At 38.2% G+C, this 57671-nt stretch carries 49 protein-coding genes, 1 tRNA gene and 1 pseudogene (1 of these 51 running past the window's edge); 30 read left to right on the top strand and 21 right to left on the bottom strand.

What is annotated here, in order from left to right; translation table 11 throughout:
- A protein-coding gene (locus tag HJC33_RS12085) for a trans-sulfuration enzyme family protein (RefSeq protein ID WP_171659084.1) crosses the window boundary here: on the bottom strand, nt 1-626 show its 5' portion. It extends 544 nt beyond the left edge of the window; the window shows 626 of its 1170 coding nt (coding positions 1-626); its start codon is at nt 624-626; the stop codon falls past the left edge of the window.
- 37 nt (nt 627-663) lie between these two features.
- Nucleotides 664-2073, bottom strand: coding sequence for an MATE family efflux transporter (locus tag HJC33_RS12080; protein ID WP_171659083.1), 1410 nt, complete (start codon nt 2071-2073; stop codon nt 664-666).
- Nucleotides 2074-2326: 253 nt separating this feature from the next.
- Between HJC33_RS12080 and HJC33_RS12075 the strand changes: the two genes are divergently transcribed.
- Nucleotides 2327-3634: a M14 family metallopeptidase gene (locus HJC33_RS12075; protein WP_246245543.1), complete on the top strand. Its 1308-nt coding sequence runs from the start codon at nt 2327-2329 to the stop codon at nt 3632-3634.
- Nucleotide 3635: 1 nt separating this feature from the next.
- Here HJC33_RS12075 and HJC33_RS12070 read toward each other — a convergent pair whose 3' ends face one another.
- Nucleotides 3636-6803 (bottom strand): cytochrome c biogenesis protein, encoded by a 3168-nt coding sequence (locus HJC33_RS12070; protein WP_171659082.1) that lies wholly within the window; start codon nt 6801-6803, stop codon nt 3636-3638.
- 134 nt (nt 6804-6937) lie between these two features.
- Between HJC33_RS12070 and HJC33_RS12065 the strand changes: the two genes are divergently transcribed.
- From HJC33_RS12065 to HJC33_RS12040, 6 genes are all read left to right on the top strand, one after another.
- On the top strand, nt 6938-7699 hold the full coding sequence (locus HJC33_RS12065) for a Rossmann-like and DUF2520 domain-containing protein (RefSeq protein ID WP_171659081.1): 762 nt from the start codon (nt 6938-6940) through the stop codon (nt 7697-7699).
- A complete protein-coding gene (locus HJC33_RS12060) occupies nt 7683-8210 on the top strand; it encodes a KdsC family phosphatase (RefSeq protein WP_171659080.1) in 528 nt (175 codons plus the stop codon). The genes HJC33_RS12065 and HJC33_RS12060 overlap by 17 nt, the downstream gene beginning before the upstream one ends.
- Nucleotides 8203-8793: a Maf family nucleotide pyrophosphatase gene (locus HJC33_RS12055; protein WP_171659079.1), complete on the top strand. Its 591-nt coding sequence runs from the start codon at nt 8203-8205 to the stop codon at nt 8791-8793. The genes HJC33_RS12060 and HJC33_RS12055 overlap by 8 nt, the downstream gene beginning before the upstream one ends.
- Before the next feature lie 89 nt (nt 8794-8882).
- Complete coding sequence (locus HJC33_RS12050) at nt 8883-9845, top strand: septum formation inhibitor Maf (RefSeq protein ID WP_171659078.1); 963 nt, start codon at nt 8883-8885, stop codon at nt 9843-9845.
- A 105-nt stretch (nt 9846-9950) separates the two neighbouring features.
- Nucleotides 9951-12482 (top strand): PIG-L family deacetylase, encoded by a 2532-nt coding sequence (locus HJC33_RS12045; RefSeq protein ID WP_171659077.1) that lies wholly within the window; start codon nt 9951-9953, stop codon nt 12480-12482.
- Between the two features lie 109 nt (nt 12483-12591).
- Nucleotides 12592-14298, top strand: a complete 1707-nt coding sequence (locus tag HJC33_RS12040; RefSeq protein WP_171659076.1) for a sodium:solute symporter family protein — start codon at nt 12592-12594, stop codon at nt 14296-14298.
- Nucleotides 14299-14352: 54 nt separating this feature from the next.
- On the opposite strand, the gene HJC33_RS12035 is transcribed toward HJC33_RS12040, so the two are convergent.
- Nucleotides 14353-15195 carry a DUF2911 domain-containing protein gene (locus HJC33_RS12035; RefSeq protein ID WP_171659075.1) on the bottom strand — a complete coding sequence of 281 codons (843 nt, stop codon included), beginning with the start codon at nt 15193-15195 and terminating at the stop codon, nt 14353-14355.
- A 181-nt stretch (nt 15196-15376) separates the two neighbouring features.
- On the opposite strand from HJC33_RS12035, the gene HJC33_RS12030 reads away from it, so the two are divergent.
- The 7 genes from HJC33_RS12030 to HJC33_RS12000 all read left to right on the top strand — a co-directional run bounded on the left by HJC33_RS12030 (nt 15377) and on the right by HJC33_RS12000 (nt 23410).
- Nucleotides 15377-15874 carry an SRPBCC family protein gene (locus tag HJC33_RS12030; RefSeq protein WP_171659074.1) on the top strand — a complete coding sequence of 166 codons (498 nt, stop codon included), beginning with the start codon at nt 15377-15379 and terminating at the stop codon, nt 15872-15874.
- Nucleotide 15875: 1 nt separating this feature from the next.
- The gene (locus HJC33_RS12025) at nt 15876-16571 is read left to right on the top strand and encodes an SDR family NAD(P)-dependent oxidoreductase (RefSeq protein ID WP_171659073.1); all 696 of its coding nucleotides are present in this window, start codon (nt 15876-15878) and stop codon (nt 16569-16571) included.
- The gene (locus HJC33_RS12020; protein ID WP_171659072.1) at nt 16568-17878 is read left to right on the top strand and encodes a cryptochrome/photolyase family protein; all 1311 of its coding nucleotides are present in this window, start codon (nt 16568-16570) and stop codon (nt 17876-17878) included. Before HJC33_RS12025 ends, HJC33_RS12020 begins: the two co-directional genes overlap by 4 nt.
- A gap of 113 nt (nt 17879-17991) precedes the next feature.
- Nucleotides 17992-19419: an amidohydrolase gene (locus tag HJC33_RS12015; RefSeq protein WP_171659071.1), complete on the top strand. Its 1428-nt coding sequence runs from the start codon at nt 17992-17994 to the stop codon at nt 19417-19419.
- Between the two features lie 13 nt (nt 19420-19432).
- On the top strand, nt 19433-20314 hold the full coding sequence (locus HJC33_RS12010; RefSeq protein WP_171659070.1) for a VOC family protein: 882 nt from the start codon (nt 19433-19435) through the stop codon (nt 20312-20314).
- 2 nt (nt 20315-20316) lie between these two features.
- Nucleotides 20317-21321 (top strand): pirin family protein, encoded by a 1005-nt coding sequence (locus tag HJC33_RS12005; protein ID WP_171659069.1) that lies wholly within the window; start codon nt 20317-20319, stop codon nt 21319-21321.
- Between the two features lie 115 nt (nt 21322-21436).
- Nucleotides 21437-23410: a tetratricopeptide repeat protein gene (locus HJC33_RS12000; RefSeq protein ID WP_171659068.1), complete on the top strand. Its 1974-nt coding sequence runs from the start codon at nt 21437-21439 to the stop codon at nt 23408-23410.
- Nucleotides 23411-23429: 19 nt separating this feature from the next.
- On the opposite strand, the gene murA is transcribed toward HJC33_RS12000, so the two are convergent.
- The 3 genes from murA to HJC33_RS11985 all read right to left on the bottom strand — a co-directional run bounded on the left by murA (nt 23430) and on the right by HJC33_RS11985 (nt 25769).
- Nucleotides 23430-24737: a UDP-N-acetylglucosamine 1-carboxyvinyltransferase gene (gene murA / locus HJC33_RS11995; protein WP_171659067.1), complete on the bottom strand. Its 1308-nt coding sequence runs from the start codon at nt 24735-24737 to the stop codon at nt 23430-23432.
- Nucleotides 24738-24752: 15 nt separating this feature from the next.
- The gene (locus HJC33_RS11990) at nt 24753-25397 is read right to left on the bottom strand and encodes a DUF4290 domain-containing protein (RefSeq protein ID WP_171659066.1); all 645 of its coding nucleotides are present in this window, start codon (nt 25395-25397) and stop codon (nt 24753-24755) included.
- Between the two features lie 84 nt (nt 25398-25481).
- A complete protein-coding gene (locus HJC33_RS11985) occupies nt 25482-25769 on the bottom strand; it encodes a DUF493 family protein (RefSeq protein WP_171659065.1) in 288 nt (95 codons plus the stop codon).
- 88 nt (nt 25770-25857) lie between these two features.
- Between HJC33_RS11985 and HJC33_RS11980 the strand changes: the two genes are divergently transcribed.
- The 5 genes from HJC33_RS11980 (at nt 25858) to HJC33_RS11960 (ending at nt 30391) form a co-directional block, all read left to right on the top strand.
- The gene (locus HJC33_RS11980) at nt 25858-26421 is read left to right on the top strand and encodes an AAA family ATPase (RefSeq protein ID WP_171659064.1); all 564 of its coding nucleotides are present in this window, start codon (nt 25858-25860) and stop codon (nt 26419-26421) included.
- Nucleotides 26421-28316: a RecQ family ATP-dependent DNA helicase gene (locus HJC33_RS11975; RefSeq protein WP_171659063.1), complete on the top strand. Its 1896-nt coding sequence runs from the start codon at nt 26421-26423 to the stop codon at nt 28314-28316. The genes HJC33_RS11980 and HJC33_RS11975 overlap by 1 nt, the downstream gene beginning before the upstream one ends.
- Complete coding sequence (gene fmt / locus HJC33_RS11970; RefSeq protein WP_171659062.1) at nt 28294-29259, top strand: methionyl-tRNA formyltransferase; 966 nt, start codon at nt 28294-28296, stop codon at nt 29257-29259. The genes HJC33_RS11975 and fmt overlap by 23 nt, the downstream gene beginning before the upstream one ends.
- 177 nt (nt 29260-29436) lie before the next feature.
- Nucleotides 29437-29709 (top strand): HU family DNA-binding protein, encoded by a 273-nt coding sequence (locus HJC33_RS11965; protein ID WP_171659061.1) that lies wholly within the window; start codon nt 29437-29439, stop codon nt 29707-29709.
- A gap of 121 nt (nt 29710-29830) precedes the next feature.
- Nucleotides 29831-30391, top strand: coding sequence for a YqgE/AlgH family protein (locus HJC33_RS11960; protein WP_171659060.1), 561 nt, complete (start codon nt 29831-29833; stop codon nt 30389-30391).
- Here HJC33_RS11960 and HJC33_RS11955 read toward each other — a convergent pair.
- Both HJC33_RS11955 and HJC33_RS11950 read right to left on the bottom strand, forming a co-directional pair.
- Nucleotides 30384-31238: an aminotransferase class IV gene (locus tag HJC33_RS11955; protein ID WP_171659059.1), complete on the bottom strand. Its 855-nt coding sequence runs from the start codon at nt 31236-31238 to the stop codon at nt 30384-30386. The two genes, HJC33_RS11960 and HJC33_RS11955, sit on opposite strands and share 8 nt — an antisense overlap.
- 53 nt (nt 31239-31291) lie before the next feature.
- On the bottom strand, nt 31292-31675 hold the full coding sequence (locus HJC33_RS11950; protein WP_171659058.1) for an START-like domain-containing protein: 384 nt from the start codon (nt 31673-31675) through the stop codon (nt 31292-31294).
- 137 nt (nt 31676-31812) lie between these two features.
- Between HJC33_RS11950 and HJC33_RS11945 the strand changes: the two genes are divergently transcribed.
- Nucleotides 31813-31886 (top strand) — tRNA-Met (locus HJC33_RS11945).
- Nucleotides 31887-31950: 64 nt separating this feature from the next.
- Here the strand turns inward: HJC33_RS11945 and HJC33_RS11940 are convergent.
- On the bottom strand, nt 31951-33723 hold the full coding sequence (locus HJC33_RS11940) for a MutS-related protein (protein ID WP_171659057.1): 1773 nt from the start codon (nt 33721-33723) through the stop codon (nt 31951-31953).
- A 115-nt stretch (nt 33724-33838) separates the two neighbouring features.
- Here HJC33_RS11940 and HJC33_RS11935 point away from each other — a divergent pair, with 115 nt between their 5' ends.
- The gene (locus tag HJC33_RS11935) at nt 33839-35758 is read left to right on the top strand and encodes a DUF294 nucleotidyltransferase-like domain-containing protein (RefSeq protein WP_171659056.1); all 1920 of its coding nucleotides are present in this window, start codon (nt 33839-33841) and stop codon (nt 35756-35758) included.
- Nucleotides 35759-35760: 2 nt separating this feature from the next.
- A complete protein-coding gene (locus tag HJC33_RS11930) occupies nt 35761-36420 on the top strand; it encodes a 3'-5' exonuclease (protein WP_171659055.1) in 660 nt (219 codons plus the stop codon).
- A 6-nt stretch (nt 36421-36426) separates the two neighbouring features.
- Here the strand turns inward: HJC33_RS11930 and acs are convergent, their stop codons facing one another.
- The 5 genes from acs to HJC33_RS11905 all read right to left on the bottom strand — a co-directional run bounded on the left by acs (nt 36427) and on the right by HJC33_RS11905 (nt 42404).
- Complete coding sequence (acs, locus tag HJC33_RS11925; protein WP_171659054.1) at nt 36427-38334, bottom strand: acetate--CoA ligase; 1908 nt, start codon at nt 38332-38334, stop codon at nt 36427-36429.
- Between the two features lie 85 nt (nt 38335-38419).
- The gene (locus HJC33_RS11920; RefSeq protein ID WP_171659053.1) at nt 38420-40132 is read right to left on the bottom strand and encodes a sodium:solute symporter family protein; all 1713 of its coding nucleotides are present in this window, start codon (nt 40130-40132) and stop codon (nt 38420-38422) included.
- Nucleotides 40133-40153: 21 nt separating this feature from the next.
- Nucleotides 40154-40411 (bottom strand): DUF4212 domain-containing protein, encoded by a 258-nt coding sequence (locus HJC33_RS11915; RefSeq protein WP_171659052.1) that lies wholly within the window; start codon nt 40409-40411, stop codon nt 40154-40156.
- Nucleotides 40412-40483: 72 nt separating this feature from the next.
- Nucleotides 40484-41443: a phosphoribosylaminoimidazolesuccinocarboxamide synthase gene (locus HJC33_RS11910; protein WP_171659051.1), complete on the bottom strand. Its 960-nt coding sequence runs from the start codon at nt 41441-41443 to the stop codon at nt 40484-40486.
- Between the two features lies 1 nt (nt 41444).
- Nucleotides 41445-42404, bottom strand: coding sequence for a PhoH family protein (locus HJC33_RS11905; RefSeq protein ID WP_171659050.1), 960 nt, complete (start codon nt 42402-42404; stop codon nt 41445-41447).
- 121 nt (nt 42405-42525) lie between these two features.
- On the opposite strand from HJC33_RS11905, the gene HJC33_RS11900 reads away from it, so the two are divergent.
- The 5 genes from HJC33_RS11900 (at nt 42526) to dnaN (ending at nt 47294) form a co-directional block, all read left to right on the top strand.
- Entirely contained in the window at nt 42526-43356 is an 831-nt protein-coding gene (locus tag HJC33_RS11900) for an SAM hydrolase/SAM-dependent halogenase family protein (protein ID WP_171659049.1), read from the top strand.
- A complete protein-coding gene (locus tag HJC33_RS11895) occupies nt 43357-43659 on the top strand; it encodes a putative quinol monooxygenase (RefSeq protein ID WP_171659048.1) in 303 nt (100 codons plus the stop codon). It abuts the gene before it with no gap.
- On the top strand, nt 43659-44390 hold the full coding sequence (gene gldF, locus HJC33_RS11890; RefSeq protein WP_171659047.1) for a gliding motility-associated ABC transporter permease subunit GldF: 732 nt from the start codon (nt 43659-43661) through the stop codon (nt 44388-44390). The genes HJC33_RS11895 and gldF overlap by 1 nt, the downstream gene beginning before the upstream one ends.
- A complete protein-coding gene (gene gldG, locus HJC33_RS11885) occupies nt 44387-46054 on the top strand; it encodes a gliding motility-associated ABC transporter substrate-binding protein GldG (RefSeq protein WP_171659046.1) in 1668 nt (555 codons plus the stop codon). The genes gldF and gldG overlap by 4 nt, the downstream gene beginning before the upstream one ends.
- Nucleotides 46055-46175: 121 nt before the next feature.
- Complete coding sequence (gene dnaN / locus HJC33_RS11880) at nt 46176-47294, top strand: DNA polymerase III subunit beta (RefSeq protein ID WP_171659045.1); 1119 nt, start codon at nt 46176-46178, stop codon at nt 47292-47294.
- A 33-nt stretch (nt 47295-47327) separates the two neighbouring features.
- On the opposite strand, the gene HJC33_RS11875 is transcribed toward dnaN, so the two are convergent.
- The 4 genes from HJC33_RS11875 to HJC33_RS11860 all read right to left on the bottom strand — a co-directional run bounded on the left by HJC33_RS11875 (nt 47328) and on the right by HJC33_RS11860 (nt 51074).
- Nucleotides 47328-48134: a transporter family protein gene (locus tag HJC33_RS11875; protein ID WP_246245542.1), complete on the bottom strand. Its 807-nt coding sequence runs from the start codon at nt 48132-48134 to the stop codon at nt 47328-47330.
- Nucleotides 48135-48291: 157 nt separating this feature from the next.
- Nucleotides 48292-49338 (bottom strand): cytochrome-c peroxidase, encoded by a 1047-nt coding sequence (locus HJC33_RS11870; RefSeq protein ID WP_171659044.1) that lies wholly within the window; start codon nt 49336-49338, stop codon nt 48292-48294.
- Between the two features lie 66 nt (nt 49339-49404).
- Nucleotides 49405-50190 carry an MbnP family protein gene (locus tag HJC33_RS11865; protein ID WP_171659043.1) on the bottom strand — a complete coding sequence of 262 codons (786 nt, stop codon included), beginning with the start codon at nt 50188-50190 and terminating at the stop codon, nt 49405-49407.
- 521 nt (nt 50191-50711) lie between these two features.
- Nucleotides 50712-51074, bottom strand: coding sequence for a DUF4870 domain-containing protein (locus tag HJC33_RS11860; protein ID WP_171659628.1), 363 nt, complete (start codon nt 51072-51074; stop codon nt 50712-50714).
- Nucleotides 51075-51400: 326 nt separating this feature from the next.
- Between HJC33_RS11860 and HJC33_RS11855 the strand changes: the two genes are divergently transcribed.
- Nucleotides 51401-52162, top strand: coding sequence for a hypothetical protein (locus HJC33_RS11855; RefSeq protein WP_171659042.1), 762 nt, complete (start codon nt 51401-51403; stop codon nt 52160-52162).
- 52 nt (nt 52163-52214) lie between these two features.
- Here HJC33_RS11855 and HJC33_RS11850 read toward each other — a convergent pair whose 3' ends face one another.
- Nucleotides 52215-53516: a phenylacetate--CoA ligase family protein gene (locus tag HJC33_RS11850; protein WP_171659041.1), complete on the bottom strand. Its 1302-nt coding sequence runs from the start codon at nt 53514-53516 to the stop codon at nt 52215-52217.
- A gap of 162 nt (nt 53517-53678) precedes the next feature.
- Between HJC33_RS11850 and mnmE the strand changes: the two genes are divergently transcribed.
- On the top strand, nt 53679-55049 hold the full coding sequence (gene mnmE / locus HJC33_RS11845; protein WP_171659040.1) for a tRNA uridine-5-carboxymethylaminomethyl(34) synthesis GTPase MnmE: 1371 nt from the start codon (nt 53679-53681) through the stop codon (nt 55047-55049).
- 252 nt (nt 55050-55301) lie between these two features.
- On the opposite strand, the gene HJC33_RS11840 is transcribed toward mnmE, so the two are convergent.
- Nucleotides 55302-57236, bottom strand: a complete 1935-nt coding sequence (locus tag HJC33_RS11840; RefSeq protein WP_171659039.1) for a PA14 domain-containing protein — start codon at nt 57234-57236, stop codon at nt 55302-55304.
- 243 nt (nt 57237-57479) lie between these two features.
- Between HJC33_RS11840 and HJC33_RS11835 the strand changes: the two are divergent.
- A pseudogene (locus tag HJC33_RS11835) lies at nt 57480-57671 on the top strand (aminotransferase class V-fold PLP-dependent enzyme); the annotation flags it as partial.

Below are 57671 nucleotides of genomic sequence, written 5' to 3'. Positions count from 1 at the left end.
GCACAAATGTCTGAATGTCCCCCCATATACTTCGTGGCACTGTGCAGCACTACATCAATACCAAAGTCTATTGGGTTTTGATTGATGGGGCTGGCGAAGGTATTATCGATCATGGAAAGGATATTGTGCTTTTTGGCCAAATCAGCAATTCCCTTCATGTCGGTAATGGTCAATAATGGATTTGAAGGTGTTTCTATATAAATCAGTTTAGTATCTGATTTTATTTCAGCTTCAAAATCCTCAACTGACCACCCATTGGTAAAGGAGTAGGTAATTCCAAATTTTTCCAATTGGGTAACAGCAAAATTATATGTTCCGCCATAAATAGTTTGCTGCAGCACAACATGGTCACCAGCTTTCAAAAAAGCCATTAAAGCAGTGCTGATGGCAGCCATACCACTACCAAAAATCAAGGCGGCCTCGGCATGTTCCAAAGCCGCCATTTTTTTGCACAAAGCCTCTTGATTGGGCGTATTAAAATATCTTGGGTATCGCTTTACATCTATATCCTCAAAAGCGTAGGATGTACTCATATACAAAGGTGAAACAGCTCCTTTGTATCTTTCATCTTCTAAAGCGCCCTCGTGGGTACAAGTGGTATTCAATCCTTGATTATTGGTACTCATAACTTAAAAAAACTTTAGTCTAAAGATACAAAACCACTTATACTTGTACCTGCTTCCAATTTCCTTTTTTGAACCAAATCATGGCTAATACCGCCAACAATACCTCGGCTGAGGTTATGGCAATAAAAACTCCCTTGGCTCCCCATCCTAAAACCAATGCTGCAACATACGCAATTGGCAATTGGAACAACCAAAATGAAAAGAAATTGATTTTTGTTGGGGTTTGGGTATCTCCTGCTCCATTAAAGGCTTGTGTTAGCACCATGCCATAGGCATAGAACACATAACCCAATGCAATAATCTGTAAACAAAGCGCACCGTTTTCCACCACATTAGGCGTTGCATTGAACCATGAAATAATGGATTTTGCAAAAATGAGATACACCAATGATACCAATCCCATAAAATAAGCATTGTATTTACCTGTCTTCCATACAGAGACTTCTGCTCTTTCAGGCTGTTTGGCACCAAGGTTTTGTCCTACTAAGGTAGCTGCGGCATTGCTCATTCCCCAAGATGGCATTAGTGTGAACATCATCACTCGAATGGCAATGGTATACCCAGCCAATACTTCACTCCCAAATTCTGACATGATCCGCATAAGGAATACCCAACTTGAAGTTCCTATCAAAAATTGAGCAATACCACCTAAAGAAACCTTAACCAAATTGGCCATAACCTTTAGGTTAAATACCAAATCCCTTACGGCCAGTTTAATTTTACTCCATCCAAAGAACAAAACTCCAAGTTGAAACAGTACAGCCGTTCCACGACCAATGTTGGTAGCTATACCAGCTCCCATAACACCATATTCTGGAATTGGCCCCAATCCGAAAATAAATATGGGATCCAAAATAATATTCAGTCCATTTGAGAGTACCAGTGTCCACATGGCAATGGATGCGTCTCCCGCGCCCCGGAATATCGCATTGATCAAGAACAATAGCATGATGGTAATGTTCCCTCCTATCAAGAATTTGGTGTAACCATATCCTTCCTCAATCAAATCAGGTTCGCCACCCATCAATGCTAAAATTTCTTTAGCGTATAGGATCCCGACTATTCCAAGAACAATGGAAACCACCACACCAAGTCCAATGGCCTGAACAGCCGCTATTCTTGCCCCTTGGACATCTTTTTCACCAATACGCCTGGCCACAACCGCAGTGGCAGCCATACTCAACCCAATGGCAAGTGCATAAATCAAGGTAATTACCGATTCCGTCAATCCAATGGTTGCCACGGCATTTACGCTAACTTTAGATACATAAGCGATATCCACCAATGCGAAAATGGATTCCATCAGCATTTCCAGAATCATGGGAATGGAAAGCATGAAAATGGCCTTGCGAATACTTCCAGAAGTGAATTCTGTTTCTTTACCAGATACAGCAATCCAGAAATATTTAAATAGTTTTTTAAGAGAAAATGTATTTGAATCTGTCATTTTAAAAGAATTATGTGTAAGGAAAAAAGGGTGATGTCATTAAACCGAAAAAGACTCCGGCCAATTAGTTTTTTGGCTCAAAGCCAAAGGTGACATCTATAGCGTACATAATTCTTATAACTTCATGATGGCACAAATATGAAAAAAAAATCAATACAAAATACCTTGAAGCGAATAATTAATCAAAAATTTTGAAATCTCAATCTTTCTTGGTCAATTTGATCATTACCCAACCAACCTAATCTAAAAACGTATGATGAGATTCTGTTTTCCACTTTTGTTCTCCCTTCTTTTCTTTATTTCATGTAAAAACACCGCAACTCCAATTGCTTCTGATACAACTGAAAAAAAAGCCGATAGTGGCTATCAAGGGCAAAAACAAAGTCCTATAGTCCCAACTGTGAACAAACCCGTACAAAAACAATGGAAAGGTATTTGGTCTTTTGATGGTGACACTACTTTTTTCAGCAATGATTTTGACGGTGCCAGGTTAAATGGTGTTGCGGCAGATGGCGGTGACCACTATACCATTTGGATAACGGCAGAGAACACCCCAATCAATGTAAGCCCGTGGTATGCTTTTAAAGTTTGGACCAAAAACCCGAGGGAAATCAAATTAAAATTGTCGTATCAAGACTCAAGAAGTCGATATTACCCAAAAATAAGTGCTGACGGCATCAATTTTAAGCCCATTGACAGTACTGCTTTTAAAGCAATCAATCCTGGAGAAGGTGATTTTGGAATCAATGCCGCGCCAGAGTTTGTTGAACTTACTTTGGCCATCAATGAAAAACCATTATGGATCACTGCTCAAGAATTGTACACTTCAAAAAGAATTAAAAGTTGGATAGATTCCTTAGCCACCAAACCCTTTTTATCAACCTACGAAATTGGACAATCCACAGAAAAACGACCTATACATTTGATGGAAATTACCGAAACCTCAGCTTCCAAAAAGGCTTTGATGATCATTTCCAGACAACATCCTCCAGAAGTTACTGGGTTTATTGCCATGAAGGCTTTTATTGAAACTATTTCAGGTGATTCGGAACTTGCCAAGAACTTTAGAAAAAACCACACTGTATTTGCTGTTCCTTTGATGAATCCTGATGGTGTGGATAATGGACATTGGAGACATAGCATGGGAGGAATTGACCTAAATCGTGATTGGCAGAATTTCAACCAACCGGAAACCCAAAGTGTTAGGGACTTTTTAGATAAAAAAGGACAAGAAGGGTATAAATTTGTCTTCGGGGCAGACTTTCATTCCACTTGGGATGATATTTATTATCCTGTTGATACCATTTTCAGCGGAAAAAGAGGCAAAATTGTTTTTGACTGGATTGATAGTATCAGTAGTAAACTACCTCAAAAGAAAACCAATGTGAGACCTTCATCTCGAATCAATCCAACTATGGTTTCAAGTGCTTATTTTTATGTCAACCACAATATGCCCGCCATTGTTTTTGAACTGGGAGACAACACTCCTCGTGATTTTTTAAAATTAAAAGGTAAAATAGCTGCTGAAGAACTCATGGAACTTTTAATGGATCAGGAATAAACTATTTTGAATAGTTAACCTTATATCTCCATAAGCTAATACCCCCCAGGATAAAGACCCCGAGAACAGTATACCAAATAAAACTTGGAGTGATTACTTGGTCTCCACTAGCGTAACTATGTAGGCCTACCAGATAGAAATTAACCCCAAAATAGGTCATCATAATGCTTGCAAAAGCAATGATGCTCGCAAAATTGAAGGACCATTTCCCTCGTAGACCAGGCACCAAGCGCATGTGCACCACAAAAGCATAGACCATTATGGAAATCAAGGCCCAGGTCTCCTTTGGGTCCCAACCCCAATAGCGACCCCAGCTTTCGTTGGCCCATTGTCCACCCAAAAAGTTACCTATAGTAAGCATCACCAATCCTGTAGTCAGTGCCAGTTCATTGATGATTGTCAGTTCTTGAATATTGAGTTCCATTTTCTTTTTGTTCTCTTTGGTGGTGAGAACGATCAATAGCAAACAAACCACCCCAAGAATCATACCTACGGTCAATGGCCCATAACTGCCAACAATTACTGCCACATGAATCATCAACCAATAGCTATCCAATACAGGAACAAGATTGGCAATTGCCGGATCCACCCAACTTTGATGGGCAATCCAAAGCAACATGGAGGTGACAAAGGCACTTGCAGCTATAGTGAGTTCACTTTTTCTGCCCAAGGCCAATCCAATACCCATGGTGGCCCAGGCCACATACAAAATACTCTCATAAGCATCACTCCAAGGGGCATGACCAGAAATATACCACCTCATTATAAGTCCGGAGGTGTGCCATATAAAAAATAAAATAATCGTACCTTTTAGTAGATATGCTGTAGCTTTCCATATTTCTCGTTCTTTGAAAATTCTAAAAATCAGAACGAAAAATAGCAACAGCCCTACAAAAGCATAGTATTTGTATAACCTATTAAAGAGATCAAGTTTGTTATAAATAATCTCTGTTTTGATTTTCTGTTCACTGGGCAATACTTCCGCCCCGTGGTTTTTTTGATTCTGTTTGAAGGCTTCCAGCAATTTATCTGACTGCGTATAATCTCCCGAAGCCATTGCAGTTTTGAGTGTCCCCAAATAATACGGCACAGAATTTCTGATGAAGTTGGCATACAAAGAATCCTGTACTTGATACTGACCAGAACGATATTCAACAGCAGAGATCCATTTGTTGTTCTCATCATTCAACAATGGAAATATTTTCACGATTTGACCACTCAAAGCAATATTGAGCAAACTAAGTCGCTCCCCCAACTTTTTAAAATCTTTTTCAAAATTGGATGGATTATTGGTTGATGTTGCCTTTTCCAGATAAGGTTGCAATTTATAAACACCCTTTGCATCAAAAAAATCGGTAGCTTTTACAAGTTCTGTACCTTTTGGAACGCCTATGATTTTTCGAATACTATCGTTTTGCCATTTGGCAAGGGTAATGAATTCAGTATTATACCAAACCCCTGGATTCATCATCATGGACAAAAAGACCTGATCGGCGGTCAAATCTTTGTATTTGGCCTCTCCACTAAGCTTTCGTAACAATTCTGAAGCAAAAGTATGTACCGGTTTCATCCTACCTCCTTCATCCTGAATAACCAAAGTGCCAAATTTTTCCGCATGTTCTTTGGAGACAACGGTAGATTGGATGATGGAATCTACTTGTGCCTGGGTCGGCAATGCTGCATGTTCATGATCTGTAGTACTTTCCTGTGCTTGCATGAAAAAGCCCCCTAGAAGAAAAAATATTGTAGTTAATGCTGCTTTTTTGGCTTTGACTTTCTCAAGAGCTTTTTGTAAATCTCTAAATCGGGTCTTTCCGAAGAACATAATGCCCATTAATCCAATATAGAGTAAAAAATAACCTATATAGGTTATCCAAGTACCCCAAAAATCATGGTTCACGGAAAGAATGGTTCCTTTTTCATCTGGATGAAAACTGGATTGAAAAAATCGATATCCTCTGTGGTCCAAGACATGGTTCATATAAATATCGTAATCAAAAGATCGGGAATCGTCCACAGAAATTTTGCTCATGAAGGAAGAATAGCCCGTTTCGGTTCCTGGGTATTTCTCAGCAATAAAATCGTTCAACCGAATGGAAAATGGCAATTCGTAAACTTTAGATCCATAACTCAATGAGAAATCCAATCCGCCCACTTTTATCTTATCTGAAAAATTGGAAGAGCCCTTACCTCCCAACAATTTAATTTCTTGGGTTTCACCGTTGGCAGAGATGGAAATCACCAAGGCATCTTGGGTTGCATCCGTCACTTTGTCTTCTGCAACTTTAACGATGCCATAACTTCCTTTAACTAACGGTTCGGGAATCACAAATTGCATTCCGGCCATATTGTAGAGGGAACGCAATTGAAGCGTTTGAATACTGTCGTTGACAACTTGTCCTCGGAACTGGTCTGCCATTCGCATGAAATTGCCTGCAAAAGGAGATTTGATTTTATAGCCCTCTTCATCAATATAAATATTGATGGCACCATCGGTTTCATTATTGAGGGCAAAGAGTACGTTGTGAATACTTGCTATTTGACCATTTTCCAAATAATGCTCATGTCGTTGCCCATCTCCGGCCTCAACAATTTTTAAATATTCTTGACCATTTTCATCTGGTATCAATCCTTCTTCGGCCCCTTGGATAAAATCAACATAAGAAATGGTAAAAGGCTGCCCATTAAAATCGGATTTCCATGGAAGGCTGGAGCGTTTACCTTCAGGTGTGACCAAAATATCATCTTCCAAAACCCTTCTTTTAACCTCTCCGTTAATCTCCCCATCAACAAATGCGGTCAAATAGGTTTTATCTGAATAAAATCGATTCTCAGAATTCCCCTCGCGAATGGGCATGATCCCCTCATAACTGATATATCTTGTTACAAAAGCACCCAATATGATTAAAATCCAAGATAAATGTAGCACAAGAACCGGCCACTTTTTCCATGACACCAATTTGTACCTGAAAATATTGCCCAAAAAATTGATGACAAAAAAGACCATGATAACCTCAAACCAAGTGGCATTATAGATGTATATCCGTGCTGTTTCGGTACTGTACCAGCTTTCCACAAAAGTGCCTATGGCCATTGCTGTTGCAAAAACCAAAAAAAGTACGGCCATAAGTCTTGTGGAAAAAAGGGTCTTTTTAAGAATGTCAATCATTGATTTCCGTGTGGTTTTCAGCTTGCAAAAATACGGCGTTTTCACCACTTACCTACTCAAGCTCAAAAGAAAAACACGGTAAATCTGTTAATATTTCGCCCAAAAACTGTAGTGTTTAATTTGTAGTTTTGAACATGCTGAACATCGTAATCCTTGGCACCGGGAATGTTGCAAAACATTTGTTCAATGAATTTCTTAACGCAGAAGAAGTGTATGTTTCCCAAGTTGTAGGGCGCAACCAAAATAGTCTAGAAGGATTTGCACCCGAAACTCAAACTTCAAGCGATTTCAGTGCCATCAAAGAAGCTGACGTCTACATTATTGCAGTAAGCGATGGTTCCATTGCCGAAGTTTCGCAGTTTCTATCAGATAAAAAAGGAATTGTAGCGCACACATCCGGGGCAATGGAAATGGATGTGATTCAACATCCTAACAAAAGTGTCTTTTATCCGCTGCAAACTTTTACCAAAGGTAAATCGCTGAACTTTGAAGAAACTCCTATTTGTATAGAAACAAAAAATAAAGCAGCGCTTCAGACACTTCATAAACTTGCACGTTCTATTTCCAACAATGTGCATGAAATTGATTCAGAGCAGCGAAAAAAAATGCATCTTGCGGCCGTTTTCGTGAATAACTTCACCAACTATTTGTATGGTGTGGGTGAAGAGATTTGTTTGGATGTTGAATTACCTTTTGACCTTTTGAAACCCTTGATCAAGGAAACTGCAGAAAAGATACAACTGATGTCACCCAAGCAAGCTCAAACTGGTCCAGCAAGAAGGAATGACCAAGAAAGCATAAAAAAGCATTTATCTTTATTGAATAACGACAAACACATAGAACTTTATACAAAATTTAGCGAAGCAATAAGAGAACTGTATGAAAAAGAACTATAAAGAGCTGTTGAGCGACATTACCACTTTTGTTTTTGATGTTGATGGTGTATTTACAGATGGCTCTGTTTTGATTACCACAAAAGGGGAAATGCTACGCAAAATGAGCGTAAAGGATGGATATGCCCTTAAAACAGCCATTTTGAAAGGATATAATGTCTGCATTATTACAGGTGGAACCAACGAAGGCGTAAAAGAACGGTTGAAAGGCTTGGGAGTTACAGATTTTTACATGGGAGCACATCACAAAACAGAACCTTTGGAAGAGTATTTGGACATCTACAATATTGACCCAAAAACGGTATTATATATGGGAGATGATCTTCCAGACATTCCCCCTATGAAAATGGTGGCCTTGGCTACCTCTCCACAAAATGCAGTACAAGAGGTTAAGGCTATTTCAGACTATGTTTCGCATAAAAATGGTGGTGAAGGTTGTGTAAGGGACATCATTGAACAGGTTCTAAAAGTGCGAGGAGATTGGAACGACAATTACAGCGCTAAAAATGACTAATCCACTCAAAGAAAAACTCAATGGGCTTCATTTGATTTTAGGTTCCGGTTCTCCCAGACGCAAAATGTTCCTAGAAGAAATGGGGCTTGACTTTGAAGTGAGGCCTAAATCGGTGGAAGAAGTATATCCCGAACATTTACAAGGACAAGAAATCTCAGAATATTTAGCACAATTAAAGGCCAGTGTTTTTATAACTGAGTTAAAACCCAACGATATTGTACTGACATCCGATACCGTGGTTTGGTACAATAACATGTCTTTGGCCAAAGCAGCAAACAAGGAAGAAGCTTTTGAAATGCTAAAAATCTTGTCTGGGGACTGGCATGAGGTAATTACATCAGTTTGTTTAACTTCCTCATCGGAACAAAAAACTGTAAGTGCCAATACTTGGGTGAAATTCAAGGATTTTACGGATGATGAAATCCACTACTACATCGATTCATGCCAACCTTTTGATAAAGCTGGTGCTTATGGAATTCAAGAATGGATTGGAATGATCGGCATTTCAGAAATCAAAGGTCCATACACCAATGTGGTGGGTCTGCCCACCCATCTGGTCTATCAAACCTTAATGCAATGGTAAGGTATGAGCTGAAATTGAGTTTTACCATACAAAATGTTAAGTTCTATGGTTCTTCACGACTTCATCAGTAACTTTAACAAAACGACACCATGAAAAATCCCACTTTCAAAATATTAGCTTTTGCCTGTTTGGTATTTACTTTTGTATTTACAGGATGCAAGGAAAAATCTTCTACCATGGGTTCCAAGGAGCTGGCCATGAATACCTCGGAAACTCCTAAACCAATTGAAAAAAAGAAAAAGGCAAAACCACTATCGGAAGAATTTAAAGCATATTGGTACGCTGGGAATGCAGAAATAACCTCGTATAAACTAGAACAAGCACGTTATGGACAAATAAGAGACGGTCACTCTGTTCTCATTTACGTTACTGAACCATTTCTTCCAGAAAAACAAGTGAAAGCAGATAGAAATGGGCGAAATAATGTATCTGTACTAAAGTTAAATACCACAAAAAAATACTTGACAGGAATTTATCCATATTCTGTTATGAGTAGTGTTTTTTATCCGGTTCATGATAATCAGCATGCCATAAAAACCAGCTTTTCCATGCAAGAATGGTGTGGACATGTGTATTCACAAATCAACAATCGGGATCAGTTTGAATTGACATCCCATTCCTATTTTGAAAGTGAAGCTGACAGAGAGTTTAAAATGGAAAAGAATCTATTGGAAGATGAAATTTGGGCCAAAATTAGAATCAACCCACAAGATTTGCCCATAGGCAATCTTAAAATCATTCCTTCATTGGAATACACCCGTCTAAGGCACAAACCAATCAAGGCATATGATGCCATCACCTCTTTAAATTCAAAAAATGGTTTGAATAGTTATACCATTACCTATCCAGAATTGGAAAGGGCCCTTACCATTAATTTCTCTGCTGATTTTCCTCATACCATTGAAAGTTGGACAGAAGATTTTAAGAGCGGATTTGGTCCCAATGCCAAGATAATGACCACTAAGGCCACTCGATTAAAGTCTCTTAAAACCCCATATTGGGGACAAAATGGCAATGAAGATTTAATACTTCGAGACAGTTTAGGATTATGATTTCTAGTATGTTTTTGCCAAACATACCTTGTTAAAGATGTTCTAAATTACGTCTGCTGTGGTTTGAATCTTTCTATATTTGAAATAACCACTAAAAAACCATCTATGCGATACTTTTGGGCCGGCATTGTGGCCATTGTCATTGTAACCTCAAATCTAAGTGCCCAAAAACCAACAAAACCTACGTCAGCAGAAATTTATCACAGCCTTCAAAAGTTGAATTTTTTGGGTACTGCATTGTATGTTGCCGCCCATCCGGATGATGAAAATACACGACTTATTTCATATTTATCAAATCACGATAAAGCTAACACAGTTTACCTCTCATTAACTCGAGGAGATGGTGGACAAAACTTAATAGGCTCTGAATTGCGAGAACTTTTAGGTGTCCTCAGAACCCAAGAATTGTTGGCTGCCCGAAGGGTGGATGGTGGAGAACAGTTATTTTCCCGCGCGAATGATTTTGGTTATTCTAAGTTGCCCAAGGAGACACTAAAAATCTGGGATAAAGACAAAGTCCTTGGGGATGTTGTTTGGGCCATTCGTACCCTAAAACCCGATGTGATCATCAATCGTTTTGACCATAGGACCCCCGGAACAACCCACGGTCATCACACGTCCTCGGCCATGTTGAGCTTAGAGGCCTTTGACTTGACCAATAATCCAGATTCATATCCAGAACAACTTAACTATACATCCACATGGCAACCCAGAAGGATGTTTTTCAATACCTCCTGGTGGTTTTACGGCGGTCGAGAAAATTTTGAAAAAGCCGATAAGTCCAATATGCTAAAGTTGGACATCGGTGTTTATTATCCAGAACTCGGACTTTCCAATAATGAAATCGCTTCCGTGGCAAGTAGTCAACACTTATGCCAAGGTTTTGGCAGATTGACCACGAGAGGAACACAAGAAGAATATGTAGAATTGCTAAAAGGTGACCTACCTGCTTCCAATAATTTGTTTGATGGCATCAATACAACTTGGTCACGTGTAAAGGGTGGTGATGCTGTAGGTTCCATTTTATATGAAGTTGAAAAGAATTTTGATTTTAGGAATCCATCCAAACATGTTCCACAATTAGTTGAAGCCTATAAACTATTACAGCAGATTGAAGATGAACATTGGAAGGCCTTAAAATCCAAAGAGCTGAAATCACTGATTCTAGCATGTACTGGACTTTATTTAGAAGCCAGCTCTTCTTCAGCTTCCACTACTCCAGGTGATAACGTCAAAATTCAAATTGAAGCTCTGAACAGAAGTTCCCAAAATATTATTCTAAAAGAGGTGAAATTGGTAGGTACTACTTCTACAATCGCTCCCAATCAATCGCTATCCAACAACGAAAAGAAAAATCTGGAACTGGACTTCACTGTGCCAGCGGATACGGAATATTCCAGTCCCTACTGGCTTAATGAACCGGGAAGCTTGGGAATGTATGTGGTACAAAATCAAAAAATGATTGGAAAACCAGAAACTCCAAGTGCATTTAACACCTCTTTTGTATTGGATTTTGATGGGGTTGAAGTAAGTTTTGAAAAACCAGTTGTTCATCGATTTTCAAAACCAGACAGAGGTGAATTGTACGAACCCTTTGTTGTACTACCTAAAGCCACCTCAAAAATTGAAGAAAAAGTCCTGATATTTTCTGATGAAAGCACCAAGGATGTCATAGTAAAAGTAAGAGCTGGTAAAGATGATATTGAAGGCACTGTGGTATTGAACCATCCACAAGGTTGGGAAGTTTCACCAAAAAGTGCTGTTTTTTCAATTGCTCAAAAAGGCCAAGAACAATCCATCATTTTTAAAGTAACACCACCAACATACGAAAGTGAGGGGAAAATAACCCCTGTTGTAACCATCGGGAATCAAACGTTCAGCAAAGAACTTGTTGAAATTGCCTATAATCATATCCCTAAACAATCCATTTTGTTGCCATCTGAAGCCAAAGTTGTTCATATGGCCATCCAAAAATCAGGTGAGCATATCGGATATATCATGGGAGCTGGCGATAAAGTGCCTGAAAGTTTGGAACAGATCGGATATCAAGTTCATACTATTGATCCTGATGATATCCAAAAAGGTTCTTTGGATAAATATGATGCAATAGTGGTTGGTATCCGAGCTTACAATGTTGTAGACGCATTAAAATTTAAGCAACCCTTATTGTTCGATTATGTGAAGAATGGCGGCAATATGATTGTACAATACAACACCGCTGGCAGATGGTCCAAGCAATTTGAAAATATTGCTCCATATGATTTGACCCTTTCAAGAGACCGTGTTACAGATGAGACTGCCAAGGTGAATATCATATCCAAAAACCACTCTTTGGTAAATTTTCCAAATACACTGCAAGAAAGTGATTTTGATGGATGGGTGCAGGAAAGAGGACTCTATTTTCCAAAAGAATGGAGCACGGAATTTACCCCAATATTATCCATGAATGATGAGGATGAAGCTCCTAAAGAAGGAAGTCTACTTGTTGCTCCCTATGGTGAAGGCTACTATATTTACAGCGGACTGAGTTTTTTCAGGGAACTTCCCGCAGGTGTTTCGGGAGCATATAAACTATTTGCCAATATGCTTTCCATTGGAAAAGATGAAGTAAAAACAGAGAATAATGTCAAAGGATAGTGAAGCAAACGATTCCCAATGGAAAAAAGAATACTCTTTGGTTGTTCTTTTGAACATCATCTATGTTTTGATTTTTTACGTCATCATGGCACTAAATAACTAAACCTTAATGAATGTACTTGATTGGATAGTTCTTGGCGGCACGCTGCTATTTATTGTTGGATATGGTGTTTGGAAAACCCGTGGCAGCAAGAATGTTGATGATTACGTAAGAGGCGGAAATGATGCCAAATGGTGGACCATCGGACTTTCAGTAATGGCCACCCAGGCCAGTGCAATAACCTTTTTGTCAACTCCAGGACAGGCTTTCCACGATGGAATGGGTTTTGTACAATTCTATTTTGGACTGCCTTTGGCCATGATTGTGATCTGCTTGGTTTTTATTCCCATTTATAGAAAATTGAAGGTCTTCACCGCTTATGAAATGTTGGAAGGTCGATTTGATTTAAAAACCCGGACACTTACCGCAATTTTGTTTTTAGTCCAGCGGGGACTGGCTGCTGGAATAACCATTTTTGCCCCTTCCATTATTTTATCAGCAGTTTTGGGGTGGGATTTGCGCACCCTCAATATTATAATTGGTATTCTGGTTATTATCTACACCGTTTCCGGTGGAACAAAAGCAGTAAGTGTAACCCAAAAACAGCAGATGTTCATCATTATGGTGGGAATGTTCTTTGCTTTCTTTTTTATTTTGGGTTCACTCCCAACTGGGGTATCATTCGGAGAAGCTCTTAAAATTGCTGGGGCCAACAATAAGCTTCAAATTTTGGATTTTACTTTGGACACCAATAACCGTTATACATTTTGGAGTGGTATTACCGGTGGTTTCTTTTTGGCTTTGGCCTATTTTGGCACCGATCAGAGCCAAGTACAACGATATCTTTCAGGAAAATCTGTACGGGAAAGTCAGTTAGGATTGATTTTCAATGGGCTTTTAAAAATTCCGATGCAGTTCTTCATCCTACTGGTTGGGACCATGGTCTTTGTTTTTTATCAGTACAATTCTTCTCCATTAAATTTTAATCCAGCTGCTACTGAAGCCGTCATGCAATCTGAGCATGCAAAAAATTACGAATCCCTTGAAAATGGTCATTTAGAACTGGAAAAAGAGAAAAGAATGGCTCAGGAATCATTTTCTGCCGCCTTGGAACTTAAAGAATATAATGCCATACAACAGGCCAAACAGGATATTGTCAAAATCAACCAAAGGGAAAAGGCCAACAGAGATGCTGCCAAAACTTTGATTGCACAAGCCGATGATTCTGTTGAAACGAATGACAAAGACTATGTGTTCATACATTTTATATTGGAAAATCTTCCCATAGGCCTTATTGGACTTTTATTGGCGGTCATTCTTTCTGCTGCCATGTCTTCCACTGCTTCGGAATTGAATGCTTTGGGAACCATCACCGCACTCGATCTCTATAAAAGAAATCAGAAGGAGGAGCATGATGAACAGCACTACGTAAAAGCAACTAAAGCATTTACTCTACTTTGGGGCATTTTGGCCATAATTATTGCTTGCGTTGCCAATCTTTTTGATAATCTTATTCAGCTTGTAAACATTATTGGTTCCATTTTCTACGGAAATGTACTGGGCATTTTTCTACTGGCATTTTTCTTTAAGTTCATTAAAGGTAATGCTGTTTTTGTTGCTGCCATTGTAACGCAAATCATCGTAATCATTGGCTGGTATTTGGATTGGATGTCGTATTTATGGCTAAACGCCTTTGGGTGTGGCCTTGTTATTCTACTGGCACTTTTGGTACAGGCATTTGATGACTTTCTGGATAAACCTCCTGTAAAGACATAAAAAAACCCACTTAAAAAAGTGGGCTTTGTTTGACTTATCAAAAAGTGGAAACTATTATAGAGCTCCCCACTCTTTTAGAGAATCTTTATTCAGTTTTACGTAGTCGGTATTTCCTTCCTCTTCAGCAACAGCCATGGATTTTTTAGCTGCCTCAATGGCTCCTTTTTTGTCACCAAGCTTGGCATAGATCAAAGATTGCTTGCGCATCATCCAAAAACCTTTATCATTCATGGATACTGCTTTATCTATCCATTCTTTTGCTTTGTTCAAGTCTTTTCCTTCATCCATATAGTATGAAGCTGCAGCATAATAATCGTTGGCATTGGGACCAGCCATTACAGATTCAATACTCTTGGTAGCTTTAGCAGCGGTAGGAACTTCAAATTTTACGCCCACATAAACTTTTTCCCACATAATCCCCAACGTAGCGCCGTTATTATGCATATCATCAATGGTTATGGTAAATGTCTCAATAGGCATTGGAATAGGGTAAACCTCGGTCTTTACCGTAGCAGCTACCTTAGAAGCATCCCAATTTCTTGGAGTACCCCAGTTATTGGTGTCAGAATAAAAGATTACTTCCCAAACTGCTTCACCTGGTCTGGTGAAAATAGCATAAGAACCAGCTTTCAGTTCTTTACCTTGAACAACTACATCATCACTAAAAGTAATGGTAGTATTCTTATTGGCTCCAGTTCTCCATAGTGCATCATAAGGCACCAAGTCACCAAAAATTGTTCTTCCTCGCATAGATGGTCGGGAATATTCTACTTTAACTTCTGTTAGACCAACAGTTTGTTTAAGCTTTGAATCTGGACTAGGTTGTGGAGTTTGCATTTGCGCCTCCATAGCTATAGAAAGCAATGCAACGAAAACAAATAATACTAATTTTTTCATAGGAATAGTGTTTTAGCTTGTTAGTGAAACAAATCTAACCAGAAAGGAATATTTCGGTTGTTAAGAAAGCCTTAAAAGAATGAAGCCTTTCATTAATCTTCTGCAATCTGATTTTTGTTTTGTTTAATTATTTTATTTAAATATTAAACAAAATGATGGTATATTTGTTAAAAATCAATCGATGAAATTATATCAGCTACGTTCTAAGCAACTATTGCCAATCACCAAGAAAGAGGCATGGGAGTTTTTGTCCGACCCTAATAATTTAAAAGTCATTACCCCTGATCATATGGGTTTCCATATCCTCTCAGGTGCAGAAAAAAAGATGTTCCCTGGTCAAATCATCCAATATATTGTTAAACCCTTTCCTTTTCTGGCTACTAAATGGGTCACTGAAATTACCCATGTTGTCGATGGCGAATATTTTGTTGATGAACAGCGTTTTGGTCCTTATGCCCTATGGCACCACAAACACTTTTTAAAAGAGGTTGATGAAGGTGTTGAAATGGAAGATGTTATTGATTACAAAATTCCTTTTGGCATTATCGGGCAATTGATGCATCCCATATTGGTAAAAAATCAATTGAAGAAAATCTTTGAGTATCGCGAACAAAAATTAACCGAGCTTTTTGGCGAAGTTGCACAAATTGAAAATATATTGGAATTAAAGACCATATAGTATGAAAAAAAACATCCTACTTATTGGTGGCTCCTACGGAATTGGCTTCGAAATTGCCCAACAACTCTCCAGTAATTATAGTGTTTTTGTAGCATCTAGATCCAAAGAAGAACCCTCTGGCTTACATGTTACCCATATTCCTTTTGATCCCTTAAAAGATGATATTTCCCAAAAAGAAATTCCTGAAGAAATACATGGCTTTGTTTTCTGTCCTGGCAGCATAAATTTAAAACCATTTAAAATGCTGAATATGGATACCTTCCAAAAAGATATGGAACTCAATTTTTTCTCCTTGGTAAGAGTTGTTAAGTCCATCATACCAAAAATGGCAGAAGGCTCCTGTTTGGTATTCTTCAGTACCGTAGCGGTGGAAACAGGAATGGCTTTTCACACTAGTGTTTCATCAGCAAAAGGAGCCATTGAAGGCTTTGCCAAAGCATTAGCTGCTGAGTATGCTCCTAAACTCAGAGTGAATATTATCGCTCCCTCTTTAGTTAATACTCCCCTAGCCTCAAAATTGCTCAATAATGACAAGAAAATTGATGCAATGTCTCAGCGACATCCGCTAAAGCGTGTTGGTAATGCTAAAGACATCGCTAATATGGCAACATTTTTACTCAACTCTGAAAATAGTTGGATTACCGGTCAGGTATTTCGTGTGGATGGAGGTATGTCAACCATAAAACTCAATTCGTGAAAGAAAAAATTTCGATTTTTTGGTTCCGACGCGATTTACGGTTGGATGACAACGTAGGACTGTACCAAGCGCTGCAAGGTGAGCACCCCGTGCTCCCAATTTTCATATTTGATTCGGAAATCTTGGAAAAACTTCCCAAGGATGATACAAGGGTGAATTTTATACATCTTAGATTGCAACAGCTTCGAAAAGAACTTCAGGATAATTACGGAAGCGGCATTGCTTTATTTCATGGCCTCCCAATTTCCATTTTCGAAAAATTAGCTTCCAAATACGACATTCAGACTGTTTTTACCAATCATGATTATGAACCTTATGCCATCAACCGCGATGCTCAAGTTGAAAGTTTGTTGATAACCAAGGGCATCAAATTTAAAACTTTTAAAGATCAGGTAATATTTGAAAAAGATCAGATTCTTAAGAGTAATGGTGAACCCTATGTAGTTTATACGCCTTACATGAAACGATGGAAGGAGAAATTTAAGCCTTCAGTAGATGTATTGTTGTATGATACACATCCATTGCTACATAAACTTTTTCAGACGGAGGATTTGCCTAATCTAAGTCTAAGTGAGATTGGCTTTGTACCTTCAAAAGTAAAAGTGCCAGATTATAGAGTAACCCCCAAACTTATTCAAAACTATGGAGATACAAGGGACTATCCAGGCATTGCCTATGGAACATCTCGATTGGGTCCACACCTACGTTTTGGCGCAGTTTCCATTCGGAAAATGGTTAAAAAAGCCATAGCGGAAAAAAATGAAGTGTTTTGGAATGAGTTGATTTGGAGGGAATTTTTCATGCAAATTTTATGGCATTATCCACATACTGTCAAAAATGCATTTAAACCGCAATATGACCGTATTATTTGGCGTAATGATATAACAGAATTCGAAGCTTGGAAAACTGGTCGTACGGGATATCCACTTGTAGATGCTGGAATGCGCGAATTGAACGCCACAGGATATATGCACAACCGTGTTCGAATGTTGGTGGCCAGTTTTTTATGCAAACATCTTTTAATAGATTGGCGGTGGGGTGAAGCTTATTTTGCCAAAAAATTATTGGATTTTGAATTGGCCAGCAATGTTGGTAATTGGCAATGGGCAGCGGGAAGTGGTGTGGATGCTGCTCCTTATTTCAGGATTTTTAACCCAACTACCCAACTACAAAAATTTGATCAACAACGAGAATATATCCATAAATGGATCCCAGAACTACAAGAGCTGAGCTACCCTAACCCAATTGTTGATCACAAAATGGCTAGAGAACGATGCCTAAAAGTGTACAAAGAAGCTATTGGTTAACTCTTTTTCAGTATTTTTAATACTCATTTTTCTCCCAAATCTTCGAGAAACAATTTAAGTGGTTAATCCACAGTGTTTTATCATTCAGTTAGGCTAATTCAAATAATCATATAATGAAAAAAGTTTCTCTATTACTTATTCTCTGTCTGATTTCGATACATCTGACAGCACAAAAACTCAGTTCAAACAAAAAAGCCGTTATTGCTTCAGTTGAGGCACATAAGGAAAACCTTATAAAATTAAGTGATTCCATATGGACTTATGCGGAAACCGCTTTTAATGAATCCAAATCTTCGGAAGTTTTGGCCAATTATGCGGAAAAAAATGGTCTGACCGTTACCCGAGGCGTTGCAGATATCCCTACCGCTTTTACAGCTACTTATGGTTCTGGACAACCAGTAATTAGTGTTTTGGGTGAATTTGATGCACTTCCAGGTCTATCCCAAAAAACTGTTCCCACCAAAGACCCAAGAATCAATGGTGCCCCAGGACATGGATGTGGCCACAATTTATTTGGTGCGGCAAGTTTAGGGGCCGCTATTGCCATTAAAGAACAAATTGAAGCCGGTAAAATAAAAGGTACTGTAAAGTTTCTGGGTACTCCTGCAGAAGAAAAATATTTTGCCAAAGTTTGGATGGTTAAAGCTGGTCTTTGGGACGATGTGGATGTCAATATTAGTTGGCACCCAGGAGCCCATACAGAAGCTAGTGTTCAAAGTGGTCTATCTTTAATCGACTTTATCGTTGAATTTTACGGTCAAGCTGCGCATGCTTCAGCTGACCCATGGAACGGGCGTAGTGCATCCGATGCTCTAGAACTTTATACTACTGGCATCAATTACTACAGGGAGCATATTATGCCTTCTTCACGTATACATTACCACATCCAGGATGGCGGACAAGTAGTGAATGTAGTGCCTGATTATTCTAAAATTTGGGTAAGAGTTCGTGATCCCAAGAGAAAAGTTATGCTACCCACTTACGAGCATGTGAAGAAAATGGCAGAAGGAGCAGCAATTATGGCCAATGTAGACTATAAAATTTCTCTGGTTTCTGGGATTTATGAAACCTTGGTAAATCGTTCTGGTGGTGCAATCATGCAAAAAAACCTAGAGCTTTTAGGCTCCATATCCTACACTGATGAAGAAGTGGCCTATGGAAAAGCCATTCAAAAAGCAACTGGAAAACCAGAGGTTGGAATGGATAGTAAAATAGAACCCTTGAGAGAGACTGAAGAGACTCCGGGAGGTGGTTCAACCGATGTGGGCGATGTAAGCTGGAACGTACCCAACATCAATCTAAGCGTTACCACTGCTCCAAAAGGCACACCTTGGCACTCATGGGCCGTAGTGGCCTGTGGCGGTATGAGTATAGGTCATAAAGGAATGGTCTATGCTGCAAAAGCTATGGGAATGACCATGTTGGATTTATTTGAGAATCCAAAAATGGTGGTTAAAGTAAAAGAAGAGTTCAAGACCAGAAAAGGTGACGAAAAATATGAGGCCATGATTGATGGCCCACCACCTATCGGGAGTAACTAAAATTTATTGATCAATGAAGCAATATCTGGTGTTCTTGTGCTTGGTTGTATGTGCAAGCTCCAAGGCGCAACTAAACAAACTGGACATTTTTGACAACTTGGTAGGAAAAACTTGGGAAGCTGAAGGTGAATGGGGTGATGGTTCCAAATTTAAACAGGAAATCACATTCCAATACAGTTTGGACAGTACTTTGATCATTGCCGATTCCAAAGGGTTTACCAACAAAGAACAAACTAACTATGGTCCCAGAAACCATGGTATCCGAAAATTGGACCCGCAAACCAATAGTATCAAGTTTTGGGAGTTTGACATTTTTGGTGGCACTACTGAAGGAAGTGTAAAAAGCAAGGACAAGGACATCATTTATTCATATGCGTATGGGGAATCTACAATAACCGATTATTGGGCCTATGTGGATGACCATACGTATGATTTCACTGTCGGTGCCTATAAAGATGGTGCCTGGGAACAAACCTATCTAAAAACACAATTTAGGGAGGTAATCCCAAATTTTGATTTTCAATTTGACCATTATTCAGTTGTGGTGACCAAACTACAGGAAACCGGAGATTTTTATCGGGACATATTTGGGTTGAAAGAAATTCAACATCCAGACAGAAAACCTGGTTTTAGATGGTTCCAAGTCAAAGGAAATTCACAGATACACTTGATTGAAAAGGATGTCATCGAATTTAAAAAAGATAAAAGCATTCATTGGTGTCTGGCTACTCAAAACTTAAATGGTTTTATTCAACATTTGGTTGCGAACAATATTGATTATTTTGATTGGCCGGGAACCAAAAGCGCAGTGACAGACCGTTCTGATGGCGTGAAGCAAATTTACATCCAAGATCCTGAAGGATATTGGATAGAGATAAATACTGTAAAGCATTAAGCATGAACAATCCCATTCTTCAAACTTTCCCATTAAGTTTTCCTTGGCAGACCCAAGATCCATTTTTGTTTTGTGTATACCATTTGGACCATTATCCAAAGGGAAGTGGAAATCTAGGTCCAGACCCAGCATTGTTGGAAGGGAGAAGTTTGGGAAACGATTTTGACCCTACCCAAAAATGGCGTATGTATCACGGACAGACCATTCCAGGATTCCCCTATCATCCGCATCGAGGTTTTGAAACCGTCACAGTGGTGAACAAAGGTTACTGTGACCATTCTGATTCACTTGGTGCAGCAGGGCGATTTGGTGAAGGTGATGTACAATGGATGACAGCAGGAAGAGGTGTTCAGCATTCAGAAATGTTTCCATTGCTACATACTGAAAAAGATAATCCTTTAGAACTGTTCCAAATTTGGCTGAACTTACCTAAAGAGGATAAATTTACTGAGCCTCATTTTAAAATGTTATGGCATGAAGACATTCCATTCATTGAGGAAGAAAATGCTCAAATAAAGGTCATTGCAGGAAACTACAAAGGTGCCCTAGCCAATGAACCAGCTCCCAATTCATGGGCTGCCAACGAAGAGAATGAAGTAGCCATTTGGAATATCCATGTTGATGCAAATACAACCTACACATTACCAAAGGCCAGTTCTGACGTAACGCGTACACTTTATTTTTATGAAGGAACTGAAATTTTTGTTGATGATCGAAAAATAAACCCAAATTTTGGAATCGCCTTGGATGCTTCCCAAGATTTGACCATTAAAAATGGTGCTGAAAAAGCTCACTTTTTAATGCTTCAGGGCAAACCAATTAATGAGCCAGTTGCCAAGTATGGTCCTTTTGTAATGAATACCGATGAAGAAATTCAACAGGCAATGGAAGAATATAGGTTGACCCAATTTGGCGGGTGGCCTTGGCCCTACCCTGACAATGCCCATGATAAAGACAAAGGACGTTTTGCACTCTACCCTGATGGCACTCTGATAGAAAAAGATTGATTTTTTCTGAATTTGTTACATTTTGAGTATTAAAAATATTGTATTTGATATTCTTGTTGAAGCTAAAATTTATCTCAAATAATTTCCTATCTTTCCTTTTAAATAAAGGAATGGGATGAAGTTGAGCCGCTCATTGATTTATGTAATATTCCTCTGTTTTTTTGTTCTGAACCTTGGTTTTGCCCAAACACAAAAAATCGACAGTCTCAAGAATTTAGTTGAAACTGCCCATGACACCACAAAAGTCAATGCACTAAGATGGTTGGGCACATATACCAGGTCTGAGAGTAAACAAATGGCTTTGGACTATGGCCTAAAAAGCTTAGAGAAATCCATAGCAATCGGTTACAAAAAAGGAGAAGTTATGGCTTTGAATGCCGTAGCAACCACTTATGGAATAACCGGTGATTATGTTAACTCCCTTGATTATTTAAAACAAGGCTTGGCTAAAGCTATGTCCTATAAAGATTATGAAAATCTTCTTACCACCTATAATGTTTTGGGAATAGTCAATAAACGAATTGGAGACTACAAAACCAGTAAAGATTATTATTTGAAGGCAGTAAAACTGGTGGACTCTCTAAATCTTGATCATGATGTATCTTTTATCTACACCAACTTAGGAATCCTCTACGATTTATTGAATGATGAGGATAAAGCCATTGAAAGCTATGAAAAATCACGGGAATTATACCGTGGTGACAATCGTGAGGCGCATGAAATTAATATCCTAAGCAACCTAGCGTTAATCGACGATAAGCATCAAAATTACCATGCTGCACTGGACAAACTGCTAAAAGTGTCCGAGTACTATGAAAAGGAAAAAGATTTTGCCAAGTTAGCCTTGCAATACAACAATATTGGATTCTATTACCTAAAACTAAAACAGTGGGAAATTGCCAATCAATACCTTCAACAAGCATTGGATACGGCGGAGCAACTCTCTTTAAAACAAGAAATTCATCTTATTTATTATAATCTAAGTGATTTAAAATTTCAACAGAAAAAATACTCAGAAGCAATTTTTTTCGCCAATAAAAACTTAGAATTATCCGCAGTCTATAACCTAGGGTATTCAAAAAAATTCGATGCGCACGAAAAAGCGTCAGAAATTTATGAAGCCATGGGTGAATACCCAAAATCCATATACCATCAAAAAATGGCAATGGCCTACAAGGATAGCCTATTGGATGCAACCAAAGTAAAAGAAATTGAAAAGCTTCAAATTCAATATGATGTTTATTCCAAGGATAAAGAAATTAAAGAAGGGGAATTGCAAATGGCTTTGCTCAACACCCAAGTTTCAGCCAAAAACAAACGTCTTTATTATTTGGCGACCATAGTTGCTCTTTTACTATTCTCTATGTTATTGCTCTTCTTTAGATATCGCAGCAAAAACAAATCCAACCTACAACTTCAGGAGAAAAATGAGCTTATATCCAATCAAAAAATGGCTATTGAGGAAATGAACCAAAAATTGGAAAAAAGCATGCTTCGGGCCCAAATGAATCCCCATTTTATCTTCAATGCGCTAAATTCCATACAACATTTTGTACATTCTGGTGACACAAAAAACTCATTAAAATATTTGACGAAATTTTCCAAACTATTACGTCAGGTACTGGAAAGCTCCGTCAATATTATATTACCCCTGAACGATGAAATTGAGTTGCTCAAAATTTATGTTGAATTGGAATCCTTGCGTTTTGACAACTCCTTCAACTATACTTTTCATATTGATGAAAATTTGGATGTTTATGCCTACGAAGTGCCAACACTTCTAATTCAACCCTATATAGAAAATGCCATACTCCATGGATTGATGCCTAAAAAGGGGGACAAAAAACTTGAAATTTCGTTTCTAGACAAAGAAAATTATGTGGAATGCATTGTGGAAGATAATGGTGTTGGATTTCTAGCAGATGCCAAAACCAATAAAAATAATCCCTCAAGAGGTATGTCCATTACCGCAAAAAGAATTGAAGCATTGAGAAAATTTTCCAATGAACAACTCATTTCAATCGAAAATTTAAATATTGGTGATGCATCTGGAACAAGAGTAACCATTCTTATTCCGAAAGACCATTAAAAGTTGAGAGAAAATACTATTAGACCCTAACTATATTAGCTCCAATAGCCCTTAAACGTTCATCGATATTCTCATAGCCCCGGTCAATTTGTTCAATATTATGAATCGTAGAGGTTCCTTTTGCAGAAAGAGCGGCTATCAGTAGGGAAACTCCAGCTCTGATGTCTGGTGATACCATGGTAGTAGCTTTCAAGGTCGATTTAAAATCATGACCAATTACAGTAGCACGATGCGGGTCACACAGAATAATCTTTGCACCCATATCAATTAGTTTATCCACAAAGAAAAGTCTACTTTCAAACATTTTCTGATGGATAAGTAATTCTCCCCTAGCTTGGGTAGCCACCACCAAAATAATACTTAACAAATCTGGTGTAAGACCTGGCCATGGTGCATCAGCAATAGTGAGGATGGAACCGTCAATAAAACTCTGTATTTGATATCCTTTTTCATGCTTGGGAATAAAAATATCATCACCTTTACGTTCTAAAGTAATTCCCAATTTTCTAAATGTTCCTGGTATCTGTCCCAGATCATCCCAACTGACATTTTTAATGGTAAGCTCGCTTCTGGTCATCGCCGCCAATCCAATCCAGCTACCAATCTCAATCATATCGGGTAACATGGTATGCTCAGTACCACCCAGTTTTTCAACACCTTCAATGGTCAACAAATTAGAACCAACTCCAGATATTTTAGCCCCCATTCTATTCAACATCTTGCACAGCTGCTGCAAATAGGGTTCGCAAGCTGCATTGTAGATGGTAGTTGTACCTTCAGCTAAAACCGCAGCCATAACAATATTAGCGGTTCCCGTCACCGAAGCTTCATCTAAAAGGAGATAGGCACCTTGAAGTTTCTTGGCTTCAACACCATAAAAATATTCCTCTCTATTATATCTGAATTTTGCTCCCAATTTGATGAATCCTTCAAAATGGGTGTCAAGTCTCCTTCTTCCTATTTTGTCACCACCAGGTTTTGGAATATATCCTTTACCGAATCTTGCCAATAAAGGTCCCACCAACATAATGGAACCTCTCAATCCACGACCATCTTGTTTGAACTTATCGGACTGTAAATAGTCCAAATTAACATCATCAGCCTTAAATGTATAGGAACCTTTTCCTTTTTTTTGGATTTTGACCCCCAAATCCTCAAGCAGAAAAATCAACTTATTGACATCAATGATATCAGGAATGTTATGTATTGTTATTTTCTCTTCGGATAGCAATACTGCACAAAGAATTTGTAGTGCTTCATTCTTTGCACCTTGGGGCGTAATTTCACCATGCAATTGCCGGCCACCCTCTATTCGAAATGTTCCCATGGATTCCTTTGGAATTTAGTACCTTTTTTTTCTGTTTCGCTGTCCTTTTTTATTAGAACCATTTCGGTTGGACTTATTTTGGCGATTTTTCAAGAACTGCCCACTTTCCGTCAAAGTTTCACCATCTGGTGCCAAATCTATTTCACCATTGCTCAACTCTTTGAGATGATTAAAGATTGCAGCATCCTCAACAGTGTCCTTGTTCCAATTCAAATAGCACTTTTTCATGTGGTTGGCAATGGCATATTCTAATCCTGAACGCATATCGCCCTTTTCCCATTTAACGGCCACATCTATCATTCTTTTGATGTTATTGCCGTAGAATCGGTATTTAGGATGGTTTTGGGGATATTCCAAAGGTTCTGGACGCTGTCTCAATACCTCTTGGGAAGTAATGGGAAATGGAGAATCTACATCCAATTTAAAATCGGACATAATGAACAATTGATCCCAAAGTTTATGCTGAAAATCAGGAACATCCCTTAAATGGGGCTGAAGATTGCCCATTACACTTATTATGGACTTTGCTACTTTATTGCGTTCGTCTCTATCCGCAATGGATACCGCATGATCCACCATTTTTTGAAAATGACGCCCATACTCTGGGATAAAAAGCTTTGGACGTTCTGTATTGTATTCTAAATTATCGACTAAATTCAAATTAAAAGATTTAATGAAATATTATAATTGGGAAGTTCAACTGAAAACGTCTGCAAAATAAGAAAATTATGCCAATCCGCCGTTTTACAGGGAAATTACCCCTTCTACATGTGAAACTTCCTTGTATTTGGCAATGACCTCATCTGGATTTTGTAAATGTACAGTAATTGAAACACTGGTATAGGTTCCTTTTTTTGATTTTTTGGATTCTATAACTGCCCCAGTATTATCAAAAATATCAGTTATCTGGGCAATTCTTGCTTCATCCGTAGGAACAATAAATTTATAAAGATAGTTGGAAGGCCATGAAGTATTCTCCAACAATTGTTCTTTTAGACGTGCATAAAATGCATCTGTACTTTCCTTCTCCATGCCACTAATTTTTACAAATATATGGCTTAACCAACAATTTTTTTTCCTTCTACCTATTTCATTACTTTGTGTTAATAAATAATTGTGCTTGAGCAAAAATAAAGTAGTCATCACAGGAGCTCCGGGAACTGGAAAAACGTCCATTGTAAATGGGTTGGAAGAGCGAGGATTTCAGTGCTTTCATGAAATCATAAGGGATATGACCCTAAAAGCCAAACAAGAGGGGGATTCCAAAGAACATATATCCAATCCTTTGGTTTTTGTGGAAGATGCCATGCAGTTCAACAAAGATTTGCTTTATGGAAGAGCAAAGCACTATCAACAATCCCTGGAAATTGATATTCCCCTAAGTTTTTTTGATAGAGGCATTCCAGATGTGCTGGCCTATATGGATTTTTTTGGGCAATCGTACGGAGAAGAATTTATCCATACCTGTAAGGAAAATCGATATGATATCATTTTCATTGTTCCTCCTTGGAAAGAAATATATGTTTCGGACAACGAAAGACTTGAAACCTTTGAGGAAGCCGAAAAAATTCATGATGCCCTGATGAACACCTACAAAGAATTTGACTATAACCCCATAGTAGTTCCAAAAGATGGTGTAACGCAACGAATAGACTTCATTCTGAAAACCCTTAACCAAGTTTAGTGCAAAAGGACACCAAAACAGTTTTAAAGGAATTTTGGGGTCATGATGATTTCAGAGGCTCCCAAAAAGCCATTATTGACCATATTCTCTCCCAAAAAGATGTACTGGCACTTATGCCAACTGGTGGTGGTAAATCTATTTGTTATCAAGTTCCTGCATTGACATTAAAAGGTATCTGTATTGTGGTTTCTCCGCTGGTTGCGCTTATTCAAGACCAAGTAACGCAATTAAAGAACAAAGGTATAAAAGCAGTTGCACTCACAGGGGGAATCTCTTCAAATGACCTCATTGACCTTTTGGATAACTGCATTTATGGAAACTATAAGTTTTTATATCTATCCCCTGAACGTTTGCAACAATCCATGGTACAGGAACGAGTTCGTGAAATGGATGTGAATCTTATCGCTATAGACGAAGCACATTGTATCTCTCAATGGGGCAATGATTTTAGACCTGCCTATTTAGATTGCTCCATACTGCGTGAATTAGCTCCCAATGCTCCCATGATTGCCCTTACGGCAACAGCAACTCCAAGAGTTATTGATGATATCGTTACTAATCTTCAATTAGAAAAAGCCTCTATTTTCAAAGATTCCTTTGCAAGGGAAAATATTGTTTTTCGCGTAAAAATAATCGAAGACAAACCATATCAACTCAAAAAATACATGGGTAAAATTCCCGGGAGTTCCATTGTTTATGTACGTTCCAGAAAAATGTCCGTGACTCTTGCTGATTTTTTGAACAAAAATGGTTTTAAGGCCGATTTTTTTCATGGAGGAATGTCCAAAGAGGAAAAAAAAGAAAAACTGAATCTTTGGCTTGATAACAAAAACCGCATAATGGTCGCCACCAATGCCTTTGGCATGGGTGTAGATAAGCCCGATGTTCGCTTGGTGGTACATTATCAAATTCCTGATAGTTTGGAAAGCTATTTTCAAGAAGCTGGAAGGGCTGGCCGTGATGGCAATACCTCCACAGCTATAATTTTAGCGACCCACGAAGATTCTGAACTGGCCAAACAGCAATTCTTGTCATCCTTACCCGATGTTTCCTTTGTGAAAAAGGTGTACGTGCAACTGAACAATTATTTTCAGATTTCATACGGTGAATCAGTCTCTACCCCTTTTACCTTTAAATTCAATAAGTTTTGCAAACGCTATGGATTCAATCCAAATACAACATATCAAGCCCTTAGGGTATTGGACCAAAATTCGGTCATAGCACTTTCAGAAAATTTTACCGAAAAAACACTGTTGAAATTTGTAACCACAAGAGCCCATATTTTCAATTATTTTGAAAAGAATCGCAAATCGGCACCAATCATTCAAACTATTTTGAGGACTTATGGTGGTATTACAGAACATGAGACCAAAATCAATCTATATCTCTTATCAAAAAAGACTGGAGAATCTGAAAAAGGACTCAAAAAAATACTCAAACAGCTTCATCAAGATGGTATTGCCGAATATCAAAATAAAACAAGCGACTTAGAAATTAGTTTCTTGGTTCCCCGAGAAGATGACCGCACCATAAATCCTTTTGCAAAAAAGATAAAGGATTTCAATGCTGTTAAACAAAGTAATATGGCTGCCATGTTGGGTTATGTTGACAATAAAAAAAGCTGTCGCAGTCAATATATCCTTGAGTATTTTGGTGAAAAGTCTGTCGAAAAATGTGGCATATGCGATATTTGCACCAAAAAAGACAAGCAAGTTTCTCCAAAAAAGTTGGAAGAAAAAGTAATCTCCTTGTTACAGATAAGTCCAAGTACCTCAAGAAAATTGGAACAACTGACCGGAGTAAATGAAAAACTACTGCTAAAAATTTTAAAGAAATTGCTTGAAGACGAAATCGTCTCTGTAAATAGAAGAAATGAATACACTATTGAAAACTAAAGCACTTAAAATTGTATTTATGGGCACTCCAGAATTTGCCGTTGCAAGTTTGGAATCCTTAATGAATGCTGGATTTGAAATTGTAGGAGTTATTACCGCTCCTGACAGACCGGCTGGTAGAGGAAGAAAAATCCATGAATCAGCTGTAAAACAATTTGCCAAAGAACATGGATTGAAAGTTTTGCAACCTACCAATCTAAAGGATGAAGCGTTTTTAGATGAATTAGAAGATTTAAAAGCCGACATACAAGTTGTGGTGGCCTTTAGGATGTTGCCCAAAGTGGTTTGGAATATGCCAAAATACGGCACTTTCAATCTTCATGCCTCCCTTCTTCCCCAGTATCGAGGAGCTGCTCCTATTAATTGGGCCATAATCAATGGGGAAACAGAAACAGGCGTTACCACTTTTTTTATTGATGAAAAAATTGATACCGGTAATATTATCCTACAGCAAACCGAACCTATCCATTTAGATGATAATGCAGGAACCCTACATGATCGCCTTATGGAAACGGGAGCTCAGTTGGTCGTTGAAACTTGTATGCTGATTGAAAAAGGAAAGGTAGAGACCACAATGCAAAAAGTGTTAGGGGAACTAAAACCTGCCCATAAAATACATAAAGATACCTGTAGGATGGATTGGACCGCTCCTTTGGTTGAAATACATAATCACATCAGAGGCTTGAGCCCCTACCCTGCTGCCTGGACAACTTTAGTGAACAATGGTAAAGAGGAAAACATCAAAATATATAAAACAGAGATGGAACCTGCTGAACACCATGAAAAATTGGGGCAAATCCTTGCAGATAAAAAAACATTAAAAGTTGCCGTAAAAGATGGCTACCTACATCTTTTGGAAATTCAATTAGCTGGAAAAAGGAAAATGCAAGTTGCAGAAGTTTTGAACGGACTAAATCTTGACAAAACTGCCCATCTTCGCTAAACCCTTGCTATTACTAGGCTGGCTAAAAACCATCGTTTTTTTGCGACTTTATCAACAAACGTTCCAAGTTATCAACAAAAACCCCTATTTCCCTAGGTTTTACTTGCGTTAAAGGCAAATCCGTCTAAATTTGTTCAGCATTAAAATTATTTTAACAACAATTAATTTCATTCTATTATGAACAAAACAGAGTTAATCGATGCAATGGCAGCTGATGCAGGCATCACTAAGGCAGCAGCCAAAAAAGCATTGGAATCTTTCTTGGGAAATGTAGAGGGATCTCTTAAAAAAGGAAACAGGGTTTCTTTAGTTGGTTTTGGTTCTTGGTCCGTATCTAAGAGAAATGCCAGAGAAGGTAGAAATCCACAAACTGGTCAAACCATCAAGATTGCAGCTAAGAATGTAGTAAAATTCAAAGCTGGTGCAGAATTGAGTGGTGCAGTAAACTAATTAGAAATAATTTTAAATATACAAAAGCACCTCTACCAAGGTGCTTTTTTGTTTTTGGTATTCCCCCGTTTTTGTTATTCCAGTAGATTATATTACATTTAATTATAAGATTCTTGAGAAAATGGTGAGCCACGAACCAAAAAAAGGACAACTCTTAATTGCTGAACCCACTCTTACGGGCGATGTCTCCTTCAACAGGTCTGTTGTGCTTTTGGCAGAGCACAACCAGGAAGGTTCTGTTGGATTTATCCTCAACAAACCCCTGGACTATACCATTTGTGATCTTATTTCGGAAATAACCATTCCCTTTAAAGTTTTTAATGGAGGCCCTGTGGAGCAGGATAATCTTTACTTTATCCATAAGGTGCCTCATCTTATTGATGATAGCATTGAAATATCTGATGGTATTTTTTGGGGTGGTAATTTTGAAACAACGGTGGAACTCATCAATAATGAAACCATTACAGAGCAGGACATTCGTTTCTTTTTAGGGTATTCTGGTTGGGGTTCCAGACAATTGGATGAAGAACTGTCCTCCAAATCATGGGTGGTCGTTCAAAATGAATTGGAAAGTAATATCCTTAAAAAAGCTTCCACTGCTTTTTGGAAAGAGAAAATGGTGGAATTGGGAGGCAACTATCTCTTATGGTCCAATTCTCCGGAAAACCCTTCTCTTAATTAGACTGACTTATTCTTGCAATGGCGTTCAGTTTTCCCAATAGATTTTGGGCAACAGCATTACCAAATTCCTTTTTTCTGTATTTACTGATTGGTTGAATGCCCGTAACGGAATTGGTTATAAATATTTCATCCGCTTTTTGTAGTTCAAATGGTGATATAGATTCTTCCTTCAACTGAAAATCTTCAGATTTAGACAAAACATCCAATAGCTTTTTTCGAATGATTCCATCCAAACAACCATCACTTAAGGGTGGCGTTTTTATCACACCTTTAGAAACCAAAAATATATTGCCGTTAATGGCTTCTACAACACTTTTGTCATTATTTATCAGGAGACAGTTGGCATAACCATTCTCTTCGGCATATACGCTGGCGACAACATTGGTGAGCTTATTAGTGGTTTTTAAGTTGGAAAGCATATCCTTATTGATATAGTAGTCCTTAAAAAGTTCCACTTCATAAGTCTCGTTGTGAAGCATATAAAAAGGAGATTCCAATTCTCGTACTTCTATCAAATAAGAAATCTCATTGGTTTTTGGCCTATATAGTCCCCCTTCTTTTCTAAAAACAGTTAAACGTACTCGTACAGCACCATTTATCAATTTATTTTCCCCAACCGTTTTTTTGATTTCATCCTCTAAAAATTCTAAAGTAAAATCCATAGGGATTTCCATACGAAGGATACGCATGGACGCCATCAACCTAAAATAATGGTCTTCCCAAAAGAACAAGGTGCCATTTACATAGCGAACCGTCTCAAAAAGACCGTCCCCAAACTTTAATCCCCTATTGCCAGATGAGAATATTGCCGCATCCGCTGGAAAAAAATCACCATTGAAATTTACCATAAAAAAAGCCTTGAAAAAATCAAGGCCAAATATACGTTATAGTTAAGAATCCGTTAGGTTGATCCAAGTACTTGTTTTAAATCCGATACTTGGTTTTCCCAAAGCATTTTTGCCTCATCCACCTCATCTTCCTCGGCAAAATCAGTAATAAAGAGGGAAACATCTTTCGTAATTTCATCCACAATGATTCGCATTTCAAAATAAGAGTCGTCGTCACTTTCTTCCCAAGCAAACTTTACAAACTCATCACTTTTTCGTTTTAGCATTTTTGCCATCTCTTCAGCACCATCCCAAATAAAAGTAAACATTTCACTACGGGAATTTACGTTATCTGCATACCACTCTGATAATCCAGAGGGTGTGGAAATATATTGGTAAAGTAGCTGTGGAGAAGCTTGTATGACAAATTCAATTTCAAATTTAACCTTATCGCTCATTATTCGCTCTATTTTTTCCTTTTCAACAATGATATAATTTGGGAAGATAAAAAAATAAATATCAAATAATAAATTAATACTGAATTTTGATTGGGGAAAAATTAAACTTTATATTTGCACCCGCTTAAACAAACCATGGCGAGGTAGCTCAGCTGGTTAGAGCGTCGGATTCATAACCCGGAGGCCGAGGGTTCAAGTCCCTCTCTCGCTACAAACAAAACCAGGACAAATTGTCCTGGTTTTTATTTTCCAATAGTTTATCCCCAGTATCTACACTATATAATATCCATTTTACGAAGTAAAAAAGAGGCGTTCATATTTTTGCATATTCCTTTTCTCAACATATAATCGAAATGGAGTTCGTCATTGACTATTTCGGTTTCAAAAAAATAATTTTTAACCGTTTTGTGCTCTTTTGACAATTCACACAAGCTAAGGTCATGCGTGGCTATGATTCCAGATACCCCCATGCTTGTTAACTTTTTAATAAGTTCCTTAGAGCCAGATGCCTTATCCACACTATTGGTTCCTTTTAAAATTTCATCCAGTACCACTAAATATTCATCCTCTTGCAATTGCTCCATAACAAACTGTAGACGAGATAGTTCTGCAAAAAAGTAAGAACTATTATCGGTAAGAGAATCTTCAGTACGCATGCTTGTAATCAATTTAATGGGGTTGTATTGACTACGTTCTGCACAAACTGGCAAACCCGAATTGGCCATAATTATATACAAAGAAATTGTTCTGAGGAAAGTACTTTTACCGGCCATGTTTGCGCCGGTTATGATAAAAAAGTCGTCTCTCATCAGTTGTAGATCACTATTTATTCTTTTTTTATTTGGAATAAGTGGATGCCCCAAAGATTTGGCATTTATCCGCAACTGGTCACTTGCCAGAATTTCAGGGAAATTGTACGTTGGATGGTTAAACGCAAAGGTTCCCAAAGAATTGAAAGCATCAAAAAAAGCTACTGTCTTTAACCACTGTTCTACTTCGTTGCGATATGCTTCTACCCACTTTTCAATTCTGCGCGAACATAACAAGTCCCATAAAAAGAATCCGTTGCCTAAAAATGCTACAATAAGATTGTTTCTATTATCCAAAGCGTCCAAGGCTTGGGAGAACTTCTTAAAACTTTCTGAAGCTAAAAGCCCATTAGACTCAATACTTTTCCTTTGTGATTTTAATATTGAAGCACTAAACTCCTCGCTTTCAATTTGAGATAACAATTTAGCATATTGCTGCAAGTCTTTTCTAATGCGACCCGTTTTTGTACTTAGGGTGTTTACTTGTTTTAAACGAGCAGCCGTAATGCCAAGACCCAGCAACAACCAATAAAATGCTGCTTGTGGGTTTATATGTCCAAAAACAGAACCAAAAATCAGAATTGTGGAAATTATCCCAAAAATTGGAACAACCCATTTAAAATAAGAAGAAACAAAAGGGACATATCCCTTCAACCAAGCAACAATACTTACATTGGTAACATCATTTTTTATCATCCGGGCCAATGCTGTGTAATTTTGTCGCCATTCTATTTTGGAAGACAGTTCCTTTATTGCTTCTTGACGCTCTAATATTCCTAAAATATTGTTTGAAGCAAGTACTTGGGCCAAATGTTGGGTTCCTTCATGAATTCCTGTTCTGTTGATGTATTGAAAAAAAGAACCCCTTCCAAATAAATCCACATCCGAACTGTAAAAATGATTGGCCTCCTCATACTCTTTGCCATCATATCTATTCAAATAATCTCCCCTATGAATTTCCAGCTCTTCTTCATTTATGGCCGCCAATTCTTTATGCAATCTGTATTCCTCCTTCTTGGATTCATACATTCGAATCAAAAAAACAAAACCCACTACCCCAATAACCACAATGCATAAAGTGGTTATGGTATTTTCAAAAAAGAAATAGGTCAAAATTGTGGTGATAACAAATACCATTAACCTTAAAAAACCAATAAGTTGTAATCTCTCATTGTTTTTTTTCAACAGTATGCTGAACCCTTGAAGCCGTTCTTTATAAAATGAAATTGGATCTTGCATAAAAAAGTAAGCGAAGAAATATTAGAATTGTACAAAAGAGTAAATATAAAGTCAATAATTAGAACAGTGATAGGATGAACATACATCTTAACAGGATTCCGTTTAAATTTGAAGTATGAAAAACACTATTTCTGAGCGAATAGCTGACTTTCTCAAAAAATTCCCTCCATTTTCCCATCTGTCCATGGACGATTTGCATCAACTCTCCATGGAGGTAACCATTTTATATCAAGAAAAAGGGAACTTCATTTTTAAGCATGGTGAGCAACCACACAAATGTTTTTACATTGTTCACAAAGGAGCCGTTGCACTTTGGAAAGAAGACGAAAATGTGGTAATTGATATTTGTGATGAAGGGGATATTTTTGGGCTAAGACCCATCATGGCCAACGAAACCTACAAGCTGGACGCCAAAACACAAGAAGAAAGTATGCTGTATGCCATCCCAATCGATCTCTTTAAACCTTATGCCAAGGAAAACGAAAACGTAAGTGATTTTTTGGTCGAAAGCTTTGCTTCCAACACAAGAAATCCATATTCAGCTACCCACAAAGGTCAGTTATTGGGAGATACCGTCAAATTCAATCCTAATAATACAGGCTCCCGTTTGTTGGATGTACAACCTGTTGAATATTCCAAAAATGTAATCAGTGTTTCGGTACATACTCCCATTAAGACCATTGCCCAAAATATGACCAAAAAAGGTATTGGGGCCATGCTGGTTGAAAAAGACAATCTTCCTGTTGGAATCATTACAGACAAAGACCTTAGGAATAAAATTGCCACTGGTGATTTTAATACTGATGCAAAAGCAAAAGAAATCATGTCCTCTCCAGTAATTACTTATCCTCCTAAACTAACGGTAACCCAAGCCCAAATGGCCATGATGAAGAGTAATATCAGTCATTTAGTACTTACCGAAGATGGCACGGTCAACACTAAAGCCGTCGGCGTTTTGTCAAAACATGACGTTATGCTTTCTTTAGGGAACAACCCGGCAGTATTGGTAAAAGCCATTAAAAGAGCAAAAACAGTTGAAGAAATAAAACCCATTAGAAAAGGGGTAATAAATCTTTTGACTGGCTATTTAGAGCAGAATATTCCTCTGTCTCTTACCTCCAAGATAATTGCCGAGTTAAATGATGCCTGTATCAAACAGATTGTTGAACTCTCCTTACAAAAAATGGCGAAAGAGCCGCCAGTTCCTTTTGCCTGGCTCGCCATGGGCAGTCAAGGAAGAAGCGAACAGATGCTCCACACCGATCAGGACAATGCCATTTTGTTTGATGATGTGGGGGCATCGGAACTAGAAGCAACCCGGACTTATTTTTTGGAATTATCAAAGTACATCACCCAAGGATTGAATCATATTGGTTATGCATATTGCCCTGCAGATATGATGGCAAGCAATCCTAAATGGTGCAAAAGTTTAGCAGAATACAAACAAATGACCACCAATTGGATCATGAATCCAGGGCCTGAAGAAGTGCTGCTGTGTACCATCTTTTTTGATTACAACAGAAGCTATGGCGACAAAGATTTAGTGGAGAATTTGTCTAAATACATTTTTGATACCGTTGAAAAGTATCCTATTTTCCTATCCCATTTGGCCATAAGCGCTCTCCAAAACCCTTCTCCCACTGGTTTTTTTAGACAATTTTTGGTAGAACAAGATGGTGAGAACAAAGATTCATTTGATTTAAAAAGACGTGCTTTAATGCCCCTTATAGATGCCGCAAGGGTGTTGATTCTTTCTCATAATGTAACAGGAATAAGCAATACCTGGGAACGCTATGAAAAGTTGGCGCAATTGGAACCAAATAATGCAGAGCTGTATTTGGCATGTTCCTACGCCAGCAAAGCTTTATTGAAGTTTAGAACGCGTCAGGGATTACTGCATAATGATTCTGGACGCTATATTTCCTTGGAAAGCTTGAACAAAGAACAAAAAATGAAGTTGAAAAGAACTTTTAAGACTATCAAAGAAATTCAACAGTTGATTTCTGTTCGTTTTATGACCCAAAGAATGAGGTAGGTATGGGGAAAACAAAAATACTCCCGGATTTCTGGCAGTCCTATGCTTCATCAATGGAAAAACAGCTTCCGTCTTCGGTGAAGGATAACGCTTTTGTGGTTTTTGATACTGAAACAACCGGACTCAATACTATTACCGATAGAATCCTGAGCATTGGAGCGCTCACCATTAAAAACAAGGCCATAAATGCTGGTGAAGCCCTAGAAGTCTTCGTAGAACAAAATCAATACTCCTCTGAAAGTGCCAAAGTCCATGGTATTCTAAAAAAAGAAGCTGATGGACAACTCAGCGAACTCGAAGCCGTTAAACAACTTTTAAAATTATTAGAAGGTACAATTATTGTTGGGCACCATGTGCGTTTTGATGTAACCATGATCAATAATGCCTTGAACAGAAATGGTTTGCCCAAACTAAAAAATAAGACCTTGGACACCTCAACACTTTATTACAAATCCTTAAAAAGGAATGAACGTAAAAAACAAGGACGACACTTTTCTTTGGACTACTTGGCTGAAAAATTTGATATCTCAAAAGGAGATAGGCATACGGCTTTGGGCGATGCCTATATTACTGCAGTGGCCTTTCTGCATATTATAAGTAAACTAAAACCTGTCTCTATTAGCGATTTGCTAAAAAAAGACAGGTTTTTCGAATTCTTTTAAAGAAGCCTACAGCGCTTCCTCCATTATTTTCTCTACAACTTCTGGATTAAGTAATGTGGATGTATCTCCTAAGTTACCCGTATCCTTTGAAGCTATTTTTCTCAAGATACGTCGCATGATCTTTCCACTTCGGGTTTTGGGCAAACCTGGAACAAACTGAATTTTATCCAACTTGGCAATTGGGCCAATATGTTCGGTAATTACCTGATTGATTTCTTTTTTCAAGTTTTCACGATTTCTGGATTCACCAGTTTCTTTCAATATCACGTAGCCATACAATGCATTTCCTTTAATATCATGTGGAAATCCAACAATTGCCGATTCAGCCACAGCCTGATGCTCATTGATGGCATCTTCAATAGGTGCTGTACCCAAATTATGGCCAGAAACAATGATAACATCATCTACCCTACCTGTAATTCGGTAATACCCTACTTCATCTCTCAAAGCACCATCACCTGTGAAATATTTACCATCAAAAGCGGAAAAATAGGTGTCTTTATAGCGCTTATGGTCTCCCCAAATGCTTCTTGCGATGGAAGGCCATGGAAATTTGATGCACAATCTGCCATCTACCTGGTTTCCTTTGATTTCTTTTCCATTTTCATCCATTAATGCCGGCTGCACCCCTGGCATGGGTAATGTGGCGTATGTTGGTTTTGTTGGAGTGGAAAAAGGAATTGGTGAAATAAGAACTCCTCCTGTTTCGGTTTGCCACCATGTATCTACAATGGGGCATTTCTTTTCTCCTACATGGTCATTGTACCAGTGCCATGCTTCCTCATTGATGGGTTCACCCACGGTGCCCAAAACTTTTAGGCTGGAAAGATCATAATTGGTTACAAAATCTAAATTTTCCTTGGCAAGCGCTCTAATTGCTGTTGGCGCGGTATAAAATTGTGTGACTTTATACTTTTGCACAACATCCCAAAAACGTCCAAAATCAGGATAAGATGGAACACCCTCAAACATTACCGTAGTGGCACCATTGGCCAAAGGTCCATAAACAATATAGGAATGTCCTGTGATCCATCCGATATCCGCAGTACACCAATACACATCATTTTCACGGTACTGGAATACATTCTTGAAGGTATAGGCGGTATAAACCATATATCCTGCAGTAGTGTGCACCATTCCTTTAGGACGACCTGTGGACCCTGATGTATATAGGATAAACAAGGGGTCTTCAGCATCCATAATCTCTGGAACACAATCGGAAGAAGCCTTATCCAACAAAGGTTGAAGCCATTCATCACGTCCACTTTCCATAGAAATAGTTGCATTGGTACGTTTGGCGACCAAAACCGTTTCCACGATTTTGCAATGTGTCAAGGCTTCATCCACAATTCCTTTGAGATCTATTGTTTTTCCGCCTCTAAATGAACCATCTGAGGTCAACACCATTTTAGCTTCACAATCATTGATTCTTGTGGCCAATGCTGTTGAGGAAAACCCTGCAAAAACCACCGAATGGATAGCTCCTATCCGCGCACAGGCCAAAACCGCTATGGCCAACTCAGGAATCATGGGAAGATAGATTACAACCCTATCCCCTTTTTTGATGCCCTTGTCCTTTAGAACATTGGCAAACTTGCATACCTTTTCATGAAGCTGTTGATAAGTGATATGTTGCGCTTCTTCATTGGGATCATTGGGCTCAAACAATATTGCAGTCTTGTCCCCTCGTATGCGCAAATGCCTATCAATACAATTTTCGGTAATATTCAACTTTGCACCATCAAACCATTTGATTTCTGGTTTTGAAAAATCCCAATCCAAGACCTTGTCCCATTTCTTTCTCCAGACAAAATGTTCCTCTGCTACTTCTTCCCAAAAACTCTCAGGGTTACGCACAGATTTTCGATAAACCTGAAAGTACTCCTCCAAGTGCTTTATATGATAATTACTCATGCTTGTATTTAGTTAATTATGGTTTTCAGTGGTTGTGCTGTCCTCTAAAGGACATTTTAATATATATGTTTGTTTGAATCTACTATCAGTGACCGGTTGGTTTTCCCGCTCCACTGGGAATCCTGATGTTTTCAACGATTTCCTGAACTTCCTCTGGAGGCTCTTCGGTAAATTTATTCACAATAAGAGCAATAACAAAATTTACAATCATCGCGATAGTTCCGAACCCTTCAGGTGAAATTCCAAACCACCATTTTTCCTGCAAACCAGCAACAGCAGCTTTTCCTCCATCAAAAATACCGAACTTAAACTTGAGCATATAGAATAACATCAAAGAAATTCCGACAATCATTCCGGTTATGGCTCCTTTGCTGTTCATTTTTTTATAAAATATACCCAAAATAATGGCAGGAAAGAACGAAGCCGCCGCTAAGCCAAACGCTAGGGCCACTACCGCAGCAACAAAACCTGGAGGATTAATTCCAAAATACCCGGCAATAATCACTGCGCCAACTGCAGAAAGGCGTGCTGTCCAAAGCTCTCCTTTTTCAGAAAGTTCTGGGTTGAATACATTCTTGATCAAGTCGTGGGATACAGAAGCCGATATTACTAAAAGTAAACCCGCTGCAGTGGACAAAGCGGCAGCCAAACCACCCGCAGCTACCAAAGCAATTACCCAAGCCGGCAGATTTGCAATCTCTGGATTGGCCAGTAGCATAATATCCCGGTCAACAGTCAATTCGTTTACAGTTGCATCAGCAACATATTGAATCTTTCCATCTGCATTCTTATCATCAAATTGTATAAGTCCAGTAGTTTCCCAATTCTTAAACCATTGGGGCATTTCAGCATAATCTTTATCCCTTACCGTCTCTATCATATTGGTTCTTGCAAAAACCGAAACAGCTGGTGCGGTTGTGTACAGAATAGCAATGAACAGCAATGCCAATCCTGCTGACTTACGGGCATCTTTAACTCTTTTCACCGTAAAAAATCGAACAATTACGTGAGGAAGCCCAGCCGTACCAACCATAAGTGCCAAGGTTATGGCAAAGACATCCACTATGCTTTTGGTGCCTTTGGTATACTCAGCAAAACCTAATTCGGCAGTAAGACCATCCAACTTATCCAACAAATAAGTCCCTGAACCATCTGCCAACCTATCTCCCATTCCCAACTGTGGTATAGGGTTTCCCGTCATTTGGATGGAAATAAAAATAGCAGGTACCATAAAGGCGAAAATCAATACACAATATTGGGCCACTTGTGTATACGTAATGCCTTTCATTCCGCCCAGAACAGCATAGAACAATACAATTACCATTCCGATGACCACGCCGGTATCAATATCTACTTCCAAAAATCTTGAAAAAACAATCCCAACACCTCTCATTTGCCCGGCCACATAAGTGAAAGAAACTATAAGTGCGCAAACCACAGCTACAATACGAGCTGTTTTTGAATAATAACGCTCACCTATAAAATCAGGTACAGTGAATTTTCCAAATTTTCTGAGATAAGGTGCCAGCAATAGTGCCAGCAAAACATAACCTCCCGTCCATCCCATGAGATAAACAGCCCCATCATAGCCAGCAAAGGCAATAATACCCGCCATAGAGATAAAAGAAGCAGCTGACATCCAATCTGCTGCCGTGGCCATGCCATTTGCCAATGGGGAAACTCCTCCGCCAGCAACGTAAAATTCTTTGGTTGATCCTGCTTTGGACCATATAGCGATTCCTATGTACAGGGCAAATGTTATTCCCACCAAAATATAGGTCCAAAGTTGAACGCTCATAGTTATAGTTTTTTAGGTTGATTAATCGTTATCGAAGCCATATTTTTTATCCAACTTGTTCATTAAGCGGACATAAATAAAAATGAGTATCACGAAAACGTAGATGGAACCTTGTTGGGCAAACCAAAATCCAAGTTTAAAGCCTCCCATCCTAATAGTATTCAATTCATCTACCAACAGAATTCCGAATACGTAGGAAACCAAAAACCAAATGCTAAGGAGTATAGTGAGATATTTGAGATTTTCTTTCCAATACTTTTTTCTTAAAGAATTATCCATCTGTTAGGTTTGATGGAAGAAATATATGAAATCCCTAGAAAAAAGCCTCACTTTTTAAAAGAGACAGTAGAATTAAGATAACTTGTTCAAAAAGGTGCCAATGTTCTCCTCTATCCTTTCTGTAATATTTGAAACATCAGCTTTTTCAAAGCTTTCTCCTGTGATACTTTCGTAAAGTTCAATATATCTGTCAGATACAGTTTCAATATAGTCATCTGACATCTCAGGAACGGTCTGTCCTTCCAAGCCTTGAAACTTATTTGAAATCAACCATTGGCGTACAAACTCTTTGGAAAGTTGTTTTTGGGGCTCACCCTTGGTTTGACGTTCTTCATAACCATCTGCATAAAAATATCTTGAAGAATCCGGAGTATGGATTTCATCAATCAGGACAATCTGACCTTCTTTTGTTTTGCCAAATTCATACTTGGTATCTACCAAAATTAAACCACGTTTTGCAGCTAGCTCTGTACCCCTCCCAAACAAAGCTTCGGTATATTTTTCAAGCACTTCGTAGTCTTCTGGTGAGACTATCCCCCTTTTCAAAATGTCTTCTTTGGAAATATCCTCGTCATGATTCCCTTTTTCTGCCTTTGTTGCTGGAGTGATGATTGGTTGTGGAAATTTGTCATTTTCCTTCATCCCTTCAGGCATTGGAACACCACATAAAGTTCGTTTGCCCACTTTGTATTCTCTTGCAGCATGACCAGATAGATACCCTCGGATAACCATTTCAACTTTAAAGGGCTCGCATGCTTTGCCTATAGCTACATTAGGGTCAGGAGTTGCCAATAACCAATTCGGAACAATATCCTCTGTTGCTTTCATCATTTGGGTGGCAATCTGGTTCAAGATTTGACCTTTGTAGGGTATGCCTTTAGGCATGACAACATCAAAAGCTGAGAGTCGGTCAGTAGCTATCATTACCAAAAGGTCGTTTTCCAGAGTGTATACTTCCCTAACTTTTCCTTTATAAACGGATTTTTGGCCAGGAAAGTTAAAATCTGTGGCCATCAAGGTGTTCTGCCCCATGTTAGAATTGATTTTGGTGCTCTATATTTTTGTAGGCATCTATGACCTTCTTAACCAATTTATGTCGAATCACATCTTTGTCATCCAAATAAATAATACTGATACCATCAACATTCTTTAGAATCAACAAAGCCTCTTTCAAACCTGAGATTACTCTTCTGGGCAGGTCAATTTGCCCAGGATCTCCTGTCAACAAAAACTTGGCGTTTTTCCCCATACGGGTCAAAAACATTTTCATCTGGGCATGGGTTGTGTTTTGGGCCTCATCCAGAATTACAAAGGCATTATCCAATGTGCGTCCCCTCATAAATGCCATAGGAGCAATTTGAATGGTACCATCCTCAATGTACTTTTCCAGTTTTTCTGCAGGAATCATATCCCGAAGAGCATCATACAAAGGTTGCATATAAGGGTCTAGCTTTTCCTTTAAATCCCCTGGAAGGAAGCCTAAATTTTCTCCTGCTTCCACAGCAGGTCTGGTCAAGATTATACGACGTACTTGTTTTTCCTTGAGCGCTTTTACGGCAAGTGCAACACCTGTGTAGGTTTTTCCAGTACCCGCAGGGCCAATTGCAAAGACCATGTCGTCCTTTTTGCAGGCATCTACCAGTCTTCTTTGATTGGCTGTTTGCGCTTTGATCAAACGACCGCTAACACCATGTACTAAAACATCGCCACTACTTTTGGATGAAGAATAATCCTCTTGACCATTGCTGGTCAACACACGTTCAATCATATTTTCATCCAGTTTGTTGTACTTGGCAAACTGATCGGTGAGCATATCAAAACGCTTGTCAAACTCCTCTAAAAGTTCTTCATCCCCATAGACCTTTATTTTGCTGCCACGGGCCACAATCTTAAGTTTAGGAAAGTACTTTTTTAAAAGTTCAATATTTTCATTTTGTTGCCCAAAAAAGTCCTGAGGGCTTATCTCTGTGAGTTCAATTATAAGTTCGTTCAAAAAAGCGGGGTATTTATGGTTATTTTTGAAGAATTGTATTCTTTCTTTTTTAATGTAATTTTACTCCACAAACTTAACCAAAAATCAATTTGAGTACAGAAAAACATATCAACAGTATTGCATGGCAATCATAACCTTAACTACAGATTTTGGATACAAAGATCACTTTGTAGGTGCCATCAAGGGAACAATCTTAAGTAATCTTTCAGATGTTCAAATTGTTGATATTTCCCATGCCATTAGCCCTTTTAACATCCAAGAATGTGCTTATATCCTTAAAAATGCCTACCGTTCTTTTCCAGAAGGGACAGTGCATATTGTTGGGGTTGATTCTGAATTATCACCTGAAAACCAACATATTGCTGTTCAAGTTGATGGGCACTTTTTTGTGACCGCCAATAACGGTGTCATTTCATTGATTACTTCAGAAATCAATCCAGAAAAAATTGTAGAGGTTGATATTCCCAATATTGTTTCAGGTTCCTTTCCTGTAATGGATGTCTTTGTCCAAGTGGCTTGCCATATTGCGCGAGGGGGCAAATTGGAAGTGATTGGAAGGCCCTTTAACGCTTTACGGGAACTTCGAGAATTTGAACCTAGAATCACCAACAATGGCAAAAGTATTTCTGGCAATGTTATTTATATTGATAATTACGGCAATGTAGTCACCAACATCCAACGCAATCTGTTCGATGCATATCGTAATGGAAGGGATTATGAAGTTAATGCCCGTACCAATAAATTGAGGAAAATTCATGATAGTTATAACGGCATCATCAATTTTGATTTGGGAAAAGGGCAGCGAAAGGGACCTGGAGACGCACTTGCATTGTTCAATTCTGCCGGTTATATGGAACTTGCCATCTACAAAAGTGACCTCAATTCTGTAGGGGGAGCCTCCACTCTATTAGGGCTGAATTACAGGGACACGGTAACCATTAATTTTTTGTAAATGCTGATACGCATCGTAAAACTTACATTTAAACCCGAAAATATTCCTAGTTTTGAGCAAATCTTTGAAGAATCAAGGGATCAAATTGCTACTTTTCAAGGTTGTCAGTTTGTAGAACTGTACCAAGATTTGAACAATCCCGCTGTTTTCTTCACTTATAGCTTTTGGCAAAAAGAATCAGACTTGGAAAACTACAGAGCATCAGATTTTTTTAAGGAGGTTTGGAGCAATACCAAAAAATTGTTCGCCGAGAAACCAGAGGCTTGGAGTGTCACCAAAAAAAATTCTTCAACCCTTTCTTGATGTTTGCCATTTTTAAAAGAGAAATACGGTCTTTTTTCACATCACCTATAGGTTACCTCATAGCTGGTTCCTTTTTGTTACTCACAGGATTGTTTTTATGGGTATTTAAAGGAGCATATAATATTTTTGACTACGGCTTTGCCGATTTGAGCAACTTCTTCTTGCTGGCTCATTGGATTTTTGTGTTTTTGGTTCCGGCCATCACCATGAAGAGTTTTTCAGAAGAAAGAAAGATGGGAACCCTGGAATTATTGCTCATAAAACCAATATCTACTTGGAAACTTGTGTTGGGCAAGTTTTGGGGCGCTTTTTTGTTATGTTTCTTGACGGTTGTTCCAACCATAGTCTATGTTTTTGCAATCTCAAATCTGGGAGTAACCCAAGGGAATTTTGACCTTGGTGTAGTGTTGGGGTCGTATTTTGGATTACTTTTTCTAATAGCTACTTACACTTCTATTGGTATTTTTGCCTCAACGCTTTCCGATAATCAAATTTTGGCCTTTTTAGCTGGAATTCTTATTTGTTTTTTGATTTTAAATGGGTTTGATGCCATTTCCACCTTGTTTGATAATGGAGAGACCCAACAATTCATCAAAAACTTAGGTGCACAATCACATTTTGAAAGTATTGCAAGAGGTGTCATCGATACGCGGGATTTGCTTTATTTCTTGACCCTTACCCTTTTCTTTATGTATCTCACACATCAACGACTTAAACAACTGACCAAATGACATTGAAGTTTTTGATATCGATACTTAAGGCTCTAGTAGTGGTCATTATTCTAAACCTGATTGGAGGTTTTTTCTTTGGCAGATTTGATTTAACTGAAGATAAACGATACACCATTTCAGAACCTGCGCTGGAAGTAGCTCAAAAATTTGAAAGTCCAGTTGTCATCGATGTATTGTTGGATGGTAACATTCCACCTGAGTTCTCTAAGTTGAAGACAGAAACCGAGCTTTTACTGGAATCCTTTGCTTCCAAAAACAATACTATCAAGTTTAATTTTGTGAATCCCTTGGAAAACAAGGACCAAGCTCAAGAAACCATTGCGCAACTGCAAAGCTTGGGTCTTCAACCTGCAAACGTTACTGTTGAAGAAAATGGCAAAGTTTCCCAGGAATTGGTATTTCCCTGGGCAATGGTAAATTATAAAAACAAAACGGTTAAAGTTCCATTGCTGAAAAACAAATTGGGTTCCAACGCAGAAGAGCGCATCAACAATTCTGTGCAACAATTGGAATATGCTTTTGCCGATGCTTTCACCAAATTGAGCATCACTAAGAAAAAAAGCATTGCTGTGCTCAAAGGGAATGGTGAATTGGAAGATAGATACCTAGCGGATTATTTAACTTCTATTCGTGATTACTACAATATTGGCGCTATTACTTTAGATTCAGTAGCAAAAAATCCCCAACAAGTGCTGGACCAGCTCAAAGGATTTGACCTTGCTTTGATTGCCAAGCCGACAGAAACCTTTTCTGATGAAGAAAAATATGTACTGGACCAATTTGTGACCAACGGAGGGAAATCTATTTGGTTGATTGACGAAGTGGCCATTGAAATGGACAGTATTTATGCTGGTGGGGGTACTGCCATGGCCCTGCCCCGTAATTTAAATTTGAAGGATTTTTTCTTCAATTACGGGATTCGTATCAATCCCACTTTGATCAATGACCTATATTTCACACAAATTGTCTTAGCTACGGGAGAAGGCAACGATTCACAGTACAATCCGGTTCCTTGGTACTATAACCCCATGATATTTTCCAAAAACAACCACCCTATCAATACGAATATTGAAGCAGTTCGGTATCAGTTTACGAGTCCAATGGAGCTACTTCAAAACAACTACAAAAAAACAGTATTGCTGCAAAGTTCTCCCCTATCAAAAACCGAAGGTACGCCCAAACAAATTGGTTTAGGTATTTTGAACACCCCTCCAGACAAAGCATCATATACCTATGGCAATCAACCTTTGGCAGTATTGGTTGAAGGTAAATTTTCCTCCATGTACAAAAACAGGATAAAGCCCTTGCAATTATCACAAAGCTTAGAGGATGGCCCCAATAATAAATTGATTGTAATTTCTGATGGAGATGTCATCAAAAATCAATTGCGGAATGGCAGGCCTTTAGAGCTTGGCTATGACAAATGGACCAACAGTTTTTATGGGAACAAGGAATTTTTGGTGAATTGCATCAACTATCTTTTAGATAATACAGGACTTATAAACATTCGAAATAAGGAAGTGTCCATTCCTTTGCTTGACGTTAAAAAAGTAGTCGAACAAAAAACGAAGTGGCAGGTTATCAACATTGGCGTTCCAGTACTTTTGTCCCTGATTTTAGGAGTCATCTTCAGCTACTATAGAAAACAAAAATTTGCTGCATAGGTGTTGATAAATTTGTTTCTTTGCTAAGTCGTTTTAAGATATATTTGTTTTTATCCATTTTATGAGCCTGTTTTAAGTCCCATTGGTCTTGAACAGTCAATAATACTAAAGAATCTCTTTAATGAAGTTTATTGTATCCAGTACATATTTATTAAAAAACTTACAGGTTTTGGGAGGAGTTATCAACAATAGTAACACCCTGCCCATTCTGGACAATTTCCTATTTGATTTAAAAAAGAATGAGCTTACGGTTTCTGCATCTGATTTAGAAACCACCATGAGCTCTGTGCTGGAAGTTGATTCTGATGCTGAAGGTATCATAGCGGTGCCCGCCCGTTTGTTATTGGATACCTTGAAAACATTTCCAGAGCAACCATTGACCTTTGTGGTAGAGGATAACAATACTGTAGAGATTAGTTCTAACCATGGTAAATATGCGTTGGCGTATGCTGATGGGGCCGAATTCCCAAAAGCAGTGGAGGTCTCCAACCCTAGCTCTACTACCCTTTTAGGTGATGTTTTGGCAACCGCCATTACCAAAACCATATTTGCGGCAGGAAATGATGACTTGCGCCCTGTTATGAGCGGTGTATTTTTTCAGTTTTCTCCTGAGAATTTAACCTTTGTAGCTACTGATGCCCATAAATTGGTAAAATACCAACGAGAGGATGTTACCGCATCCCAAGTAGCAGAATTCATTATGCCCAAAAAACCTTTGAACCTTTTAAAGGGTATTTTGGCCGGTTCAGAATCTGAGGTAACCATCGAGTACAATGATAGCAATGCCAAATTTATATTTGACAATTCTGAATTGATCTGTAGACTGATTGACGGGAAATACCCAAATTATGAAGCAGTAATTCCAAAGGAAAACCCCAATAAACTGACTATTGCCAGAAATCAATTTTTAAGTTCCGTAAGAAGGGTTTCCATATTCTCCAACAAAACAACTCACCAAATTAGATTAAAGATTGCTGGAGCAGAGTTGAATATCTCTGCCGAAGATGTAGATTACAGCAATAAGGCTGAGGAACGCCTTTCTTGTTCGTATCAAGGAGATGATATGCAAATCGGTTTCAACTCCCGTTTTTTGGTGGAAATGTTGAACAATCTTTCCTCTGATGAAGTCTCTTTGGAAATGAGCTTGCCAAATAGAGCTGGAATCCTTACACCAATTGATGGGCTTGACGAAGGAGAACAAGTTACCATGCTGGTAATGCCCGTTATGCTGAACAGCTAGAAAAAATAAAAACCACCTTATCAGGTGGTTTTTTTATAATGTAAAATTCAGGTAGAACATTAACCGTTTTTTTATTTGCACATCACCGGCAAATAAGTCTTGATTTATGGGAATACCTATATCAGCTCCCATAACCAGCCTCTTATAGTTAAATTCTGCTCCAAAAGTACCCAAATGCATATAGCCATCAGTATCGGGCAAGGCATCTCCAAATTGTACAATTTTCTGGAAAAAGTCGCCGCTCACTCCAACAAATGGTGTTAGAACATGAGTGTTGACCAGAAATCCCTTGAAAAACTTTGCATTATAACTGACTTGATCACCAAAGCGATACTCATTTTTATTCTCCCCTTTCAAGAAATAAGACCCCGTAACATTAACTCCAAACATATTCTTGCTGTAACTATAACCTGCCGAAAATATAGCATCTGTGCTACCCGTGCCCAATTGAAATCCCGGGTTTACCCTGTCGGTCAAGACTTCTTCAAATTCACCAGTAGGCAACTTAATTCCCAATCCAAATTTTATGGTGTGTCCAGAATACTTCGGCATACCAACCATTTTTGACGATGAATCATTATCAGCGCCCTTTTTCCCTTTCTTTACAAATGGAAAGGTATACCAGCCAATTACGCTGGCATCCCCTATCCCATTCAAACTTTCAGAGCGGTCCTCATATTCCCTGTTCAAATCTTGATAAGGTAGTGTCGCCGAGAGATGTATTCTTTGGGTAATCGGTATTTTGGACCACAATTGATAGGTGTTAAAATACTCTTTGCTTATAGGTGAATCGGCAAAAATACCATCCTTGGACTCAAATTGTTGGTAACTATACCTCAATCCAAAAAAATTGACATCACCAAGAGTTCCATATCCAAAATTACCCCCTGTTGTTGCACATCCACAGAAATCACAATCAAAACTTAATAACCCATATGGTGATGGACATGGATTTGCAAAAAGTGAAGTACTTACAAATAACAATAGCACCAAGAGGTTAGTACTCCGAAAACCTTTTATCATTGATAAATTCATTATCTGTTAGTGTTTTTAAAAATGAAATAATGTTCTCTTTCTCTTCTTCTGTCAGCGTAATCCCAAAAGTTCCATCTTCTTTTTTTAGTGAGGCATCTACATTTCCATTATCTACCATTCCATCTGTATAAAAATTCAATACAGCTTCTAAGGAACCAAATCGGCCATCATGCATGTAGGGAAAACTCAGTTCAACATTACGGAGATCGGGCACTTTGAACTTATAAAAATCCTGCTCATAACCAGTAACACGCTTACGTCCTTCTTCATCTGGATATTTTGAATTTAATGGCAACCCATTATTACGATAGGACTGATCTGTAAAAAGTTCACCTTTATGGCAAGTGGTACATTTTTGTTTGAATGTTTGCATTCCTGCCATTTCTTGTTGTGTAAGAGAACCTTCCTCTTCACTACGAACATATTTATCATATTTGCTATTGCCCGAAACAAGAGTCAACATAAATTGAGAAAGTGCTTTTAACATGCGTTCACTATTGATTTCCTCATCCCCAAAAGCTTTAAAAAACATATCTGGATATTTATCATCAGCACCAAGTTTTGAAAGTACATTAGGTATAGTTTCATTCATTTCAACCTCACTTGTAATTGGGATAATCGGTTGAAGATCTAGATGTATTGCAGCTCCATCCCAAGTAAACTCCTCATAAAATGCTAGGTTATGCAAAGGTTGGGCATTTCTTGTTCCTTCGTGTCCATTAACTCCGTGGCTGATTGTATGCCCATGATGGGTAAAAGCCGAGGTTTGTTCATGACAAAATCCGCAAGAGACAATACCTGTAGAGGATAGTGCTCCTTCATAAAAAAGGGCTTTTCCCAAGGCAATTCCTTCTTCGGTCAACGGATTGGATTCAAAATCGTATAATACCTCTGGGAAATTTGAAGGTATTGAGAGTTCCACCGGCGTTGGCTCGGTATATACTACTTCAGTATCATTGTTGCAAGCTATTGCCATTAGCAACAATGCCAATACACTTGTTCTAATCATAACTATTTTATAGTAGGGAATCCAAGGGTCATCCCATGGATTCCCAAAAAAATTATAACAATTGTATTAGTTGTGAACGTGGTCTACGGTAAACATTTGACTCGCATTCTCGGCAATTTTTGGAGATTTTTCTGCATCCACATGAATTTGAGATTTTTCCTCCAACGATAATGTGTTCGTTGCAACCAATATATCTGAAACATCAGCCACTACATGAATCTCTGGTTCCATATCTGTTCTAACTTTTGCAGATACCGGTAAATCAAGACTAATTTCTTTGTAATTATCCAGTACAGAACCATGACTACCCATATGGATAGCAAAAGCCGTTTCATCTGTTATATTCTCAGAAGTGAAAGTCCCTTCATACCTTATAAATTTATACCCAGCCTGCCAAGACCACATCATACCAGCATCAGTCGCCAAGGTCAAAAAATCACCTTGGCCATCAGCCCCTTGTAGATATTTTTCTTGATCAACACCCAACCCAAAGGTAATCTTGGTATAGTTGGCCGCAGGCACATTCTTTAAATTAATAAATTGTGAGGTCTTTTCTGATTCATCAACAATAAACATAGAATCATCTTTAGGGTAGGTAAAAGTGTTTCCTTTCTCATCCTCTAATTGAATATTGCTTACGATATATTTTAGGGTAGCTATCTTTAAATTTTCTGTTCCACTGGCAACATAGCTGGTGGTTTCCAGCAACAAGTCTGAATCACCATAAGCATTATCGAATTCAATATTTATACTCCCCACCCCTGTTAATTCTTCTGGTGAGTTATCATCGTTAGTACATGATAAAATTAATGTGCACAGCAATACAATTGCCGTATAGTCAAAAGCTTTCATTTGATTATATTAAGTAAAAAAGTACTGTTGAAGGCCAGTACTGTAGCCTTTAAAAATAACCGGGAAAAGCTTTATATAATAGGTGGGCGGAGCATCTCTTTAATAATGAGAGAGTCTTTTAAATAAAAAGGGGATAGAATTTGGCTTTTAATATGATGTTCATAGTATTGAAAAGAAAAATCGACATAAGATTCCATGAACAAGGGAATAAATGCTTCTATTAATGTAAGGCCAGCGTTTGTGGCATTTTGGTTTCTTTGCTGCTCCTTTGAAACTGAAAGTTGTTCCATTAGATAACACTTACCATTACACTGCAATTCTGGACGATTCTTATTGACACAGTAGTTTTCGACGAAATAATCGATATTAAGCTGAAAATAGGAAAAATACCCAACAAAGTAGGCAGGCCTTAATGCAAAGACAATCAAGAATAGAATGGCCAAATATTTTTTCAGTACGATTTATTTTTTGCAAAACTACAGCGTAAATCTATATGAAAAAAACCTTGGCCAATATTTAACTTATGAAATAAATGGGATGGTCAAGAAAAGTGATGGAGACTCTCCATTAGAAGCTTTAACTGCATTGACAATAGGCATTATAAATCCAACTATGGCCACTCCTATCAATCCCAAGATACCCAACCCAAATAACAATATTGCAGGAATTGAAATTATAATATATAGTAATAGGCTTAATTGAAAATTAATTACCGCCTTTCCATGTTCATCCATTCCTTCAACAGTTTTCCTTGAGGTCAGCCAAATGACCAATGGCACAATAAAACCTCCAAACCCAGTTACATAATGTAATAATTGAGTGAGGTGTGTAATGGACAATAAGGTATTGTCCTTTCGAATAACATTTTGATTAACTACTTCCATTTTTTGATTGATTTTGATGATGTATTCCATTGGTATACGTTTTCATCAAAAAGTTACAATATCACACTCACATGTAACTTTGCTACAGTTCATCGATAAAATATATCCTTTCTTTGAAAACCGACACCAAACACACTTAATTAATTGTTTTTCAGTATTTTAAATTTAATTTATTTAAAAAAGCATATATATGATACTTCAATAAATTGAATCAAAAACTCATCAACAAGACAGTTGTCCAATATTTTGTCCGTTCATCTAGACCATTACAATTTACCTTCATAATGTTAGAAATTTGTTAACATCTTTAATTAAAATCAACTAATATGAAGAAAATTTACTTGTTATTTCTAGCCTTGACCGTTACTTTTTATAGTTGCGATACAGAGGACACCTCAACAACAGAGGAAAACTTGGAAGCAGTATCGTTTCGTTACAAGCACAATAAGTGGAAGAAAAAAGAATGTAAAATCAGTGTTACTCCTGATTTGCCCGCTTCGCTTAACGCTTGTACCACGGCCAAAGGAGTGGATGCAGACAACAGTTATTTTGACCTTACCATTAGCGATACTAGCCTTGCCGGTGATTATGGAGCATGGTGTGTGGACGTGGATTTATCCCTAAATGCGGATCAGTGTTTTGAAGCTGATGTATATTCCAGCTACGAAACACTACCAGATGGGAAATTTGAACATCCAGAAAACTTTGACATGGTAAACTGGATTTTGAACCAAGACTTAATTGGCTCTGAAAGTCCTAGTGGAGGTACATACACCTTTGGAGATGTACAATGGGCCATTTGGGAGCTTATTGATGACAGAAATTGTATTAGCTGTGCCTACTTAGGAGATGACTGGAACAGAACCAAGGGACAAGAAATTGTGGATATGGCATTGGCCAATGGCGAAGGTTTTGAACCAGGAGATGGAGATTCCCTAGCAGTTATCCTAATACCCACCAATAACCTTCAAAGTATTTTTGTACCTTATGAGTTGGAGTGTAAAAACAAAAGAAAGAGATACAGAGGGAACAAATACAAAAGAATCAAAAGATGGAAAAAAGGGAGAAAGAAATTTAAATGTTCCTAAGGATATTAAATTATAAAGGCGGTCAAATGACCGCCTTTTCTCTATTTTATTATTACGAATATTCGTTGACTATTTTTTTTCGTTTACCAGAGGATAATAATGGGATTTCCTCTACATATGAAAATTTAATTATTGCATCTTCTCCAAGGTAGTTTTGAAAGTACTTTATAATCTCTGCTTCTTGAACATCTTCTGGCCTCCCATTTAACTTAAACAGGTATTCCGTTCGCCTTTTTTGAATAAACTGAAACTGTTTAACCTTAGAAAAGTCCAAAACCATATAAAAAATGAAAGGGGAAACTATATTACCTTTGGTGTCATAGATAGCATCCATACGTCTTCCATATATTTGGGATAAATATGCAAATCCATTGTTATCTTTCCCATATATGCCCATATCTCCAGTATCATATCTTATTAGAGGCATTGAGAAATTAAACAAATCAGTTACCACAATTCTACCCAAACCACCATGTTGAACATGCTTGTCAGAATCCAGCTCTAGGATTTCAAAATGAAAACTGGCCCAGTTCAAAACATATTTACCGTCACTTCTTTTGGTCTGTTGAGCAAGAATGCCATTTTCTTGGTTAGAATACCTTTCAAAAACAGGAGCTTTGAAATAATGGGTCATTCTATCTCTTTCTTCTTGTTTTAAGGCTTCAGAAATGGTAATTATCGACTTTATATTTTTCACCTTAGGATTAACCTTGTTTTTATCCAGGTGGTTGCACAACTCTTCAAAAAAGGAAGGATAGCCGAGTATTGTTTTTAAAGAATTATCATCTTCTATTTTAGAAATAAGCTTAGCCATATCTTCTTCTCCATTATTCGTCACATTATGAACAAATATATTCTGTACAAACCTCGTCCACCATTTCTTGGCATTGGTATAATCCCAAAGTTTGATATAATAGAGTTTGTTTCCCACTGCACCACCTGTTTCTTCTAAAAAGTGAATTACATCTGCAGTGTTTCTCTGTCGTTTTGTTTTGTTTTGATAAATACTGAAAGGGATTCCCGTAGAACCGCTACTGGAAGATTTATACAGATTAGCTTCTTTATAATCCACTGAAGCAAATGCTTCATAATTGTTCAAAACAACATTTTTGTCAATAATTGGAAAATCAGAAAGTTCTGTGTATCCAGCATATTCTTTATAGAAGGGAACTGAATTTACAGCATTGCCAAGAAGTCGATTAAGGTTCTTTTGGCGTATCTGATTTACATCGGTATCACAAGGGTCTGTAAGTATTTTACGTATTTCCTTCCGATGGTCACCTAAAATTCTTCCTTTAAAGGAATCCAAAAGCCAAAATGCAGTATTGCGAAATTTTTCAAATAAATGAGGCATTTTTAAATCTTATATCGATCCGGTCCTTAACGACATGTTATAAGCAAACGTATTATTTTACAATTTGTTTTTTACAATGTACTAAAATTGTTGCCTATAACTCTTAAAGTTTAGTTTCCATAATTCTTAATTCCTAAACAAATGAATTTGTAATTTTGGGCCATGCATAAGGAAGATGACATCGTAGCTTTAGCAACCCCATCAGGTACTGGTGCCATAGCTATGATTAGGGTTTCTGGCCCTAACGCAATTGCAATTTCTGATTTGGTTTTCAAGTCTGTAAAAGACAAAAAATTGTCTTCCCAAAAAAGCCATACTATTCATCTGGGACATATGATTGATGGTAACAAGGTGTTGGACGAAGTTCTGGTTTCCATTTTTAAGGCCCCACACTCCTACACTGGTGAAAATGTAGTGGAAATATCTTGCCATGGTTCCCCATATATCCAACAACAGATCATACAGCTTTTACTCAAATCAGGTTGTAGAACAGCTACTCCAGGGGAATTTACCTTGCGAGCCTTTTTAAATGGTAAAATGGATTTGAGTCAAGCCGAAGCGGTTGCAGACTTGATTGCCAGTGATAGTGAAGCTGCCCATGAAATTGCCATTCAACAAATGCGTGGTGGTTTTAGCCATGAAATTCAAAAGCTTCGAGAAGAGTTACTAAACTTTGCTTCTCTCATTGAGTTGGAACTGGATTTTTCTCAAGAAGATGTTGAATTTGCAGACCGGGAACAATTCAAATCACTATTGAACAGAATCAACGAAGTCTTAAAAAAGCTCATTGATTCATTTGCATTGGGCAATGTCATCAAACACGGAATTCCTGTTGCCATAGTAGGTGAACCCAATGTGGGAAAATCCACGCTCCTCAATGCACTTTTGAATGAAGAGAGAGCCATTGTTAGTGATATTGCAGGAACCACCAGGGATACTGTTGAAGATCAAATTACCCTTAACGGCATTAATTTTAGATTTATTGATACTGCCGGGATAAGAGAAACTGAGGACGTAGTCGAGAAAATAGGGATTGAACGAACCTTTGATAAAATTGAAAAAGCCAGACTCATTCTTTTTCTTTTTGACAATCCCAACTTTGAAAGGTCTGAACTGAAATTCATCAAAAGCAAATATCCGAACAAGGAAGTTTTGCCTATTTGCAACAAAATGGATTTGTTGGATAATAATAAAATAGCGGCACTTACTAAAGAAATTCCAAGTATCATATTTCTTTCAGCCAAAAACCGAACTGGAATTGCAGATTTGGAACAAAAGTTATTGAGTTTAGTAGATTCTGGAGCATTGAGCGGTGATAATACCATAGTAACCAACAGCAGGCACTATGATTCACTCTTAAAAGCCTTGGAAGAGATTCAAAAAGTAAAAGAGGGCATGGATACTGGAGTATCGAGCGATTTGATGGCTATAGATATCCGCCAAGCATTGTTCCATCTTGGAGAAATTACCGGTGAGGTTAGCACAGACGATTTGCTTGGGAATATCTTTTCTAATTTCTGTATCGGTAAATAAATAAGTTGATTTTATAATTTCATTTGGATTCATTTTTTTATTTAATTGATTTTCAATAAGTTGTTAAGGATGTTTTATCTTTTTCGTTTCTTTTAATAGCCTATTTTCATACACTATTTCACCTAATTTTCACCTCGACAGAATTTTTGATACATGAGGTGAAAAAATTTCACTTTGAAATAAAAATAAGTCTAAAAAGTAAAAAGATTAAAAATGGTAAGTTGAGCCTTTTTATTGAATACTATAAAATCATCAATGCCACAAAGGCACGGCCGTTTTTTCCAATTTTTCAGAGGAGTACCCAAGACCCAAGCGTTCTCCCAAGAAATCCTCAAAATAGTCTATGCGAATGGGGTGCCAACCTTTTTTTAAGGCCACAAAGCCTGTTTTGACCCTAGTATCGTGAGAACCATCATTATCAACAATCAAGTCACCATCTATGTAGAGCATGCTCCCGTCATCAGATTTAAGATAGAACGTATAAATATCGGTTTCCGGAATTTTAATATACCCGTTATATTGAATGGCGTAATGATCTAAACGCTGTCCGATTTTATCGGGATCCAATTCCAATGCAACTCCCGTGGCCTTAGGCTTGCCGAGTTGTTTAAAATCGGGTACACTTTTAAATTCGCCCTCATAATAGCGGTAAGCCAATCCTCTTTTTGGACTTTTGACCCGGACACTTTTTAGGGGTTTAACTTTTCGATATGTTTTTGAGGTGACACTACTTGTAAAGCCCTCAGCATCGGTCAATACCACTTTAAGGTCCGTGGTTTCCTTTACGACGACGCCAGGGTAAGTAGCGCTTCCTATTCCGGGTCGGGTTCCATCCAAGGTATATCGTGTAGTGATGTCATCTCCATAGGGATGGTCGACCTCCAGTTTTAAAGCCTCGGTAAAAATATCTTGCTTGGTCAACGAGATGCGGGCTTCCTTATTAGGGTTCAGTTCAATGACCTCCGTACCGCTTAGGCTGAATTCAGGTTCCATAAAAGCGGAATCATATTTCATTTCCCATTCCATCTCCAAGGGATCCCAGTCGTTTTCACTGCTATCCCCTCGCGGATGGGTCATGATGGTCAACTGCTTCAAGCTTTTTGAAGGCAACATTATATCAAAACGGGAAGCATTGGGCTCCACCTGATGATGGTGATACAATACCCCTTTAAAATGCAGCTCTTTATCGGAGGTATTATGAAGCGACATCACCACTTTCCGGTTCTTTCCCTTTGACAATACCAAAGGTTTAAAGTCGGTGGCCTTGATCAGGCCTATCGCCTGTTCCTTGGTGTTCGTATTGCTTACATCGTCGTCGATAATCCCCGAAAGGGCCAAATTGACCAGCTTGGGCCCGGCATCGGTCATGGTTACCCAACCGATATGATCGAACTCCCCGAATTTAGGGCCGCGTAATCGACTGCCTCCCCCCGTTGTAGCCAACACATAATGGTTTTGATCGTTTTGAACCGTGTGCATATACCGATGGGTGTGCCCCGCAAAGACCGTATATTTCCTGCCTTTCAGCGCATCTTCGATTTCATTGAACCCGTTGGCATCTCCATAGGCCCATATGGGGTGGTGTACAAAAATCATCGTCCATCGCACATTGGGGTTTTGGGCAATGGCCCCCTTTAAATAGGCAATTTGATCTTTGCCCATCAATACCCCGTCGCCATCATTACTGTTGGCAATAAGGAAGAGGACATCCTTGTAAATAAAGTGATAATATGCCCGTCCGTAACGTTCCTTCCATTGCTTGGCCATGGTGGCGTTAGAATAATCATGGTTTCCGGCCACATAAAAGAAGCGGGTATTCAGGCTATCCAATATGCCATTGAATTCTTTCCATTGGGTATTGAGCAAACTGGTGTCTTTACTATAGCCCTCGATCAAATCGCCCACGCTCATCACAAACTCGGGGTATAATTGATTTATTTTTTCGATTCCCTTTCCGAACACGCCTTGGCGATGTCCTCCGGTACGGTCACTTACAATGGCAAACTGAAAATTGTTGGGGTCGTTGTAAAAAGGTTTATCGCTCCAAGGTTTGTTGGTCTCATTGAGATTGCTCTTGAAAAACGACTTGTCCGCTTGGGCACAAAGGCTTAAGGAAATCGAAACAAAAACTATAAAGGAAAGCGTGCGCATGGTGTTGTTGATTTTCGTCCAAATTATGGTTTTCATCCACGCTCTAATTTAACTGAAATTTAAGTATTTGTTACGGAAATGGTAGAGGGTTCATGAAACCTCTATTTCTCTTTAGACAAAAAAGATTCCATCTTCCTTGCTTGAGAACCTGTTTAGGAAATTTGTATGAGAAATGTTTTTTCCCGGAAAACCGAAGACCCTGTCAAAGCAAAATAGGCCACCAATTTTCAAGGAAATATATCTTTAAAACAATACATTTGCGGACTAAAAAAGAGTCTTTTGAATACTACTGATCATATCACTTTGGAACGTTATTTCGAATCCTTTAAAAAAGACATCGTAGGCGATGGCACCGCTTTTAAAACTCAATATGGCAAGCAAAAACTTCTATATGCCGATTGGGTGGCAAGCGGAAGGCTATACCGCCCTATTGAAGATACCATTACAAAGACCATAGGCCCTATGGTGGCC

This window comes from Flagellimonas amphidinii, from assembly GCF_013090115.1.
Classification (GTDB): Bacteria; Bacteroidota; Bacteroidia; order Flavobacteriales; family Flavobacteriaceae; genus Flagellimonas; species Flagellimonas amphidinii.
The sequence above is the reverse complement of the archived record's forward strand: the minus strand, read 5'-3'. Positions and strand labels throughout refer to the sequence as shown.

Coding starts and splice junctions, on each gene's coding strand:
- HJC33_RS12040 (WP_171659076.1), top strand. CDS start 12,592: ATGAATGTACTTGATTGGATAGTTCTTGGCGGCACGCTGCTATTTATT.
- HJC33_RS12075 (WP_246245543.1), top strand. CDS start 2,327: ATGATGAGATTCTGTTTTCCACTTTTGTTCTCCCTTCTTTTCTTTATT.
- HJC33_RS11855 (WP_171659042.1), top strand. CDS start 51,401: ATGAAGAAAATTTACTTGTTATTTCTAGCCTTGACCGTTACTTTTTAT.
- HJC33_RS11930 (WP_171659055.1), top strand. CDS start 35,761: ATGGGGAAAACAAAAATACTCCCGGATTTCTGGCAGTCCTATGCTTCA.
- HJC33_RS11965 (WP_171659061.1), top strand. CDS start 29,437: ATGAACAAAACAGAGTTAATCGATGCAATGGCAGCTGATGCAGGCATC.
- HJC33_RS11940 (WP_171659057.1), bottom strand. CDS start 33,723: ATGCAAGATCCAATTTCATTTTATAAAGAACGGCTTCAAGGGTTCAGC.
- HJC33_RS11900 (WP_171659049.1), top strand. CDS start 42,526: ATGGCAATCATAACCTTAACTACAGATTTTGGATACAAAGATCACTTT.
- gldF (WP_171659047.1), top strand. CDS start 43,659: ATGTTTGCCATTTTTAAAAGAGAAATACGGTCTTTTTTCACATCACCT.
- HJC33_RS11955 (WP_171659059.1), bottom strand. CDS start 31,238: ATGGTAAATTTCAATGGTGATTTTTTTCCAGCGGATGCGGCAATATTC.
- acs (WP_171659054.1), bottom strand. CDS start 38,334: ATGAGTAATTATCATATAAAGCACTTGGAGGAGTACTTTCAGGTTTAT.
- dnaN (WP_171659045.1), top strand. CDS start 46,176: ATGAAGTTTATTGTATCCAGTACATATTTATTAAAAAACTTACAGGTT.
- mnmE (WP_171659040.1), top strand. CDS start 53,679: ATGCATAAGGAAGATGACATCGTAGCTTTAGCAACCCCATCAGGTACT.
- HJC33_RS12025 (WP_171659073.1), top strand. CDS start 15,876: ATGAAAAAAAACATCCTACTTATTGGTGGCTCCTACGGAATTGGCTTC.
- HJC33_RS12010 (WP_171659070.1), top strand. CDS start 19,433: ATGAAGCAATATCTGGTGTTCTTGTGCTTGGTTGTATGTGCAAGCTCC.
- HJC33_RS12030 (WP_171659074.1), top strand. CDS start 15,377: ATGAAATTATATCAGCTACGTTCTAAGCAACTATTGCCAATCACCAAG.
- HJC33_RS11840 (WP_171659039.1), bottom strand. CDS start 57,236: ATGAAAACCATAATTTGGACGAAAATCAACAACACCATGCGCACGCTT.
- HJC33_RS12045 (WP_171659077.1), top strand. CDS start 9,951: ATGCGATACTTTTGGGCCGGCATTGTGGCCATTGTCATTGTAACCTCA.
- HJC33_RS12050 (WP_171659078.1), top strand. CDS start 8,883: ATGAAAAATCCCACTTTCAAAATATTAGCTTTTGCCTGTTTGGTATTT.
- HJC33_RS12000 (WP_171659068.1), top strand. CDS start 21,437: ATGAAGTTGAGCCGCTCATTGATTTATGTAATATTCCTCTGTTTTTTT.
- HJC33_RS12035 (WP_171659075.1), bottom strand. CDS start 15,195: ATGAAAAAATTAGTATTATTTGTTTTCGTTGCATTGCTTTCTATAGCT.
- HJC33_RS11985 (WP_171659065.1), bottom strand. CDS start 25,769: ATGGAGAAGGAAAGTACAGATGCATTTTATGCACGTCTAAAAGAACAA.
- HJC33_RS11915 (WP_171659052.1), bottom strand. CDS start 40,411: ATGGATAATTCTTTAAGAAAAAAGTATTGGAAAGAAAATCTCAAATAT.
- HJC33_RS12055 (WP_171659079.1), top strand. CDS start 8,203: ATGACTAATCCACTCAAAGAAAAACTCAATGGGCTTCATTTGATTTTA.
- HJC33_RS11865 (WP_171659043.1), bottom strand. CDS start 50,190: ATGAAAGCTTTTGACTATACGGCAATTGTATTGCTGTGCACATTAATT.
- HJC33_RS11910 (WP_171659051.1), bottom strand. CDS start 41,443: ATGGGGCAGAACACCTTGATGGCCACAGATTTTAACTTTCCTGGCCAA.
- HJC33_RS11860 (WP_171659628.1), bottom strand. CDS start 51,074: ATGGAAGTAGTTAATCAAAATGTTATTCGAAAGGACAATACCTTATTG.
- HJC33_RS12065 (WP_171659081.1), top strand. CDS start 6,938: ATGCTGAACATCGTAATCCTTGGCACCGGGAATGTTGCAAAACATTTG.
- HJC33_RS12015 (WP_171659071.1), top strand. CDS start 17,992: ATGAAAAAAGTTTCTCTATTACTTATTCTCTGTCTGATTTCGATACAT.
- HJC33_RS11895 (WP_171659048.1), top strand. CDS start 43,357: ATGCTGATACGCATCGTAAAACTTACATTTAAACCCGAAAATATTCCT.
- HJC33_RS11920 (WP_171659053.1), bottom strand. CDS start 40,132: ATGAGCGTTCAACTTTGGACCTATATTTTGGTGGGAATAACATTTGCC.
- HJC33_RS11960 (WP_171659060.1), top strand. CDS start 29,831: ATGGTGAGCCACGAACCAAAAAAAGGACAACTCTTAATTGCTGAACCC.
- HJC33_RS12060 (WP_171659080.1), top strand. CDS start 7,683: ATGAAAAAGAACTATAAAGAGCTGTTGAGCGACATTACCACTTTTGTT.
- murA (WP_171659067.1), bottom strand. CDS start 24,737: ATGGGAACATTTCGAATAGAGGGTGGCCGGCAATTGCATGGTGAAATT.
- HJC33_RS11870 (WP_171659044.1), bottom strand. CDS start 49,338: ATGATTAGAACAAGTGTATTGGCATTGTTGCTAATGGCAATAGCTTGC.
- fmt (WP_171659062.1), top strand. CDS start 28,294: ATGAATACACTATTGAAAACTAAAGCACTTAAAATTGTATTTATGGGC.
- HJC33_RS12070 (WP_171659082.1), bottom strand. CDS start 6,803: ATGATTGACATTCTTAAAAAGACCCTTTTTTCCACAAGACTTATGGCC.
- HJC33_RS11950 (WP_171659058.1), bottom strand. CDS start 31,675: ATGAGCGATAAGGTTAAATTTGAAATTGAATTTGTCATACAAGCTTCT.
- HJC33_RS12005 (WP_171659069.1), top strand. CDS start 20,317: ATGAACAATCCCATTCTTCAAACTTTCCCATTAAGTTTTCCTTGGCAG.
- HJC33_RS11850 (WP_171659041.1), bottom strand. CDS start 53,516: ATGCCTCATTTATTTGAAAAATTTCGCAATACTGCATTTTGGCTTTTG.
- gldG (WP_171659046.1), top strand. CDS start 44,387: ATGACATTGAAGTTTTTGATATCGATACTTAAGGCTCTAGTAGTGGTC.
- HJC33_RS12080 (WP_171659083.1), bottom strand. CDS start 2,073: ATGACAGATTCAAATACATTTTCTCTTAAAAAACTATTTAAATATTTC.
- HJC33_RS11935 (WP_171659056.1), top strand. CDS start 33,839: ATGAAAAACACTATTTCTGAGCGAATAGCTGACTTTCTCAAAAAATTC.